This window comes from Streptomyces sp. NPDC048600 (assembly GCF_055587025.1).
The window spans coordinates 56,284-110,584 of sequence record NZ_JBVJGZ010000026.1 but is presented as its reverse complement, the minus strand read 5'-3'; the positions used below and the strand labels follow the sequence as shown (position 1 = coordinate 110,584).

The following is a 54,301-nucleotide window of genomic DNA, read 5'->3' as shown; positions in this document are numbered from 1 at the left end:
ACGACCCGCGCCGCCGACAGTGCACCCTCGCCTCGCTGACGTCCTTCACCTACGAGGGCGACCGGATCGTGTCCGTCGGCTACACCGAGCCGGCCCTCGATCTCGTCCCCGCGCATCTGCGGGCCGGCGCCAAGCCGGTGCACGGCAAGGACAAGGCCTTCGGGGCGTAGGAACGGTACGGCAATCCCCGTCGCCCGCGGCCCCCGTCCGTCGCGGCCCGCGTACGCCGCGGTCCCCGTCCGCGGGGGCACCGTGCGACACCCGCGGCCCGAGTCGCGTGATGAGGCGGTCTGTTACGCAACCGGCGAATTCCGGCGGGAACCTCCCCGTTCGTGGCGCCCTCTCTGTGATTGACCACGAGAGAAGGCCACGAACGGGGGGCGCGCGATGCGCACTGTCACTCGCAGGGGAGCACTCGGACTCGGCGCGGGCGTCGCCGCCACCGTCGGACTGGCCGGGTGCGGCAGCCTCACCTCCTCCGACGGACCGAGCCCGGGATCCGGTTCCGGGAAGAACCGTTCCGGCGGACCGTCGGGCAAGCCGTCCGGCGGCCCGTCACCCACCGCCCGCCCCATCGGCGACGGCTCCACCGCCTTCACCGGCAGGCAGCCCCACCAGCCGCCCCGGCCCGTCCCGCTGGAGCCCGGCGAGACCCCGCCGCAGTTCGTCGTCTTCTCCTGGGACGGCGCGGGCGAGGTCGGCAACGGCCTCTTCCCGCGCTTCCTGGACCTCGCCCGGGAGCACGGCGCGTCCATGACCTTCTTCCTCTCCGGGCTCTATCTGCTGCCCGAGTCGAAGCAGCGCCTGTACGACCCGCCGAACAACCCGCGCGGCGCCTCCGACATCGGCTACCTCACCGACGACCACATCAAGGCGACGCTCGCCGGTCTGCGCCGGGCCTGGCTGGAGGGCCACGAGATCGGCACGCACTTCAACGGTCACTTCTGCGGCGAGGGCGGCGGCTCCGTCGCGCACTGGACCGGCGCGCAGTGGCGCAGCGAGATCGACCAGGCGAAGTCCTTCGTCAAGCAGTGGCGCACCAACAGCGGCTGGACCGACCTGCCCTCCCTGCCCTTCGACTACGACAAGGAACTCGTCGGCGGCCGCACCCCCTGTCTGCTCGGCCAGGACAACCTGCTGCCCGTCGCCCGCGAGCTGGGCTGGCGCTACGACGCCTCCTCGCCCGGCGGCCTCCAGGTCTGGCCGGCGAAGAAGCAGGGCATCTGGGACCTGCCGCTCCAGCAGGTGCCCTTCCCGGGCCGCGGGTTCGAGGTCCTGTCGATGGACTACAACATGCTCGCCAACCAGTCGCTGGCCTCCACCAACGCCCCGGCGCACAACTACCCGGCCTGGCGCGAGCAGGCGGCGGGGGCGTACATATCCGGCTTCCAGCGGGCGTACGAGACGAACCGGGCACCCTTCTTCGTCGGCAACCACTTCGAGCAGTGGAACGGCGGCATCTACATGGACGCCGTCGAGCAGGCGATCGAGCACATCGCGCGCGCCGCGGACCAGGGCGGTGACGTGCGGATGGTGTCCTTCAGGCAGTTCACCGACTGGCTGGACGTGCAGCGGCCCGAGGTCCTCGACAAGCTGCGCACGCTCGGTGTCGGACAGGCGCCCGCGGGGGGCTTCAAGGCCCTGTGAGACGGGCCGCGGAACGGGCTGCGAAACGGGCCGCGAAAGGGGCCGTGAAATGCGGTTTCGTCCCCGCGAGGGGGGTGCGCAAGATCCCCGGAACGGACATGCGAAACTTTTCACATGAGTGCCGCCAGCCGTACCACCCTGCTCGCCGCCGGTGCCGTCGTCACCGCGCTGGCACTGTCCGCGTGCACGTCCGGGGGAACGTCCGGCGGCGGCGGTGACACCAACTTCGTCACCGGCAACGACGGCATCGCGACCGCCAAGCAGGGTGAGCGCGGCGAGGCGCCGGTGCTCGACGGCGAGACCCTCGACGGCAAGCCGCTCAGCACGGCCGACTACAAGGGCAAGGTCCTCGTCGTGAACGTGTGGGGCTCCTGGTGCGGCCCCTGCCGGATCGAGGCGAAGCACTTCGCGAAGGTCTACAACGACGTCAAGTCGCAGGGCGTCGAGTTCGTCGGCATCAACACCCGCGACACCAGCACCATCCCCGCGCTCGCCTTCGAGAAGGAATGGGGCATCACCTACCCCAGCCTGTACGACCCGGACGGCAAGCTGATGCTCCGCTTCAAGAAGGGCACGCTCAACCCGCAGCTCGTCCCCTCGACGATCGTCATCGACCGCGAAGGCAGGATCGCGGCCCGCGCGCTCCAGGAACTCAGCGCGGAGAAGCTGCTCGGCATGATCAAGCCGGTCATCGCGGAGAAGAAGTAACGTGACCGCGCTGTCCACCCTGGCCGAGGCGGGCGGCCAGAACGCCACCGTGCTGCACGGCGCGCTGCTGCTGGCGCTGCCGCTCGCGGTCCTCGGCGGCCTCGTCTCCTTCTTCTCCCCCTGCGTCCTGCCGCTCGTCCCCGGCTACCTCTCCTACGTCACCGGGGTCAGCGGCACCGACCTGGCCGAGGCCCGGCGCGGCCGGATGGTCGCGGGCGCGTCCCTGTTCGTGCTCGGCTTCACGGTCGTGTTCGTCTCCGGCGGCGCGCTGTTCGGCTACTTCGGCTACACCCTGCGCGAGCACCAGCAGACGCTGTCCAAGGTGCTGGGCGTGCTCATGATCCTCATGGGCGTGTTCTTCATGGGCCTGATGCCCTGGCTCACCCAGCGGGAGTTCCGCTTCCACCGGCGCCCCGCGACCGGCCTGGTCGGCGCCCCGGTGCTCGGCGCGCTGTTCGGCATCGGCTGGACGCCCTGCATCGGCCCGACCCTCGCCTCCGTGCAGACCCTCGCCATGGAGCAGGCCAGCGCCGGGCGCGGTGCCATACTGACCGTCGCCTACTGCCTGGGCCTCGGCCTGCCGTTCGTGCTCGCCGCCGTCGCCTTCCGCAAGGCCCTAGGTGCCTTCGGCTGGGTCAAGCGCCACTACGTCTGGGTCATGCGGGCCGGCGGCACGATGATGATCGTCACGGGTGTGCTGCTGCTGACCGGGGCGTGGGACAGTCTCGTGCGCGAGATGCAGAACTGGTCCAACGGATTCGTTGTGGGGATCTGATCCATGAGCAAGACGACATCCAGCGCCCCCGAGGACCAGGACCTCGGCGCCGCCGGCTCCCAGCTGTCCACCGCGCCCGAGGAGGAGGCACCGAACCTGCCCGCCCTCGGCGTGATCGGCTGGGCCCGCTGGTTCTGGCGCCAGCTGACCTCCATGCGGGTCGCGCTCCTGCTCCTGCTGCTGCTCTCGCTCGCCGCGATCCCCGGCTCGCTCATCCCGCAGACCGGTGTCGACATCACCCAGGTCGAGGACTTCCGCCGGCGGCACACCGGCCTCGCGCCGGTCTACGACAAGCTCGGCCTCTTCAACGTCTACAGCTCGGTGTGGTTCTCCGCGATCTACATCCTGCTGTTCGTCTCCCTCATCGGCTGCATCGTCCCGCGCACCTGGCAGTTCGTCGGCCAGCTCCGCGGCCGACCGCCGGGCGCGCCCCGCCGTCTGACCCGGCTGCCCGCGCACACCACCTGGCGCACCACGGCCGCGCCCGAGGAGGTCCGCGAGGCCGCGCTCGCCCTGCTGAGGCGCCGCCGCTTCCGCGCGCACACCGTGGGCGACGCCGTAGCCGCCGAGAAGGGCTATCTGCGGGAGGCCGGCAACCTCGCCTTCCACGTCGCCCTGATCGTGATGCTGGTCGCCTTCGCGTGGGGCCAGCTGTTCAAGTCCGAGGGCAACAAGCTGATCGTCGAGGGCGCCGGCTTCGCCAACACGCTCTCGCAGTACGACGACTTCAAGTCCGGCAACCTCTTCGAGAACGACGACCTGGAGCCCTTCAGCTTCAGCCTGAACCGCTTCACCGGCACCTACGAGCCCTCCGGCCCCAACCGCGGCACCCCCCGCACCTACGAGGCCGACCTCACCTACAGCGAGGGCGCCGACGGCAAGGAGCGCAGGACCACCGTCGAGGTCAACGAGCCGCTGCAGATCGGCGACGCCAAGGCCTACCTGGTCAGCCACGGCTACGCCCCCGTCATGACGGTGCGCGACGGCAAGGGCGAGATCGTCTTCCAGGACGCCGTGCCCCTGCTCCCGCAGGACGGCAACGTCACCTCCTCCGGCGTCGTCCGGGTCATGGACGGCTACAAGGACGCCCGGGGCAGGAGCGAACAGCTCGGCTTCCAGCTCTGGTTCCTGCCGACGTACGCCAAGGGCTCGATGGTCTCCCAGTTCCCCGCGCTGATCAGCCCGATGATGGCCGTGAACGCCTACCACGGCGACCTCGGCGTGAACTCCGGCATCCCGAAGAACGTGTACCAGCTGGACAAGACGCACATGAAGGAGTTCAAGGACGCCAAGGGCAAGCTGCTGAAGAAGCAGCTGCGCCCCGGCGACACCCTCGAGCTCCCGAACGGCGCCGGCACGATCACGTACGAGAAGGAGACCCGGGAATGGGCCGGGTTCCAGATCGTGCAGGAGCCGGGCGGCGGCTGGGCGCTGGCCGGTTCCGTCGCCGCGATCGCGGGCCTCGCCGGGTCCCTGTTCATCCAGCGCCGCCGCGTCTGGGTGCGGGCCACCACCGGCGACGACGGCGTCACGGTCGTCGAGATGGCCGGCCTCGGCCGCAGCGAGTCGGCGAAGCTGCCCGAGGAGCTCGGCGACCTCGCGGCGGCCCTGTACGAGCGGGCGCCGGGCGCGCCCGAGTCCGCAACCGACCCCGAGGACGACCCCTCGTCCACCCCCGACCCGCACGTCGTATCTGCCGAAGGGGCTGACAAGCCGTGAACTTCGCCGCCGCGAGCGATCTGGCCGCCGCGACCAACGAGAACCTCGCGAACATCAGCAACACGCTGATCTACTCCTCGATGGCCGTCTACACCCTGGCCTTCTTCGCGTACATCGCCGAATGGCTCTTCGGCAGCCGCAGCAAGGTCGGCCGTACGGCCGCCGCGCTCACCGCGCAGACCGCGTCGAAGGCGAACGCCCCGGCGGTCACCGTGAACAAGGCGGGCGGCGGCACCACGGTGCTGGAGCGCCCCAAGGTGACGGTCCGCGCCGCGGCCGGCACCCGTGACGTGCCCGACGGTCCGGGCGCGCACGGCGGTGACGAGCAGGGCGACCTCTACGGGCGGATCGCCGTCTCCCTCACCGTGCTCGCGTTCCTCGTGGAGTTCGGCGGTGTGCTCACCCGGGCCTTCTCGGTGGAGCGGGCGCCGTGGGGCAACATGTACGAGTTCAACATCACCTTCTCCACGGTGGCGGTGGGCGTCTACGTCCTGCTGCTGGCGCTGAAGAAGAACGTGCGCTGGATCGGTCTCTTCCTGATCACCTCGGTCCTGCTCGACCTCGGGCTCGCCGTCACGGTCCTGTACACCGAGAGCGACCAGCTGGTTCCCGCCCTGCACTCGTACTGGCTGTACATCCACGTCTCGACGGCGATCTTCTGCGGTGCGGTGTTCTACCTCGGCGCGGTCTCCACGGTCCTGTACCTGTTCAAGGACTCCTTCGAGAACAAGCTGGCGACCGGCGGAAAGCCCGGCCGCTTCGCGAGCTCCGTCCTGGACCGGCTGCCCGCCGCCGCCTCCCTGGACAAGTTCTCCTACCGCGTCAACGCGGCCGTCTTCCCGCTGTGGACCTTCACGATCATCGCGGGTGCCATCTGGGCCGGTGACGCCTGGGGCCGCTACTGGGGCTGGGACCCCAAGGAGACCTGGTCCTTCATCACCTGGGTCGCCTACGCCGGCTATCTGCACGCCCGCGCCACGGCCGGCTGGAAGGGCCGCAAGGCGGCCTATCTGGCCCTGATCGCCTTCGCCTGCTGGCTGTTCAACTACTACGGCGTCAACATCTTCGTCTCCGGCAAGCACTCCTACGCCGACGTGGGCCTGAGCGCCCTGGGGGCCGTGGGCTTCTGAGCCCGGCCCCTCCCGGTCCCGGCCCCGCAGGGCGTGCGCATCACGTCGTGCGGGGTCAGTCTGGTCTCATGACCGGTTCCATCGAGGCGGGCACCAGCCAGACCCACGGGAACACCCACATCCTGCACTTCCTGGTACGCCTTCCCGGGCCCATGGAGACCGTCTGGCCCGCGGTCGCCACGGCGGAGGGGCTGTCCGGCTGGCTGGCCCCGGCCGAGGTCCTGGAGCCGCGGCTCGGCGGCGAGGTCGTACTGGGCGGGCTGGGCCCCGGCCGGGTCACCGCCTGGGACGTGGACCGGATCGCCGAGTACACCGTCGAGGACGGCGGCCGCATCCGCTTCCACCTGGAGCGCGAGGGCGAGGACGCCAGCGTGCTGCGCTTCACCCACGAGTTCCAGGGCGAGGGCGAGACGGAACAGCGCTGGCGCACCCGCTTCGAACGCCTGCTCGATATCCTGGTGTGACGCGGCCCTGGCCCCGGTTCAGGCGGGCGGCTCCCCGATGTCCTCCTGCCACAGCTCCGGGTGCCTGTCGACGAAGTCCCGCATCAGCGCGGCGCACTCGGGGTCGTCCAGCAGCACGATCTCCACGCCGAGCCCGGCCAGCCAGTCGTGACCGCCGTGGAACGTCTCGGCCTCGCCGATCACGACCCGCGAGATCCCGAACTGCCGCACCAGCCCCGAGCAGTACCAGCAGGGCGACAGGGTCGTCACCATCGTCGTCCCGCGGTACGACCGCTGCCGCCCGGCCGCGCGGAACGCCGCCGTCTCCGCGTGCAGCGACGGGTCGCCGTCCTGCACCCGCCGGTTGTGCCCCCGGCCGAGCAGTTCCCCGGCGGGCCCGTAGAGCGCGGCCCCGATGGGCAGACCGCCCTCGGCCAGCCCGGCGCGCGCCTCGTCGAGCGCCGTCCCGAGCCACGTCCGGGCCGTCTCCGTGTCCAGAACCCTCATGCCATGTCCTCCCGCGGTGACGGCACCAGTATGGGCCCGGGGCCGGACGGGTCCCCCGCGCCCGTCCGGCCCCTGCCCGTCGGGTCGGCCGTGGTCTATCGGGCGTAGGCCCCCAGGCCGACCAGGCAATACACGTACTCGTTGATGGCGGTGCCGTTGAGGGTGTAGCGGTAGCTGTAGGCGTACTGGGTGCGCGGGTTGCCCTCGCAGCGGCTCATGTCCGAGGTGAAGGGGATGGTCTCGATCACCTGGTAGTGCGCGTCGGACGCCGAGCAGTCGACCTCGTCCACGTCGACGCTCTGCGCGGTCGTGGAGTCGGGCAGCTGTCCGTTGAGGCAGGTGCCGGTGGTGAACGGGTCGGGCTCCTCGCTCTCGGTGGGCTCGGAACCGTAGGGGTCGTCGTAGGAGTCGCCGTAGGGGTCGTCAGTGGCGTACGGGTCGTCGGTCTCGTACGGATCCGACGTGTACGGGTCGGAGGTGTACGGGTCCTCGGTCGACGGGTCGTACGGCTCGTAGGTGTCGTACGGCGACGAACTGGCCGTGGAGTTCGCCGAGTCGGCGCTGTCGCCGTCGTCCGACCTGTCGATCAGCAGCCCTACGGCGAGCACGAGCGCGCCGACGACCGCCAGGGCGACGAGACAGCCCGCGGGGTTCGGCTTCTGCTGGGGCGCTCCGCCACCGGGCGGCGGCTGGTGCGGTATCTGGGACATGCGGCTCAGTGTGGATCAGGGCGGCCGCGAATTGGAGGCCTTTTCTAGAAATTCACTTCAGAAACGGAATCTGACCTACGCTTCCTCGCATGAGTCCCAAGCAACAACGCGGCGAGGCCACCGTCGAACTGCTGCTGGAGGCGGCGCTGCGGGTGTACGCCGAGTCCGGCGAGCAGGGACTCACCGTGAGCGCGATCACCAAGGCCAGCGGGGTCAGCCTCGGCAGCCTGTACCACCACTTCGGCAGCATCGACGGGCTCGTGGGCGCGCTCACGCAGCGCTGGCTGGGTCGGCTGCTGGGCGAACTGGCCGGGGCCCTTCAGCAGACACGCACCGCCCGCTCGGGCATCGAGGCGGTGACACGTGCCTATCTGGCCTTCATACAGGAGCACCCCGCCGCGTCGCTGCTGCTGCACTCCTCGCGCGCGGACCAGCAGAACATGGGCGCGGCAAAGGAGTTGCGCGACTCCCAGGAGGCCCGCGTCTCGGCCTTCGGCCTGTGGATCCAGCAGCACGTCGACTCGGGGGAGGTGGAGCCGCTGCCCCAGTCCCTCATGGAGTCCCTGGTCCTCGGCCCGATCGTCGCCACGGCCCGCCGCTGGCTGTCCGGCCTGGACGACGTGGACCTGGACGAGGCGGCGCGGATCTTGCCGGAACGTATCTGGAGATCGGTCAGCGCAGAGCGGAAGTGAACGCGGCCCAGGCGGAGGAGCCGATCATCAGGACCGGTCCGTCAGGGTTCTTGCTGTCCCGGACGGGGACGACGGAGCCGAACTCGGGGGCGAATTCTAGGCAGTTGCCGCCGTTCGCGTCGCTGTAGCTGCTCTTCTTCCAGCTGGCCGCGCCGAGTTCGTAGCTGTTCATGCTGCTCGTACCCTTCCATCGCGTCGCTGATCAGAGCAACGGACTCAGGAGCTGACGGGGCGTCCGCCCTGAGCACATCATAGGTCTGCATGTGCTGCGTGTAGACGGTCGGATCGCCGTCGAAATGGCCACGGTCCAGTGACTCCGAGTAGACCCACTCGCTCCCGTCGGGCAGCCTGATGAGCGACATGGAGCCGCTCGGCCGGGCCAGGCCGTACGAGTCCGAAGGCGCCACCTGGATGCGGATGTTGGGCCGCCGTCCAGCCTCCAGAAGGTGCGCGCACTGGTCCCGCATGACGGCGGGACTCTCCAGCGCGTTGCGCAGACAGCTCTCGTCCAGGACCACGAGGTAGAGCGGGCCGCCGTGAGCCAGGAAGCGCTGCTGGCGGCTTAACCTTGCCCGGACCCTCTGCTCCAGGTCGGTGCCGGCGAAGCGGCGGGAGAACAGTGACCGCGCGTACTCCTCTGTCTGCAACAGGCCTGGTACGACCCGCTCCTGGTACTCCCGCACGGCGATGGCCTTCGCGTCCATCTCTGCCCTGCGCTTGAACCAGTCGGGATGCTCCACCTGCGTGTACCAGTCGACCTTGCCCCACAGCCGCGCCAGCGCACCGCCCGAACCGAGGGCCTCGTCGCAGCTCTTGGCGAACGTCTCGCGCGGCACCCGCGTCCCCGCCTCGACTCTGGCCACGAGGGACCGATCGCAGTGGATCTCCCGGGCGAGGGCCTCCTGGGTGAGCAACGCCGACTCGCGGAAATGCCGAAGTAGTTCGCCGAAGAACTCAGCGGTGCTGATCACAGGCCGATCCCCTCCGTAAAGCCCCAGCCCATTCCCCTGAGTCACGACTACCACACCCACAGTCATCGACGTGCCGAGTCCCGAACTCCCACCCCGAAACCCGCACAACGTTTCGCCCCCGTCCCGCGTCACAGTCCCGAGAGGCCGGTGACGGAGGGAGTGGCCCATGAAGTACGGCAGCCTGGCGGCGGGAGCCGTCTCGGCCGCGACGGTGGTCGCGCTCGCGGTGTGGGTGGACGCGGACGGGACCGCCGGCGGCGACGTCGGGGCACCCGTCGAGTCGCGGAAGGCGACGCAGGGGTGCGTCGGCGGCCGGCCCGGTTCCACCGGACCGGCGGGCGCGCCCGAGGACAGCCCGCTGTACCGCACGCTCGACCGGATCGGGGAACTGGCCGCCGGACGGCACTCCGGCGTGTTCACCGGGCTCTCCGTCGACGAGGACGGCAACGCCGCCGACGTCTGGCGCATCCCGTCCACCGCCTTCGAGGAGGCCGTCTGCGAAGCGGCCGAGCAGGGCGTCCACGTCCGCTTCCACGACAGCGACACGAATCGCCGCGACCTCGACGCCCTCGCCGAGCGGATCGGCGAGGACATGGGCCGCTGGGACGGCACCTTCCAGATGCGCGAGGTCGGCGTCGACGAACGCGGATACGTCAGGATCGGCGTCGACGACCCCGGCACGGCCCGGCCGCTGATAGAGCGCGAGTTCGGCGCCGAACACATCCGGGTCGAGCGCGCGGAGCCGGCCGCACTCGACTGACCAGGCCCCATCGGTGGGCCCGATGACCCCATCGGCAGAACGCCCCGGCAGCGCGTGGACCAGGGGCTTCGCCCGCTCGTAGCGTCCCTGTCATGACATCGCAGAACAAGGGCACGGCCCAGCTGACCGCCGCGATGGTGCTCTCCGGCACCCTCGGTGTGTTCGTGGTGGAGTCGGGGGCCTCGCCGCTGAACGTCGTGTTCTTCCGGGTGCTGTTCGGCGCGCTCGCGCTCGGCGGCTACGTCGCCGCCCGCGGCTGGCTGCGCGACCACGGCTTCACCCGCCGCACCCTCGGCCTCGCCGTGCTCGGCGGGGTGTTCATCGTCCTCAACTGGGTGCTCCTCTTCCAGTCGTACGAGAACACCTCGATCTCCGTGGCCACGGTCGTCTACCACACCCAGCCGTTCTACGTGGTCCTGCTGGGCGCGCTGCTGTTCCGCGAGCGCCTCACCGCCGCCAAGGTCGGCTGGATCGCCCTGGCCTTCGCGGGGCTGATCCTCGTCTCCGGGGTCACACCCGGCGACCTCACCAGCGGCGGCGGCTACCTCCTCGGTGTCGGTCAGGCCCTCCTCGCGGCCCTGCTCTACGGCCTGTCCACCCTGGTCACCAAGAGGATCACCGGGGTACGGCCGCACCTCATCGCCCTGGTGCAGGTCGTCGTCGGCATCCCGCTGCTGCTTCCCTTCGCCGACCTCGGCGCGATGTCCGGCACCGGCGTCGGCTGGGGCTGGCTGGTGGGCCTCGGCGTCATCCACACCGGGCTGATGTACGTGCTGATGTACGCCGCGTACGCCCAGCTGCCGACCGCGAAGATCGCCGTACTGGCCTTCGTCTACCCGGCCGTCGCGATGGTCGCCGACTGGGCGGTGTACGGCCACCACATCGGCCTCGTCCAGGCGCTCGGCGTCCCGCTGATCGTGACCGCGAGCCTCAAGGTCACCCTTGCTCGGCCACGAGCCGCCGCGCCTGCTCCACGAACAGCCGCGCATGCGCCGGGAGCCGCTTCCCGGACCGCCACGCCAGCTGCGTACGAAGCGTGAAGGGCGGCTGCCAGTCCAGACGTACGAGGGTGCCCTCCGCGAGTTCGGCGGCGACCGTCACCTCGGGAAGCAGCGAGATCCCGAGGCCGGCCGCCGCCGCGCGTTTGGTGGCCTCGATCGTGCCGAACTCCATGAACGCGACCGGGGCGCCGAGGGAGTTCAGCTCCCGCTCGAACAGGTCCCGGTAGGCGCAGCCCGGTTCCGTCGCCAGCAGCGGACCGGCCGCGAGATCCGCCAGGGCCACCGGACCGCTCGCGAGCGGATGCCCCGGAGCCGCCACCAGCGCCAGCGGCTCCACCGCGAGGACGACGCTCTCCAGGCCCGGGTGCCCGGTCTCCTCCTCCATGAGGAACCCGAGGTCGTACGTGCCCTGCCGCAGCGCCTGCCGGGTCTCGTCCCCGATCGTGGTGCGCAGGGACAGCCGCACCTTGGGATGGCGGTGGTGGAAGTACTCCAGGAGGGGCGGCAGCCGGTGGTTGGTCAGCGACTCCATCGTGCCGACGACGAGCGTGCCCGAGGGCTCCTGCGTGCCGGTCACGGCCGCCCGGGCCTCCTCGGCCAGCTCGATGATCTGCCGGGCGTAGGGCAGCAGCCGCTCGCCCGCCTCGGTGAGCCTGATGTGCCCGCCGAGCCGGTCGAACAGTTCCGTGCCGAGCGACGACTCCAGCGACCGGACCTGGGAGGTCACGCTGGACTGCGCGTACCCGAGCTCGGCCGCCGCGCGCGTGAAACTCAGCACGGTGGCGACCTTCTCGAAGGTGACCAGCAGCCGGAGTTCCATCACTCGCCCTTCGGCTCGTCGTCCTTCCGCGGCTTCTCGTCCTCGCGCGGCCCCTCGTCCTTCCCCGGCTCCGTCGTCTCGCCCAGGGACTTCAGGAACTCCGGGTTGTCGTCCGGCGCGACCCAGCGCGCGCGGCCTGCCGACACGCCCGACCAGCCCTCGGCGGCCGGGCTGCGCCGCTTGCCCGCGAGCATCCACGACAGCGAGCCGACGACCGGGAACAGCAGTACGAGGATCGCCCACAGCGGCTTGGGCATGTGACGGACGTCCTTCTCGTCCGTGCTGATGCAGTCGATGAACGCGTAGATGCTCAGTGCCAGCGGCACGAGCAACATCAGCACCCTGAGCATGTCGTACAGCCCCTTGTTCAGTCGGCGGGCCCCGTGTCCGGCCCCGGTGACGGGCTCAGGTTAGCCGCTCGGGGATACTTGGCCGCATGGCTTACGACGATCTTCGCTCCCTGCTCAGGGCACTGGAGCGCGACGGGGACCTGAAGCGCATCAAGGTGGAGGTCGACCCGTACCTGGAGGTCGGGGAGATCGTCGACCGGGTCAACAAGGCGGGCGGCCCGGCGCTGCTCTTCGAGAACGTGAAGGGCTCCTCGATGCCCCTCGCGATGAACGTCTTCGGCACCGACCGCCGGCTGCTGAAGGCCCTGGGCCTGAAGTCGTACGACGAGATCAGCGGGAAGATCGGCGGGCTGCTGAAGCCGGAGCTGCCGCACGGGTTCGTCGGGGTGCGCGAGGCGTTCGGCAAGCTCGGCTCGATGACCCACGTGCCCCCGAAGAAGGTCAAGGCCGACAACGCCCCGGTGCAGGAGGTCGTGCTGCGCGGCGACGACGTCGACCTGGACCTGCTGCCGGCGCTGTTCACCTGGCCGCAGGACGGCGGCTCCTTCTTCAACCTGGGCCTGACCCACACCAAGGACCCGGAGACGGGCATCCGCAACCTCGGGCTCTACCGGCTCCAGCGCCACGACAAGCGCACGATCGGCATGCACTGGCAGATCCACAAGGACAGCCGCAACCACTACCAGGTCGCCGCCCGCCGCGGTGAGCGCCTGCCGGTCGCCATCGCCTTCGGCTGCCCGCCCGCCGTCACCTACGCCTCCACCGCCCCCCTCCCCGGCGACATCGACGAGTACCTGTTCGCCGGGTTCGTCTCCGGCAAGCGGATCGAGATGGTCGACTGCAAGACCGTCCCGCTCCAGGTGCCCGCCCAGGCGGAGGTGGTCCTGGAGGGCTGGCTGGAGCCGGGGGAGATGCTCCCGGAGGGCCCCTTCGGCGACCACACCGGCTTCTACACGCCGCAGGAGCCGTTCCCCGCGCTCACCATCGACTGCGTGACGATGCGCAAGCGCCCGCTGCTCCAGTCGATCGTGGTCGGCCGCCCGCCGACCGAGGACGGCCCGCTGGGCCGCGCCACCGAGCGCTTCTTCCTCCCCCTCCTCAAGATCATCGTCCCGGACATCGTGGACTACCACCTGCCCGAGGCGGGCGGCTTCCACAACTGCGCGATCGTCTCGATCGACAAGAAGTACCCCAAGCACGCGCAGAAGGTCATGTCCGCGATCTGGGGCGCCCACATGATGTCCCTGACCAAGCTGATCGTGGTCGTCGACTCCGACTGCGACGTCCACGACCTGCACGAGGTCGCCTGGCGGGCGCTGGGCAACACGGACTACGCCCGCGACCTGAACGTCGTCGAGGGCCCCGTCGACCATCTCGACCACGCCTCCTACCAGCAGTTCTGGGGCGGCAAGGCGGGTATCGACGCGACGAAGAAGTGGCCCGAGGAGGGGTACACGCGGGACGGGGGCTGGCCGGACATGGTCGAGTCCGACCCGGACACGGCCGCGAAGGTCGACCGCCGCTGGAAGGAGTACGGGCTGTGACCTCGGCATCCGCCGCGCTGCCCCGGCCGGGGCGCACCAAGGCCTTCCTCCGGCTGGTCATGATCGAGCACTCGGTCTTCGCGCTGCCCTTCGCCTACATCGCCTCGCTCACGGCGATGTACGAGTGGGACAAGAACATCCACTGGGGCACGCTGCTGCTGGTCACGATCTGCATGGTCGGGCTGCGGACCTTCGCCATGGCGGTGAACCGGATCATCGACCGGGAGATCGACGCCCGGAACCCGCGTACGGCGCAGCGCGAGCTGGTGACGGGCGCGATGTCGGTACGGCACGCCTGGACGGGCGCCCTGATCGCGCTGGTGATCTTCCTGGGCGCGGCGGCGCTGCTGAACCCGCTGTGCCTGGCCCTGGCGCCGGTGGCGGTCATCCCGATGGTGATCTACCCCTACGGCAAACGCTTCACGAACTACCCCCAGGCCATCCTCGGGCTCGCCCAGGCGATGGGCCCGGTGGGCGGCTGGCTGGCGGTCTCCGGGTCGTGGTCCTGGGACGCGGTCCTGCTGGGCCTGGCGGTCGGCGTCTGGATCGGCGGCTTCGACCTCATCTACGCCTGCCAGGACGTGGAGACCGACCGCGAGACCGGCGTCATGTCGGTCCCGGCGCGGTTCGGTGTCCCGGCGGCGATCTGGGGGGCGCGGGTGTGTCATGCCGTGACGACGGTTCTGCTCGGCTGGTACGCCCTGGCGACGGGGGCCGGTGCGTTCTTCTGGCTGGGGCTGGTGGTCGTGGCGGGTGCGTTCGTCTACGAGCACACCATCGTGCGTCCCCACGACCTGTCCCGTCTGAACCGGGCGTTCTTCTCCGTGAACGGCTTCATCGGGATCGCCCTGTTCGTGTGCGCCCTGCTGGACCTGCTGGCCCGAGGCCTGACGGTCTGACCCGGTCCGCGTGCCGCCGGTCGCGCAGTTGACCCCGCTTCCGGGTGCGGGCCGCATGTGGCTGGTCGCGCAGTTCCCCGCGCCCCTAAAAGCAGGGCGCCACACCCCTGAGGCGCCTCAAGGGCACGCCCCTAAGGGGCGCGATCAACCACGACGAGCCCGCACGTTCAACAAGGGGCGCGAGGAACTGCGCGAATACCCACGACGGACCCGCACGCTTTGGGGGCGCGGGGAACGGCGCGATCAACCACGACGAACCCGCACGTTCAACAAGGGGCGCGGGGAACTGCGCGAATACCCACGACGGACCCGCACGCTTTGGGGGCGCGGCGAACGGCGCGATCAACCACGACGAGCCCGCACGTTCAACAAGGGGCGCGGGGAACTGCGCGAATGCCCGCGGCGGACCCGCACGTTTTGGGGGCGCGGGGAACGGCGCGATCAACCACGCCGAGCCCGCAGGTTCTAGGGGCGCGGGGAACTGCGCGAATACCCACGACGAACTCGCACGTTTTGGGGGCGCGGGGAACTGCGCGATCAACCACGACGAACGCTCACGTTCAACAAGGGGCGCGGGGAACTGCGCGAACGGCCACGACGGACCCGCAGGTTCTAGGGGCGCGGGGAACTGCGCGAACGGCTACGGCGGGCCCGCGCGTTCGAGGGGCGTGGGGAGTCGGGGGCGCCGGCGTGGGGGGCAAGGGCGCCCCGGCCTGAGCGACGGTCGTCCCACCGGTACGCTCAATATGTGAACGCAGGAGAATCGCAGCGCAAGCCTTGGATCGTGGGGGTGTCCGGGGCGTCAGGGACGCCCTACGCCGCGGCTGTACTGCGCGCCCTGCTGGCCGCAGGCGAGACCGTCGATCTCGTCGTCAGCCGAGCCTCGCGGCTCACGCTGCTGGACGAGACCGGGATCTCCTTCCGGGACGCCCATTGGCGCGACGACCTGCGGGAATGGCTGGCCAGAGGGGCCGACGGAAAGCCGGACAGCTTCGACGTCGACCTGTCCGGGGTGAGGTACTGGAACGCCGGTGACCTCGCGGCCGGACCGTCCTCCGGCTCGTACGCCACGAAGGGCATGCTGATCGTGCCCGCCTCCACGGCCTGTGTCGCGGGTGTCGCGCTCGGCCTGTCCAAGGACCTGCTCCAGCGCGCGGCGAGCGTCACCCTCAAGGAACGCCGCGCCTTGGTCGTCGCCGTACGGGAGACCCCGCTGAACGGCCAGACCCTGCGCCACCTCGTCGCACTCGACGACGCGGGCGCCGCCGTCGTACCCGCCTCACCCGCCTTCTACGCGGGGGCCACGCACATCCAGGACCTGGTGGACTTCGTGGCCGGACGCGTACTGGACGCGGCGGGTGTCACACACCGGCTCTACCGCCGGTGGGAGGGCGACCTCGGCGGGGCCCGCCCCTCCTGACCGGCACTCGTACCAAGACCCCATCACTTTTTATCTCGGAAGGCTCGATCGCATGGACGCGGTGGACAGGCAGCTCATCCAGGCCCTGAGAGAGAACGGCCGTGCCTCCTACGCGGAGCTGGGACGCCTCGTCGGCCTGTCGGGCCCCAGCGTCACCGACCGCATCAACCGGCTGGAGGCGGCCGGGGTGATCACGGGCTACCGGGCCACGGTCGACTCCGCCTCCCTCGGCCTCGGCGTCATCGCCCTCATCGGCATCTCCCTGTCCGACGCCGCCGACCACGAGGACGTGGCCCGCCGGCTGAAGGACCTCACCGAGATCGAGGACTGCTGGTTCATCGCCGGCGACGACTCGTTCATGCTCAAGGTGCGGGCGAGCGACGTGGACGGGCTGGAGAAGATCATCCGCCGGCTCAGCGGGACGAAGGGCGTCTCGCGGACCCGCACCACCATCGTGCTCTCCACGAAGTGGGAGAACCGCGTCGGCGAACTCCCCGACGAGGTCCAGTAGCTGAGCCCCTGGTGGGGTCCCCGCGCCCGAGAGGCAGGGGAGTAACGTGGACCGGGCTGTCGTAGAAAGGGCATACGCATGGACGTCGGGCTCAAGCGCGAGCTGGAGGAGAAGGTCCGCTCCGGTGAGCGGCTGACTCGCGAGGACGGCATCGCGCTGTACGAGTCGGACGACCTGGCCTGGCTCGGCGGCCTGGCGCACGAGGTGCGGACGCGGAAGAACGGCGACGTCGTCCACTTCAACGTCAACCGCCACCTCAACATGACCAACGTGTGCACGGCGTCGTGCGCGTACTGCTCGTTCCAGCGCAAGCCGGGCGAGAAGGACGCGTACACGATGCGCATCGAGGAGGCGGTGAAGCTCGCCAAGGCGATGGAGTCGGATAACCTCACCGAGCTGCACATCGTCAACGGCCTGCACCCGAACCTGCCGTGGCGCTACTACCCGCGCTCGCTGCGGGAGCTGAAGGCGGCGCTGCCGGACGTCTCGCTGAAGGCGTTCACGGCCACGGAGATCCACCACTTCGAGACGATCTCCGGGCTGTCGGCGTCGGAGATCCTCGACGAGCTGATCGACGCGGGTCTGGAGTCGCTGACCGGCGGTGGCGCCGAGATCTTCGACTGGGAGGTCCGGCAGCACATCGTGGACCACCGCACGCACTGGGAGGACTGGTCCCGTATCCACCGCCTGGCGCACGAGAAGGGTCTGAAGACCCCGTGCACCATGCTGTACGGGCACATCGAGGAGCCCCGCCACCGGGTCGACCACGTGCTGCGGCTGCGTGAGCTCCAGGACGAGACCGGCGGCTTCCAGGTCTTCATCCCGCTGCGCTACCAGCACGACTTCGTCGACATGCAGGACGGCAAGGTCCGCAACACCCTCCAGGCCCGTACGACCATGGCGACGCCGGCCGAGGCCCTGAAGACCTTCGCGGTCTCGCGTCTGCTGTTCGACAACGTCCAGCATGTGAAGGTCTTCTGGGTGATGCACGGCGTCCAGACCGCGCAGCTCGCTCTTCAGCACGGGGCGGACGACATGGACGGCTCGGTCGTGGAGTACAAGATCACTCATGACGCGGACAACTACGGCACGCCGAACAAGCTGACGCGTGACGATCTTCTGGACCTGATCCGGGACGCCGGGTTCCGGCCTGTGGAGCGGAACACGCGCTACGAGATCATCCGTGAGCACGAGGCCCCCGACCCCACCCGCCGCGAATCCCCCCAGCCGATGCGTCTCTGACTCCGTGCGTGGTTGCTGCTCGGTTTCGGGCTGCGGGCCGCATGTGGTCGCTCGCGCAGTTCCCCGCGCCCCTTAGGTACGTGCCCTGGAGGCGCCTCAGGGGCCTGACACCCCGCTCTTTTTGGGGGCGCGGGGAACTGCGCGGCCAGTTGGGCACGTTGCTGCTTGATTCCGGCTGCGGGTGCGTCGTGGTTGCTCGCGCAGTTCCCCGCGCCCCTGAGGAACGTGTCCTTGAAGCGTCTCAGGGGCTTGGCGCCCTGCTTTTAGGGGCGCGGGGAACTGCGCGACCAGCTCCGTGCGGGCCGTGCTGGACATGACGGCCCCGGCCACCCCGTCCAGCATCTGAAAGCCTCGGCTCGGAACCCGGCGTAATGGCTAAGCTGCCTCCGTGGCACTTACCTTTACCCTCGACCCCGCCATCACCCCCCGCCTCCGGGACGGCCTCCTCGCCCTCTGGGCGGACGTCTCCAACTCCGGCGGAGCCGTCGGCTTCGTACCCCCGGTGACCCCGGAGGACATCCGCCCGGCCCTGCTCAGGCACCTCACTGCGATGGCCGACGGCGCCAGCCGTCTCCTGGTCGGCCACGACGAGGACGGCAGGGTCGCCGCCACCGCCTTCGTGACGTACAACAGCCACCCCCTGATGAAGCACTGGGTGTGGCTGTACACCGTCATGGTGCACCCCCGCCACCAGGGCCGCGGCTACGGCCGCGACCTGCTCGCCGCCGCCGAGAACGCCGTCCGCGCGATGGACGGCATCGAGGCCGTCCGCCTCACCTGCCGCGGCGGCCTCGGCCTGGAACGCTTCTACGCCTCCTGCGGCTACAAGGAGGTCGGCCGCGTCCCGGACGCCATCCGCGTGGCCCCCGGCGACGACCGGGACGACGTGATCATGCTGCTCCCGCTGGCCTGAGGCCCCCCTGCAAGATCGGCCATCCGGCGTGGTTCACTGGACTGCCGTCCTGTAAGAACCGGAAGAGTGGAATTGAGATGCTCCGCTACACACTGATGCGCCTCGGGATCTTCGTGGGCTGCCTCGTGGTCGTCTGGGGCCTCGTCCACTCCGGCATCGTCCCGCGCGGTCTCGGCGGCTCGAACGGCATGTGGGTCGTGCTGCTCGCCCTGGTGATCTCCGCGCCCATCAGCTTCGTCGTGCTGCGGGGCGAGCGCGACCGGGCGTCGATGAAGCTCGTGCCCAAGGTCGAGCGGATGAAGGCCAGGTTCGAGGCAGAAGCAGGCCAGGAGGACGCCGTCGTCGACGAGGCGGCCCGTACCCAGCAGACTTCGTAACTACCCTTGCTCCCATGGGAGCTGTGAAGACCAAGCGGATGCCGCGTGCAGTCCGTGAGCAGCAGATGCTGGACGCCGCGGTACGGATCTTCGGTCAGCGGGGCTACACGGCCGCGTCGATGGACGACATCGCCGAACTCGCGGGTGTCTCCAAGCCGTTGGTGTACCTCTATCTGAACTCCAAGGACGACCTCTTCACCGCCGTCATCCGCCGTGAGGCCGCCGCCCTCATCCAGGCGGTCCGGGACGCCGTCGACCCGGCCCGGCCCGTCGACCAGCGCCTCTGGGACGGCCTGCTGGCCTTCTTCACGCACACCTCGCGCAACCCGGACGCCTGGTCGGTGCTGCACCTCCAGGCCCGTACGCACGGCGAGCGCTTCGCCGGCGAGGTGGCGGAACTGCGCGCGGAGATGGTCACGTTCGTCACCCGGCTGATCGCGGTCGCGGCGCGCGAGGCCCATCAGGACCCCGACCTCGCCGACCACGAGGTGGCCGGTCTGGGCGAGGCCCTGGTGGGGTCCGCCGAGTCCCTGGCGACCTGGGCGAACGCCACCGAGGGCGTGACCGCCCGGCAGACCGCGGTGACGCTGATGAACTTCGCGTGGTCGGGCCTGGGCAACCTGATGTCGGACCAGGGCTGGTCGGCCCGCACCTGACCGCGGCGGGCCGCGGGCGACCGGGCGGAGGCGCTCACCACCCCCGCAGCCGCCCGGTCAGATGCACCCGCTCCCCGCCCCGCAGCTCGAACCGCCCGTCCCGGGCCCCGTACTCCACGACGCCCGGCAGCAGTACCGGCGCGCGGAACTCCACCTCCACCAGCGCCCGTTGCGGCACGCCGTACGCGGCGAGGCAGCGCGCCGCCGTCCACATGCCGTGCGCCACGGCCCGGCGGAAGCCGAAGAGGCGGGCGGCGAGGGCGTGCAGATGCAGCGGGTTGCGGTCGCCGGAGACCGAGGCGTAGTGCCGCCCCACGTCCGCGCCGAGCTGCCACTCGGCCCGCACCGGCAGCGGCTCGGGGACGGTCCGCTCCAGGGCGGCGCCGTAGCCGGTGCCGTGCCGGGCCAGATACGTGCTGCTCGACTCCCAGACGAGCGTCCCGCCGAGCCGCGCCTCGGTCACCACGGTCGCCTCGGTGCCCCGCCGGTGCGGGTTGAGCCCGTCGACCTGGACGGCGAGCTCGTACTCCGCGGCGGCCGGCAGCGCCCGGTGCCGGGTGACGACGATCGAGGTGTGCACCAGTCCGAGCAGCGGCAGCGGGAAGTCCCGGTCGCTCATCAGCCGCATGGCCAGCGGGAAGGCCAGCACATGCGGATAGGTGACGGGCAGTGAGTCCTCGCCGGTGGGGAAGCCGCACACCCGCTCGTAGCGGGCGAGGCGCGCCGGATCGACCCGCACCCCGCGCAGGACGAGCCGGTCGCGCGGGAACACCGCGTCGGCGCCGGGCCGCTTGAACGCCGAGCGCAGCGCGCCGCGGGCCAGCAGCGGGGCGAGGGCGGGCGGGCCGGTGAGGGTGACCTCGGGCATGGGGCGGCTCCCAGCGCGTTCGGCGGGCCGGTGCGGCGATCCGGTGGTGCGCGGCACGGCTCTATCTTCTTACTCTGAAGTAAGGTTACCGTAGGTAAACCGAGGAACCGCAAGGGGTGAGGGCTGCACAGGCCCGGCTCCGGACCGTCTCCGGACCACCCCGGAACCCGCACGAAGCCCCCATGAGGGGACCGTACGATCACGCACCTGACCGCCGGTGATCCCGTGCGTCGCCGTGCCCGCCGGCACCGGACCGTGAACGCCGCGGCACGGGCCCCGCGTACTTCCTTGCAGCCCGACCCCGGACGCAGCTACAGGTCTCAGGAGCCGACATGCCGATCTCGTACTCGTCCCCGTCCGTGCCCGAACCGTCGGTCGAGTCGACCCTGGAGTACGACCCGGACGGCGGCCCGGTGCTGGTGGAGCCCGAGCTGCGCAGGCTGGACGGCGAGGTGCGCGAGGCGGCGGTACCGCCGCTCGTGCCGCCCGTGTCGCACGGCTCGCTCGCCGACCTGCCCTTCGAGAACGCGTCCGCCGACCCGGACCTGGCCGTCCTCAGCCGCCGTATGCCGGACGGGAGTTGGCGTGACGTCGGCGCGGCCGAGTTCGCCGCGGAGGTGCTGGCCGTGGCCAAGGGGCTGATCGCCGAGGGGCTCGCGCCCGGCGACCGGCTCGCCGTGATGGCCCGCACCCGCTACGAGTGGACGCTGCTGGACTTCGCCGCGTGGGCCGCCGGACTGGTGACCGTGCCCGTCTACCCGACCTCCTCCGCCTTCCAGACCCGCTGGATCCTCCAGGACTCCGGCGCCGTCGCGCTGATCACCGAGGACGCCGGACAGGCCGCCGCGCTCGGCCCCGAACTGGGACAACTGCCCGACCTGCGGCATCTGTGGACCATCGACAAGGGTCATGTGGACCGGCTGGCGGAGCTCGGCGCGCAGGTGCAGGACCAGGAAGTCGCCGTACGGCGCGGGGTGCTGGGCCCGGACACCCTCGCCACGCTCGTCTACACCTCCGGCACCACCGGCCGCCCCAAGGGCTGCGCCCTCACCCACGGCAACTTCCTCGCCGAGGTCGACAACGCCGTCGAACTGCTCTACCCGGTCTTCAGGGAGAAGATCGGCGGCGAGCCCGCCACGCTGCTGTTCCTGCCGCTGTCTCACGTGTTCGGGCGGATGGTGGCCGTGGCGTGCGTGCGCGCCCGGGTCCGGCTCGGCCACGCGCCCAGCCTCAAGGCCGAGGATCTGCTGGCCGACCTGGCAGCGTTCAGGCCGACCTTCCTGCTGGCCATCCCGTACATGCTGGAGAAGGTCTTCAACAATGCCCGCGCCAACGCCGAACGCTCCGGCAGGGGCGCCGCGTTCGCCCGCGCGGCGGGTACCGCGCGCCGCTACGGCGAGGCGCTGGAGGCCGCCCGGCACGGCGGCTCCGGTCCGGGCACGGCCCTGAAGGCGGCCCGCGCGCTGTACGACCCGCTGGTCTACCGCCGGGTGCGCGGCGCGCTCGGCGGCCGGCTCCGGCACATCATCTGCGGGGGCTCACCGCTGGGCCGTGACCTCGCCGCGTTCTACGCGGGCGCGGGCATCACCGTGTACGAGGGCTACGGTCTGACCGAGACGACCGGCGCGGCCACCGTCACGCCGCCGCTGCGGCCCCGCCTCGGTACGGTCGGCTGGCCGCTGCCCGGCACGCGGGTGCGGATCGCGGCCGACGGGGAGATCCTGCTGTCCGGCAACCAGGTCTTCCGCGGCTACTGGGATCCGGCCGCCGGGGGAGTGGTCCCGGCGACGCCGGACGGCTGGTTCCCGACTGGTGACCTCGGCCGCCTCGACGACGAGGGCTACCTCGTCATCACCGGCCGCAAGAAGGAGATCATCATCACCGCGGGCGGCAAGAACGTCGCCCCGGCTCCGCTGGAGAACTGGCTGCGCTCCCATCCGTTGATCTCCCAGTGCCTCCTCGTCGGCGAGGGCCGCCCCTTCGTCGCCGCGCTCATCACCCTCGACATGGAGGGGGTCGGCCACTGGCGCCGCATGCGCGGCAAGCATGCGGTTCCTGCGGAACTCCTGGTGGACGACGCCGAGTTGCTCCAGGTTCTGCAGCGGGCCGTCGACGACGCGAACCGTCTGGTCTCCCGTCCCGAGTCCATCCGCCGCTTCACCGTCCTCCCCACCGACTTCACCGAGTCGACCGGCCATCTGACCCCTTCCATGAAACTCCGCCGCCAGTCGATCCTGACCGACTTCGCCTCCACGGTGGAGTCCTTGTACCGCCCCTGACCGGGAGCGCGGCCGGCCGTGCACGCCCTCCTTGGGGGCGCGGGGAACTGCGCGACCAGCTGGGTAGGTTGCTGTTCGTTTCGGGCTGCGGGTGCGTGGTGGTTGTTCGCGCAGTTCCCCCCCGCCCCGTAGGGGGTTTTCGCTTGAGGTGCGTCAGGGATGCGCCCCTTCTTGGGGGCGCGGGGAACTGCGCGATCAGCCACGGCGGCGCCGCGCGTAAAGGGGTGCGGGGAACTGCGCGGAGTCGTCCGCGGGGCGGCTACGCGGGGCGGGAGGGTGAGAAGACGGGGTCCGCCGCGCGGGCCGTGGCGACCACGTCCGCGAACGCCCGAGCCGCAGGCGTCAACGCCGACCACCGCCGCACCGCCCACCCCACCCGCAGAGGACGTATCTCAGGCAGCGGCAGCAACCGCAGACGCCCACCCCCGGCCGCCCCCGACGCCGGCAGCCCCGGCCGCCCCGGCACCAGCGCCCGCCCGAGCCCCAGCTCCGCCAGCAGCAACGCGGTGTCCCAGTCGGCCACCCCCGTGTCGAAGGCGAACCGCACACCCAACTCCGCGCAGGCCGAGTCAAGATGAGCCGCGGACGCCGAGTTCGGCGGCAGCCGGATCAGCCGCGGCTCGGGCAGCGCGGCGAGGTCCCGGACGCCCAGCCGCTCCCGCCCGGCCAGCGGGTCCTCGGGCCGTACGGCCAGCACCCACGGCAGCTCCGCCACCGCCCGCTGCTCGATCCCCCGCACGGGCTCCCCGAGCGTGATCCAGGCCAGATCCAGCGCACTGTCGGCCAGCGCCGTGTAGCAAGCCCGGCTCGAACTCTCCGTACGGAACTCCAGGTTGACCTTCGGATGCAGCCGCCGGAAGGCGACGATCGCGTCCGCCATGAAGTGCCGCACGGTCGTCGCACCCGTCGCCACCCGCACCGAGCCGCTCTCCCCGTCCGCGAGGTCCCGCAGCCGCCGCACCGCCAGATCCAGCCCGGCGATGCCCTCCGCCGCGGCCGCCTCCAGCACCCGCCCCGCGCCCGTCGGCGCCACGCCGCGCGGCAGCCGCTCCAGCAGACTCACGCCCGTCTCCCGCTCCAGCCGCTTCACATGCTGGCTCACCGCCGACTGCGTACAGCCGAGCTCCCGGGCCACCGCACTGAGGCTGCCGGCCCGGCACACCGCCACGAACACGCGTAGGTCGTCGAGGGTCATGCCGCGACAATACCCAAGCATTTACTTGGAGTTGGAGAGAAATCCTTAGGATTGACTGGGCTCCGCCAGTTGCGCGACGATCTCCATGGGCCCAGGGCGGCAACCCGCTCCCCGTCCCGCCGAGGTCCGGACCAGCGCGAGGATCCGGGGGCGGGTGCCGACCCAGCCGGGGCCCCACAGTGAAGGGACTCCCCTCATGCCGAGCCAGGTCCTGGAATTCCTCCGCCGGTCGGGCGCCGAAGCCATCGCCCACCCCGGCGGCACCCTGCTCGCCCACCTCGACCGGGTCCGGCGCCGCCTCGCCGCCTGGGACGCCCGCCCCGCCCTCCAGCTGGCCGGCCTCTGCCACGCCTGTTACGGCACCGACGGCTTCCCCACCACCCTCCTCCCGCTGGACCGCCGCGCCGAACTCGCCGCCCTGATCGGCCCGGAGGCCGAGGAGATCGTCTACACGTACGGCAGCTGCGACCGGCAAGCCACCTACGCCGTCCTGGCCGACCCCGGCGCGCCCCTGCACGACCGCTTCACCGGCCGGCCCGTCGTCCCCACCCCGCGCCTGCGCCGCGACTTCGCCGAGCTGACCGCCGCCAACGAGCTCGACCTCGCCGGCCGCGACGAGGGCTTCCGCGCCCTGTGGGGCGCCGAACTGCTCGACCTGTTCGGCCGGTTGAGGCCACTGCTCAGCGAGCCGGCCTGGGCGGACTGCGTCGCCGTACTCGACGACCGGAGCACGACCGGACGCCTCTGACCCACGCACCCCGCACGCCCCACGAACCGCCCCGTACGGCACCGCGGCCGGCCCCACTCCGCCCGCGTGTCCGGCGGGGTTTCCGCGCCCGCCCCCGAGTCGCTATTGACTTCACAAGACCCCCGCGCGACAGTCCGACCGCTTCTCCCGTTCCTGACCAGGCGGAGGCGGTATGTCCGTGGAACAGCGGCCCTCACGCAGACGTGTCCTCGCCCTCGGCGCCGGGGCCTCGCTCGCCGTCGCGGCGGGCGTCTCCCAGGGCGCGAGCGCGGCGGACCTCCCGCTGCTCGGGACGTACGACGTCGTCGTCATCGGGTCCGGCGCCGCCGGGATGACGGCCGCGCTCACGGCAGCCGCGCACGGGCTCAGCTGCGTGGTGCTGGAGAAGGCGGCGACCTTCGGCGGCTCGACGGCCCGGTCCGGGGCGGGCATCTGGATCCCGGACAACCCGGTGCTGCGCGCGGCCGGTGTCCCCGACAGCCCCGCGAAGGCGGCCGCGTACCTCGCGGCGGTCGTGGGCCCGGAGGTCGCCGCCGACCGGCAGGCGGCGTTCCTGGCCCACGGCCCGGCCATGCTGTCCCTGGTCATGGCCCGCAGCCCGCTGCGGTTCCGCTGGATGGAGGGCTACAGCGACTACTACCCGGAGCTGCCCGGCGGTCTGCCCGGTGGGCGATCGATCGAGCCCGACCAGCTCGACGGCAACGTCCTCGGCGCCGAACTCGCCCGCCTGAACCCGCCGTACCTGGCCACCCCGGCCGGCATGGTGGTCTTCAGCGCCGACTACAAGTGGCTCGCACTGGCGGCGGTGAGTGTGAAGGGCGCGGCCGTCGCTGCGGAGTGCCTGGCCCGCGGGACGAAGGCCGCGCTGCTCGGCCAGAAGCCGCTCACCATGGGACAGTCGCTGGCGGCCGGCCTGCGCGCGGGGCTCGCCTCGGCCGGGGTGCCACTCCGGTACGGGACCGCGCTGACGGAACTGTTCGTCGAACAGGGCGCCGTCCGGGGAGCCGTGGTCACCCGCGAGGGCGTCATGGGCCTCGTCCGCGCCCGGCGGGGAGTGATCGTCGGCTCGGGCGGCTTCGAGCACAACGCCGCCATGCGGGCCGCGTACCAGCGCCAGCCGATCGGCACCGAGTGGACGGCCGGGGCGAAGGAGAACACCGGCGACGGCATCCGGGCCGGCCAGCACGCGGGCGGCGCACTGGCGTTGATGGACGAGGCCTGGTGGGGCCCGGCCGTCGACGTACCGGGCAACCCGTACTTCTGCCTCGCCGAACGGACCCTGCCGGGCTCCCTCATGGTCGACGCCTCGGGCGCCCGCTTCGTCAACGAGGCCGCGCCCTACGGCGACGTGGTGCACACCATGTACGACCGCGACCCGGCCCACCCGGCCATCCCGGCCTGGCTGATCACCGACCAGCACTACCGCAACCGGTACCTGTTCAAGGACGTCGCCCCGACTCTGCCGCTCCCCGCCGACTGGTACGCCTCCGGCGCCGCGCGCAAGGCCTGGACCCTGGACGCGCTGGCCGCGGCGACCGGGGTGCCGGGCGCCGCGCTGCGAGCCACGGTGAACCGCTTCAACTCCCTCGCGTGGCAGGGCCGGGACACCGACTTCCGCCGCGGCGACAGCGCCTACGACCACTACTACACCGACCCAGCCGTGCTGCCGAATTCCTGTCTCGCGCCGCTGTGGCTGCCGCCCTACTACGCCTTCCGGATCGTGCCCGGGGACCTGGGCACCAAGGGCGGGCTGGTGACGGACGCCCGCGCCCGCGTGCTGCGCCCCGACGGCTCGGCGATCCCGGGGCTGTACGCGGCCGGGAACGCGAGCGCGGCCGTCATGGGACGCTCGTACGCGGGCGCGGGCTCGACGATCGGACCGGCGATGACCTTCGGCTACGTCGCCGCGCGCGACATCGCCGACACCCCCTAGGAGCCAGCACGCCCCAGGAGCCGACACCCCCAAGGGCCAACACGGCCCAGGAATGGGTCAGTCAGACCTGACGGCGACCAGGAAGGCCTGCGGAGTGGACTCGCCCAGCGAATCGTCCCGCTCCCGCAGCGTCCGCGAGAGCGGGGTGAACCCCGCCTCCGCCAGCAGCGCGGCCATGGCCTCGGGCCTCCTGCGCAGGAAGTCGAGGGTCACCGGGTGCCCGAACGGCCGCTCCAGACGGCGCGGGACGTCACCGGCCTGGAAGGCCATCAGCAGCGGGGCGCCGGGGGCCAGAGCGCGGCGGAACCCGGCGAACAGGGCGGGCAGCCGCTCCACAGGGGTGTGGATGGAGGAGTACCAGCTGACGATCCCGGCGAGCCGCCCCTCGGGCACGTCCAGGTCCAGCATCGAGCCCTGCTCGAACCGCAGGGCGGGGTTCTCGCGGCGGGCCACCGCCAGCATGGACGCCGACAGGTCCAGCCCGTAGACGTCCAGGCCCAGTCCGGCGAGGTGCGCGGTCAGCCGGCCAGGGCCGCAGCCGAGATCGGCCACCTGCCCGGGCCCGGTCACCAGCTCGGCGTAGGCCGCGAGCAGGGCGCGGTCCAGTGGGTGGGCGGCGTCCTTGCCGAGGAAGCGGTCGGCGTAGTCCTCGGCGATGGCGTCGTAGAAGACGCGGGTGGCGGTGAGGAAGTCGGAGTCGGTCATGGCGGCGGACCTTAGCGGCCCCCACTGACACCCGGCCGCGCTCCGGGCACCGCCCGCTACGCCACCCCGGCCGCCCGCAGCACGGCGGTCGCCGCCGCCGCGCCCAGCACCACGACCGCGAAGGGCGCCCGGCGCCAGGCCAGCACCCCGGCCACCAGGACCCCGGCCGGCCGGGCCCAGCCCGCGAAACCGGCGGCCTCGGTCAGCGCCCCGGTGGCGAGCAGCGCGGTCAGCAGCACCACGGCACCTGCGGCCAGCAGTTCGCGCACCCGGGGCGGGATCTCCACCCGGCCGTGCAGTGCGGGGCCCACCAGCCGGAAGGCGTAGGTGCCCAGGGCCAGCGCGAGGATCATGCCGACGGTCGCGTTCACGCCGTACGGCCCTTCGCGCGCGGGCCGCCGTACAGTGCCAGGCCCGCGAGGGCGAGCAGTACCGGGACCCCGGCAGGGACGAACGGCGTCGCCGCGAGGGCCAGGGCGGCGCCCGTCGGCGCGGCCCGGCGCAGCCCCGCGTCCCCCCGCAGGGCCGGCAGCACCAGGGCGACGAGGACGGCGGGGAAGGCCGCGTCGAGTCCGTAGCGGGCGGTGTCGCCGAGGGCGGTTCCGGCCAGGGCGCCGACGGCGACGCCGGCGTTCCAGACGGCGAACAGGGCGATGCCGCTGAGCCAGAAGGCGGCGCGGCGGCGGGCCGGGTCCTGCTGGGCGAGGGCGAAGGCGACCGTCTCGTCGGTGACCAGGTGCGCGCCGGCCAGCCGGGCGAGCCGCCCGCGTCCGATCACCGGGGCGACGGCCAGACCGAAGGCGGCCGTACGGGTGTTGAGGAGCAGTCCGGTGGCCGCCGCGGCGACGGGCCCGCCCCCGGCGAGGAGTACGCCGACCGCGCTGAACTGGGCCGAGCCCGCGTAGACCACCAGGGACATCACCACCGGCACCCACACCGGCAGGCCGCCCGCGACGGCGATCGCGCCGAAGGAGACACCGACGATCCCGCCCGCGAGACAGACGAGGGCGACATCCCGCAGGAGACCGGGGTCGAGGGAACCGAAGCGTGGTGTTCGCTGTGCCGAACGCATGTCTTCTACAATGAACAGCATCCCCAGTGTTCGTCAAGGCGAACGCAGCGTACCGATGGAGCGAACGACGATGACGGGTTCCGTGCCGCCCCGCCTCCCTCTCGACTGGATCGCCGCCGCACTGCGGCGCGAGCGTGCCCGCGTCGGGCTCTCCCTGTCGGAACTGGCCAAGCGCGCCGGGATCGCCAAGTCCACGCTGTCCCAACTGGAGGCGGCGAGCGGCAATCCGAGCATGGAGACCATCTGGGCGCTGGCGGTGGCACTAGGTGTGCCGTTCAGCGCGCTGGTGGAGCCGCCGGTGCCGTCCGTCCGGGTGATCCGGTCCGGGCAGGGCCCCGCGGTCCGCTCCGATCAGGCCGACTACATCGCGACCCTGCTGTCCGCGAGCCCGCCCGGGGTGCGCAGGGACATCTACGACATCCTGTTGGAACCGGGCACCGTACGCGATTCGGAACCGCACATTCCGGGAACGGTGGAGCACCTCGTCGTCAGTACGGGGAAAGTCAAAGCCGGTCCGCGCGGAGAGAGCGTGGAACTCGGCCCCGGCGACTACATGTCCTATCGCGGAGATGTGCCGCACGCTTACGAGGCACTGGAACCCGGCAGTCGCTTCGTACTGGTCATGCAGCACGTCTGAGGTATTCGCGGAGAATTCACCGCGGGTTGGTGATCGCAAAGGCAGGAGCCCCGCTGCCGTGAACGGCTGCGGGGCTCCTTGGGTGCTGCACTCGGTTTCGATCAAAAGTCGGATCGAACCGATCCGGCCAGCCGGATCGGAAGGTTCCGGACGATCAGACCGGGGTGACGTTCTCCGCCTGCGGGCCCTTCGGGCCCTGCGTGACGTCGAAGGACACCTGCTGGTTCTCCTCGAGCGAGCGGAAGCCGCTCGCGTTGATCGCGGAGTAGTGGACGAAGACGTCGGGGCCGCCGCCTTCCTGGGCGATGAAGCCAAAGCCCTTTTCGGCGTTGAACCACTTCACGGTTCCGGTAGCCATAAGCCCTCCTTGGGCTCAAAAGGGTTGCCCTGCTCCAGAACCAGCAACCGTGAAGACGAGATTCTGCACAACTGCATATGTCTGAAAACGACGAGAGCCCGCGGTCACATGCTCCGCAGGCTCTGTACTGCAAGGGAAACCAAACTGCAACTTGCGGCGAGCCTAGCACGCGGGCAGCCCAAAGCAATAGAGGGCAAGATCACGTCACCCGGACGTTTGACGAGTTTGTCACGCCGCTGACGCCGGGGTGGCGCGGAAGGTGCCGCCGGGGTGGCGCGGAAGATGTCGCCGAGGTGGCATCGGCGTGGCCCGCGGGGGCCGGACGCGGGCCGCGCACCGACAGGGTCTAGCCTCACGATGTGGACAATTCTCGCACCCGGCCGCGTGTCGGCCACATCCAGTTCCTGAACTGCCTGCCCCTGTACTGGGGGCTCGCGAGAACCGGCACGCTCCTCGACTTCGAGCTGACCAAGGACACCCCTGAGAAGCTCAGCGAGCGGCTGGTCCGCGGCGACCTCGACATCGGTCCGATCACCCTCGTCGAGTTCCTCCGCAACGCCGACGACCTGGTCGCCTTCCCCGACATCGCGGTCGGCTGCGACGGCCCGGTCATGTCCTGCGTGATCGTCTCCCAGGTGCCGCTGGAGCGCCTGGACGGCGCCCGCGTCGCCCTCGGCTCCACCTCGCGCACCTCGGTCCGCCTCGCCCAGCTCCTGCTGGCCGAGCGCTACGGCGTCACGCCGGACTACTACACCTGCCCGCCCGACCTCTCCCTGATGATGCAGGAGGCGGACGCGGCCGTCCTGATCGGCGACGCCGCCCTGCGCGCCAACCTCCTCGACGGCCCCCGCTACGGCCTGACGGTCCACGACCTCGGCGCGCTGTGGAAGGAGTGGACCGGCCTGCCCTTCGTCTTCGCCGTCTGGGCGGCCCGCCGCGACTACCTGGAGCGCGAACCCGTCATCACCCGCCAGGTCCACGAGGCCTTCCTCGCCTCCCGCAACCTCTCCCTCGAAGAGGTCGCCAAGGTCGCCGAACAGGCCGCCCGCTGGGAAGCCTTCGACGAGCAGGTGCTGGAACGGTACTTCACCACCCTCGACTTCCGCTTCGGCGAGCACCAGCTCGCGGCCGTCACCGAGTTCGCCCGCAGGGTCGGCCCGACCACCGGCTTCCCCGCGGACGTGAAGGTGGACCTCCTCCAGCCATGAGCACGGCACTACGCTGCTGACCAGTCAGGCGTACGGGGGAGGACGAGTGGACGCCATTCAGCCGCTCGGCATGGACGAGCCCACGGCCGTGGGGCCCTACCGGCTGCTCGGCCGGCTGGGCTCCGGCGGCATGGGCCGGGTCTATCTGGGGCGCAGCGCGGGCGGCCGTACGGTCGCCGTGAAGGTGGTGCATCCGCACTTCGCGCTGGACGAGGAGTTCCGGGCCCGCTTCCGCCGCGAGGTGACGGCGGCCCGGCGGGTCGGCGGCGCGTGGACCGCGCCGGTGCTGGACGCCGACCCCGAGGCCCCCGTGCCGTGGGTGGCCACCGCGTACGCCGCCGGGCCGTCCCTGACCGCGGCGGTCGCGGGCGGCGGCGCGCTGCCCGAGCCCACCGTACGGGCGCTGGGGGCGGGGCTCGCGGAGGCGCTGACCGTGGTGCACGGCCTGGACCTGGTCCACCGCGACGTGAAGCCCTCCAACGTGCTGCTCACCCTCGACGGGCCGCTCCTCATCGACTTCGGCATCGCCCGCGCCACCGACGGCACGGCGTCCCTGACGTCGACCGGCGTCTCCGTCGGCTCGCCCGGCTACATGTCGCCCGAGCAGATCCTCGGCAAAGGCGTCACCGGCGCCGCCGACGTCTTCTCCCTCGGCGCGGTCCTCGCCTACGCCGCGACCGGCGAACCGCCCTTCCCCGGCGACTCCTCCGCCGCCCTGCTCTACAAGGTCGTCCACGAGGAACCGGAACTGGACGGCCTGGAGGGCGAGTTGCGTGAGCTGGTCGCCGACTGCCTGGCCAAGGAGCCGGGCGCGCGGCCGGCCCCCGGCGACGTGGCCCGCCGGCTGGCCCCCGAGGGCGCGGCCCGACTGGTCTCCGGCGGCTGGCTGCCGGGGGCCCTGGTGGAACGGGTCAGCCGCAGCGCCGTGAGGCTGCTGAACCTGGACGCGGGCGAGCCGGACACCCCGCCGTCCGGACCGGTGGGCTTCGGGGTGCCCTCGCAGGGCGCGTCGGGGGATGTGCGGCTGGGGGTGGCCCCGACGGGCGGCGCGGTCGACGCCGGGCCGGGGACGACCTCGCCGGGCGGCACGGGCGGCGGTGTCTTCGGGGCGCCTTCGGCCGGTTCGGGCACGGGACTCGAGACACCTTCGACCGGTTCCGGCACGGGATTCGGGATGCCCTCGCAGGGCTCCGGCACCGGGTTCGGCGCGCCTGCGTACGGTTCCGGCACCGGGGCCGGGGCGCCTTCGCAGGGGGCGGCCGGGGCGTTCGGGCCGCCGCCGGTGATGCCCTCCGGGCAGCCCACGGGCGGATGGCCCACGGACGAATGGCCCACGGACGGACGGCCCGGGTCCGGGGCACCGGCCGCCGGCCGCCCAGGCCGGTTCTCCGTCAGCGTGGCCGCCGACGCGGCACCGGGCACGGACGGGCGCGGGCGGCGGCTGAGCTGCTCCCTGGTCCTCGCGGTGGCGGGCGCGCTGGCAGCGGTGACGGTCGGGTCGGTGTTCGTGTTCGACCTGCTGCCCGGCGACCGCCGGGACTCCGCGGACGGCAGCGCCAAGGACGCCTACTCCTCGGCCCCCAGCCCGTCGGCGTCCGCGCCCGCGGCGGGCGGTGTGCCCAAGCGCTACCTCGGCACCTGGGAGGGCCAGGGCACCGCCCTGGACGGCGTCCTGCCCATCGGGAAGTTCCGGATCACCGTCCGTCAGGCCGCCGTGGGCGAGGAGCTCGGCCGGCTGGTCCAGACGGACATCGCGGGCCGCACCTGCACCGACGTACTGACCCTGAAGCAGGCGACGGAGAAGCAGCTCGTGGCCGTCTCCGTCGGCGCGAAGGGCAACCACGACGGCTGCAACCCGGCCCGCACCACCGTCCGCCTCGTCCCCACCGGTGACGACCTCACCTGGCAGTCGGACAGCGCCGAGTCGGGCAATCCCGAGGCGCGGATGTCCAGGGTCAGGTAGCGGACTCCGGCTCGGCGGCGGGCCGCTCCTCGGGGTGGGGGCCGAAGCGCACGAGCGCCGTGATCGCGAGCGCGGTCACGGCGAGCGTGACGAGCAGGCCGACCAGCCAGACCCACGGGTAGTGCACATGCACCCAGCAGGGGCCGCCCTCGCTGTAGCACGCCGCGTCCCAGTCCCGCCTGCGTTTGGGGCGTATGACGCCGGAGATCACCGTGCCGAGCGCCTGGCAGGCGAGCAGCCCGGGGAGGGCGGAGGCGGCCCAGGCGAGCGAACGGACCTTGCTCGCGCCCCAGTTCATCCGGGTGAGCGGGGCGATGAACGCCGCCAGGGCGAAGGGGACCACGGCGCCGACCGTGGCGGCCAGTCCGTAGCCGCCGCCGGGCCAGGCGGCCGCCGTCTCGCCCCAGACCGTCTCGCCCCAGACCGTCGTGCCGACGGCCACCGGCCCGACGAGCGCCAGGAAGCCGAGGAGGATGCCCAGGCAGCCGAGCACCTGGTACCGGTCCCCGTCCTTCGCCCGGGGCAGCCGCCCGCGTCGGCTGTCGTAGCGCAGGCTCGCGGGTGCCGCCCTTCTGCGCTTCGGCCGTGCCGAGCCGCCAGCCATCGCCCCTACCCCGGCACCACGACCGTGCGCAGCTCCCCGTCGCCGAGGTGCAGCATGCCCTTGCCCGGGGCGATCTGGCCGCCGACCAGGCTGCGGGACAGGCGCAGGCCGATGAGATCGCCGCTGGAGGACTCCTGGGGGGAGAGGAGGATGCCGCGCCGCGCCTTCTTGGCGTCGACCTGCCAGCCGGAGAAGCCGCTGCAGACGTCCTCCTCGTCACCGGCGATGACGAGGGCGAGGCCCCGCTCGGTGCCCCGGGACACGATCTTCTTGAACTGGCTCGCCGCGTCGGCGTCCTCCAGGATCTCCGCGTCGTCGATCAGGACGGCGACCGGCTCGTCCGTCGACGGCTCGGCCTCGTCGATCAGCTCCTCGAACTCGTCCTCGTCGATGTCGTCGCCGGTGAAGACCTTCAGCACGCCTTCCGTGCCCTCCAGTTGCCGCAGCGGGGACTGGCGGGGAGCCGCGACGACCAGCCGTACGCCCTGCTTCAGATACGACTGGGCGATGTTCATCAGGACCGTGGAGCGGCCCGACTTGGCGGGGCCCGCCACGACGAACGCCGGTACGCCGTCGGACAGATCGGGGCCGAGGCCCTCGATCTCGTCGCCGCCGATGCCGGCCAGCGCCCACAGCCTGGCGCGCGAGGACTCCGGGTCGCGCATCTCCCAGGCGTCGGGGAAGGAGATCCGGCTGGGCAGGCTGTCGACACGGAACGGGCGCCGGGAGCGCGGCACTTCGGCGTCCCGCGCCGCGGCCGCCTCGCCGATCGCGGTGAGCGCCGCCGCCTGGCCCTGGCCGGTGGTGTCCTCGGAGAGCAGCGCGAACTGCGTCTCCGTACCGGACTCGTTGCGGAAGCCGCGGCCCGGCGGGATCTCCTCGGGGACCTTGCGGGCCGGGATGCCGAGCGCGGAGAAGTCGGCGCGGTCGGCGAGCCGCAGACCGTACTTGTCCTCGGTGAGGGTGGCGATCCGGCCGACCAGCAGCGTGCGGTCACCGGTCAGGACCAGGTGGACGCCGACGCTGGCGCCCTCCCGCATGATCGTCTGGAGCTCGTCGGTGAGCGAGCCGTGGTCCACCTCGCCGAGCGTGGGCACCCAGCCCTCCCAGCGGTCCAGCAGCACCACGATGTGCGGCAGCCGCTCCTCCGCGGCCACGGCGGCCCGCTGCTCGCCGATGTCCGCGAAGCCCTTGTCCGCCAACAGGTCCTGACGGCGCGAGAGTTCGCCCTTGAGACGGTTGACCAGCCGGATCACGCGCTCGGTCTGGTTGCGGCTGACCACCGCGCCGCAGTGCGGCAGCCGGGTCAGGGCGTTGAGCGCGCCGTTGCCGCAGTCGATGCCGTACAGATGGACGTCGGCGACGGAGTGCGTACGGGCCAGCGAGCCCGCGATGGTGCGCAGCACCTGGGAGCGGCCGCTGCGCGGGGCGCCGCCGATCATCAGATGGCCGAAGCCGGAGAAGTCGACCACGACCGGGCGGCGGGCCTGCTGCGCGGGCAGGTCCTCGATGCCGTACGGCGCCGGCGGCAGCGTGCCCGTAGCCCCGGTGAAGGCCGGGACCCGGATGTCCTCCAGCAGCAGCGTCTCGTCCAGCGCGGGCAGCCAGGGGCTGTGCTGGGCGGGGATGCCGAGCGTGCGGTTGGCCTCGCGGACGGTGTCGACCAGCACCTTCAGGTCGGTGATCTCGTCGTCCTCGCGGGCCTCGGACTTCGGCTTGGCGAGCGCCGCGCGGCCGAGGTCCTCCCAGGACAGCGCGCCCACCCAGGGCGCGAGCGCGGCCGGGTCGGCGGCACCGGGCCTGCGGCCGCCGACCCGGCCGGACTGGAAGGGCACCAGGGAGGCGTGGCCGAGGCGGGCGTAGGCGCGGCCGGGCGTGTTCTTGGAGATGTGGCCGGCCTCGGGCGAGTCGATGACGTCGGAGGACTCGCCGCCGTCGGTCACGCGCAGCGCGATACGGAGGTTGGTGTTGGCGCGGATCTCGGGGGAGACGACACCGGAAGGACGCTGGGTCGCGAGCAGCAGATGGATACCGAGGGACCGGCCACGCTGGGCGATGTTGACGAGTCCCGTGACGAAGTCGGGCAGATCGCGGACCATCGAGGCGAACTCGTCGATGACGATGAGGAGTCGGGGGACCGGCTTGTGCGAGGGGTCGCGGCGCACCAGGTCCTGGTAGTCCTCGATGTCCTTGGCGTCGGCGGCGGCGAGGATGTGCTCGCGCCGGTGCAGCTCGGCGCCGAGCGACTCCAGGGCCCGTTCCACGAGATGGGCGTCGAGGTCGGTGACCATGCCGACGGTGTGCGGGAGGTGGACACAGTCCTTGAACGCCGCGCCGCCCTTGTAGTCGACGAGCACGAACGTCATGTTCTCGGGCGTGTTCGCCACGGCCAGGGCCGCCACGATGGTCTGGAGCAGCTCGGACTTGCCGGAACCGGTCGTGCCGGCGATGAGTCCGTGCGGACCGTCCTTGCGTATGTCGATGCCGAAGGCGCCGTCGTACGACTCCCCGATCACGGCCATCGTCGACTGCCCGCCCATCCGCCAGCGGGCCACGATCGCGTCGCCGGTCGGCGGTTCGAGCTGGAGGACGTCGAGCAGCCGGGAGGAGCCGGGCAGCGCCGAGTCCTCGGTCTCGCCGCTGATGTCCCGCAGGGGCGCCAGCGAGCGGGCCAGCCGCAGACACCAGGCGGGCGAGACGAAGTCTGGCCGTACGTCCTTGATCCGCTGGGCGCCGGCCTCCTCGACGCGCAGCCGGATCTTGAGCGGGCGGTCGTCGGCGCGGCCGGGCTCCGGGGAGCCGGCGGTGTGCCAGGCCTGGAAGGAGGGGAAGCCTCCGGCGGCGGGCTGCGGGGTGTCCGCGGCGGGCTGTTCCTCCTCGGCCTGCGGCTCGGCGACGACGTACGCCTGGCACTCGCCGGGCAGGAAGCGTTCCTCGGCGTCCAGACAGATCGCGAACATCGACACCGACGGCCCCTCGCGCAGCAGCCGTACGACACCGGGCAGCGAGCGCAGCCGCCGTGATCCGTCCCAGACGACGACGATGTCCGGGTCGGAGAAGGTGGCTTTCTGCCCGCGGTTCTGCTCGGCGGCCTTCTTGCGGGCGTCGAGGACCTGCGTCAGTTCGCCGATGCGGGCGCCGACGGTCTCGGCGTCCGTGCCGATGACAATGTTCACGTCCATGCCCGAGGCGGGCCGGGCGTGCGGCAGCCAGCGCAGCCAGTCCCAGCTGTCCCGCGCGGAGTTGTCGCTCAGCACGCAGAACTGGACGTCCATGGGGCTGTGCAGGGCGGCGATCTGGGCAACGGCCCAGCGCCCCAGGGCACGTGCGCTGTCGCCGGGGCCGGCCATGCCGAGGACGCCGAGGGTGCGCAGGTTCAGGGCGACGGGCGCGTTCTCGATGTCCCAGGTGACCTGGCGGCGGTGGTCGTCCTGCTCGGGATCGTCGAGGACGACCTCGGAGGGCAGCTTCCCGGTGCCGACCCGCAACAGCAGATGGTCGGCGTCGGTACGCCGCCGCTCCCACAGCCGGGTGCGCGGGCCGGTGCCCATGGACAGCACGGTGGCCGGGTCGGGCACGGCCTTGCGGCGGTCGTCGCGCTCGGTGCGCAGGGCCTCCTGGGCGTCGGCCTCGATCCGCTCCTTCTGCTCCTTGTACTCCTTGACCTGCTTGGCGTGCGACTTGCGGCCGTGCTTCTTGTCGTTGAAGTAGTTGGCGAACAGCAGGATCGGGCTGAGGGCCGCCATGATCAGGTAGTAGTAGCGCTGGAAGATCAGCACCGCCACGACCGCGCCGACCAGCGGAGTGAGCGCCATCAGCCAGGGCAGCGGCCGGGCCTCGTAGTCGCGCGGTGAGCTGGGCAGCCGGAAGGTGGTCTGCCGGTCGGCCGGGCGCAGCCGGGGCGGCCGGTTGTAGTCGAGCCCGACGCCGTCCTCGGACCACTTCAGGGCGGCGTTGGGCGGGGAGTAACGGGTCAGCTGCAGAAGGGTGTTGCCGACGGCGACCTGCGCGTCGAGGGGCCAGGAGTCGTCCTCCACCGGCTCGCCGTCGAGGGTGACGGTCTCCTTGTCCTCGGCGTGGACGGCGAGGGTGCAGGTGCCGTCGGTGGCGACGGAGAGGGTGAGCGCGCGGGCCTCCACCTCGGGGTCGTCGAGCCGTATGTACGAGGCGGGTCCGCTGCCGATGTCATAGCGCCCGACGCCGAGCCGGTGCACGAACCCGGCGGCGGGCCCGCCGGCCACCCGGAGTTCGACCAGCCCGGTCGGCTCGCCCGGCAGGCACCCGGCGGGGTCCTGGAGGCTCACCACGGCGCCGTCGCGCAGGGGCGATCCGACGACGGTGGCGGCCGGGTCGACGGCGTACCCGTCGACGTAGACGAGCGGCGCGCTGCCGGCCCTGGTCTGCTGTCCGATGGGAATGACCTGCGCCCCGATGTCGCCGACCTGCTTGGCCAGCTCCTGGGCGATGTCCCCCACGGTGGACTCGGGATCGGCATCGAGCACGACGTCGGCGGAGCCCCCGCCGAACGGGTCGACGACGGTCAGAGTCAGGCGCACGCTTGTCCTCCCCAGTGCGAGTCCTCGTGACGATAGCCGCTCCCCGTGACAGGGGAGCAGTGGGGGACCGGGCATCCTTCCCGATGGCAACGCCCGTCGTCCGCAGGCCCGGTGGGCCACACATCTCGCACACGCGCCTGCGCGTCTTGTTCACATGGTCGGGATGTGACACCACAAGCCCCACCCGTAAGCTGCTGCCTCAAGGCGGACGACATGACCGGTCCCCACCCGGCCCTCGGGCCAGGCGCCGAGACCGACACGTCCGCAAACAGGGAGCCACGGGGGTTGGCCCTGCGGCGTTGCGAAGAGGGAGCGGCTTCATGGCCAAGGACCTTGACATCACATACCAGGACATGCGCGACGCGGCCAAGCATGTCGTGAAGGAGAAGGAGCGGCTCCAGGAGAAGCTGGAGGGCCTGCGCAAGTACATCAACAACCTGGTCCAGTCCGGCTACGTCACCAAGTCCTCCTCCAAGGCCTTCGACGAGAACTTCGACGAGTTCGTCCGCGGCACGAAGGACACGCTCGACGGCCTCGACGGCATGGGCGACTACCTCACCACGGCCGCCGACAAGTTCGAGTCGATCGATGAGGAGCTGGCGAAGGCGGCTCGGAGCAAGTAGGCCGCGGCCGGCCACCGCGTGACGATGGGGCGGGCTGCTCGTTCGCCCCATCGTCCGGCTCAGTCGCACTGGGGGAGAGATGTCCGACCAGACCGCGGATCTCGAACGCATCAAGGACAGCGCCGACTCTGTCTCGAGGATTCACCGGGAGTTCGACAAGAACGCCAATCCTGCCGAGGGGCTCGGGGTTTCCACCCTGGGCGACCAAGGCCTGGTCGATGTCTTCGACGACTTCGGTGACAACTGGAAGGTTCATCGGGAGCGGCTGACGGACGAGTTGAAGAAGCTCTCCGGGATCCTCACGACCGCCGCGAAGACCTACGACGATCTCGACCACGCGCTGGCCGAGGCCTTGCGAGGCACCGACAGGAAGAAGCCCGGGCGCAAGGGCGGAGCGAAGTGACGCGCCCCAGGGCGGACGCGTGGGCGGTGATCGGCGAAGGGGCCGATCCCGTCCCCGGAGACCCGGATGAGGTCGCCCGACTCGGTCGCGAGTTACGGAGGACCGCCGACGCCATCCAGAAGCAGGCCGACGAGATCAGGGCACTCTCCTCGGTCGATCAGTGGAAGAGCAAGACGGCCGAGGAATTCAGAGAGCAGGCCGAGGAGGCGGAGGGAAAGCTCCGCAAGGCCTTCAAGCGGTACGACGCCGCTGCCGACGCCCTCGGCGAGAAGGTTGTCGACGCAGGTCACTCCAAGGAGTACGCGTCAGAGCTGCATCGGGCGCAGACCATGGCCGCCAAGGCTCTGCGTGCGGCTCAGGACGCGCACGACGAGCACAGGTCGAGCAGCGGAGCGATCGACAGACTCCCCAAGAACACACCGGACGACGATCCGGACCGCAGGAAGCTGGAGAGCCGCCAGGAAGCCGCGACGTCGGCGCTGGAGCGGGCCAAGCGAGACCTCGAGGCGGCGAAGGAAGTACGGGACGCCGCCGCCCGCAGCGCGCGTGAGGCCATTCGGTACGCCATCGACCATGACGGCCTGAAGGACGGCACCTGGGACCGGTTCAAGGACTGGGTGCACGACAACGCCGGGTGGATTCAGGGGATCGTCGACGCGGCAGGGTGGGTGGCCACCATCTGCGGGACCCTGTCCCTGATGGTGGGCTGGATTCCGGTCATCGGGCAGGCCCTGGCCGGGCTCCTCGGTTCCATCGCCCTGCTGGCCACGCTGGTGTCGCTGGTCGGCCATGTCCTGCTCGCGCTCGCGGGGGAGGGAAGCTGGTTCGACGTGGCACTCGACGTCGTCGGGTTCGCGACTCTGGGTATCGGCCGTGGCGCGCTGGCCGGTGCCAGGGGTGCCACGGAGGCTGCCGGGTCCCTCGCCCGGTCGGCGGCGTACCGGCAGTTCATGCGGAGTGTCACCGCCAAGGCGGGCAGCGCGGCCTACAAGCGTGCGCAGGCCGAGGCCTGGAAGGTCGCCAACCGGCTGAGCACAGGGGCCCTGCGCGGCAAGGCCGGCGCACAGGCGATGGCCAGTGCCCCCAAGGGATGGTTCCCAGGAGCATCCCGACTGGGTGAGGCATTCAACCCCAAGGCCATTTTCAAAGAAGGCATCGACGGCCTCAAAGGCGCCAAGGAGATCAACTACAGCAATGTGCGGGATCTCTTCCGGAACAACACCTGGCAGGGTGCGAGCTTCAAGATCGGTGACAGCGGCCTGGGTGATCTGGCGCAGAAGATCGACGACATCGCGCCCGCGGTGCGTAATGTCGACGAGGTGAAGTCGGCGCTGGACACTTTCAGGACCCAGACGCAGATCTGGCAGGGCACCACCGCCGCTGCCACCTTTATCGACGCCGCTGACAAGCAGCAGATCACGGCACCCATAGGGGACATGCTCGGCACGGACGCACTGGACGGCGGCCTCTGGGGAGCGACGGGAATCAAGGATGCCTGGACAACGAGCAATGGCTAGCGAAGCGCCGGTCGGCACCGTCGCACCGGAACCCGCCCTGCGTCCGCGAGGCGCTCACGCTGCCGCCGTGGACGTCGTCCGGCACGCCCGCGTCTACGGCCGTACCGCGTTGGGGGACCGGGAACTCGTTGTCCGGGACAGGACGCTGCGGGAGAAGCGGTACCGGGTGGGCCAGGGCGGCATTCACCGGGCCGTGTACGTTAGAGGATCCGAATCAGGGCCGAAGGCGTCCGCGGCACGCTGGGGTGTCGTCAACCTGGAGGACGCCTCGGGGCGAGTGATTCTTCAGGTCGCGGCTGCCGACTGGCTCCCGGAAGCCGGTCTGGTCGGGCTGGCCGATCTCAGCCCGCGGCAGTGCCTCACGAGGACGGGTCTGCCCGCCCTCCTGGCCGACCTGCGCATCCCGCTCACCGAAGGCCCGGTGCCGTCGCAGTCGGAGGACTCCGGGTGATACGACCGTGTCGTGCTTCGTGAGTTGCCCGCATGGCACAGCTGGGTGCGGGGCGTCGGGATGCTCGGCTGGTTTCTGCTGTTCCTCGTCGTCCCGATGACCGGACACGGCAACCGGTGGACCGTCCTGGCGTCCGCCGCCGCCCTGCTTCTCGTGCCGGGAGGCGATCTCGCCGCCCGGTTCGGTCTGTGGAAGCGACGTCGCCGGAGCGCACCGCGTGATGCCGAGACGGTCATCCGGCCCTCGCCCCAGCCAGGGGCCGGGGCAACGCGCCGGTTTCTCGGAACGGCGGCTGTGCGGGTCCTGCCCTCGGACATCTCACTGACGAGCACGGCCGGGGAAGAGCGCTGGCTGCCGCGCTCCCAGGCACACGGGGCGACCCGTCTGACGCGGATCGTGGACCCTTCCACCGGCGCCACCCTGGGCGTGGAGTTCCGGGACGACACCGACGCCGCACGCGCTCACCTACCGTGGCAATGGTGGTTCGCCGGACCGGAGGGCGCGGAGAACTGGTCCCGGCTTGTCACGGCCCTGGGTGTGCCGGTCGTGGAGGAGACGCTCCACGACTCGTCTGCGGACCAGTGGCGCAACACTCACATGATGTCGACCGACGCCAGGCTGATGGCGCCGCTGACCAGCAAGGAGGCACGTCGGCGGACCAGTTGGTCGGCCCGTGTCATCGGCGGTGGGGAGGCGATCGTCGTTCCCGTCCTTGCAATGATGCCGCTCCTGGGAGTCGCCTCGGATCAGAGCCCGGCGCGGTGGGCCGGAGTTCTCGCGGCACTGACCGTCGTGGCCGAGCTGGCGCCCGTGCTGGGCCACCAGTTGGCCAGCCGCTTCACACTTGATCGTCCTGCCGGGCAGGAGCTCCGATGAGCGCGGAACACGTCCCGACCGTGAACATCCCCCCGTACGACTATCAATTACTCCTGCCCGAGGGCTGGTTCCGGATCCGCCTTGAGCCCGAGAACCGTGAGCGATCGGTGAAGGCCCTGATGAACAGGCAGTTCGCCGGGGTGGACGACGCACCGAACCTGAGGCGCCAACTCCAGGAGAGCCTCCGGCTCCAGGCGGCCAAAGCCTATGACGAGGGAGGGATCGAGCTCTACATCAGCCTTCAGCAGGCCGGGGCCCTGACCGTCCCGGCCTCCCTGCTGATCACCCTGGTGCCAGTGCCGCTTCCCTCCTCGGAGACCCTCGCCGACGAACTCGGACCTGCCGCTTCGGTCGTGGAACTGGCGGCCGGTACGGCCGTGAGGGTCCGGGTCGACCCCGACGGACCGGATCCCGTTTCGCAGCCGGAGACCGACGACCATGCCCTGCCCTCGGTCACCTTGAGCTACCAGGTGTCTGTGCCGGGCCGCGAGGCGCATCTGCTGCTGTCCTTCTCCACGCCCCTGGTGCATATCGCCGATGCCATGGTCGGGCTTTTCGATGCCGTCGCCGGTTCACTGGTGTGGAGGCAATGACCGCATGACTTCCGGCCTGACCTACGGAGTCGCCACTTCACCGCACTGGGTGCGCCTGCCGACAGGGGTGCCGGATGACGACCGGGCCTGGGCAAAGGCCACGGCCACCCGGCTGGCCGAGGACAGCAGGGCGGCTGGATTTGGCGTCGACCAGCGATCAGTGCGCAAGGACTTGCGGGCCCGGCTGGACGACAGTCGGCAGCGGGATCCGCTCCAGGCCTTTCTGCTCTACCCGGACGGCTTCGACACCGCCCTGGCGACCATGGAGCTGGACTTGATCCACCCTGATGACGCGGTCTCCGTCATCACGCTCGAGTGGCTCGCCAAGACCTTCAGCGCCGACGACTTCGGCCCACCACAGATCACCCACACCGTGCTTCCGGCCGGCGAGGCCGTCCGTGTCCGGCAGAACGTCGCCGCCGGTCATCCACCGCCCGGCGGTCCCGGAATCCTCGTGGAAACGCTCACCTACGGCGTCCTGCCGCCCGGTACCCGTAGCGCGCTCATGATGCTCGTCTCCTGGACCGCTCCCGGCATCTCGGCGCTCATGGAGGAAGAGGCCCAAGCGCTCGCGGAGACGCTGTCTGTGGAGGCAACCACTCTTGCGTGAAAGGAATGCGCATGCCTTCACCTGACGACCTCGCCCCCTTGGTCGAGACCTTCGAATGTGCCTTCGACTTCCAGCCCGGCTGGATCGACCTGACGCTGAGAGAAGGGACGCAGGCCGAGGCCAGGGCAATGGCTACGGAGGTGGTGAACAGGCTCAACCCGCTTGCTCCGGAGATCGAGAAGAGTGCGGTTCTCGACGACATGGCCGAGCGGGCGGTCGACCTCAACGAGGACGTACCCACCCTGGCGGCGGCGTACTACTCCGAGGCAGGCGAGGCACTGGCCAACCTCGTGGTCGACTCGTACGGGGACGAGGGCGTAGCCCGTGCCGGCCCGGATGAGGTCACCCCGTTGCTCCTGGAATGGGCCAATGCCAAAGTCACCGGCGATCCCGAGATCACCCACCTCGAACTGGACGCCGGTCCGGCCGTGCGGGTGCAGGCGATGCTCGAGGTCAAGCGCATGTTCGGCTTCGGCCGGAAGCTGACCGAGTTCATCAGGTACGCCTTCTTTCCGCCTGACATGCAGAGCCTCATCGTCGTCACGGTGACCTGGGAGAGGGTGGTTCTGAGCGAGCGCATCACGGCATTGGCCGACGAGGCGTTGCAGAGCTTTCGCGTTGTCCCCCTCAGCCCGGGAGGATCTGCGTGAAGGTGGCCGGCACGCTTCGTTGGACGTGACGGGCGAGAGAGTCCGGCCGTACCCGCCCGGGTGCGTCGGGTCGCGCCGGTCGCATCGGGCGGGGGCGGTCAGCTGTCGGGCCGTGGCTGACGGAGCAGGTGCATGTGGAGTTCGCTGCGTGGCTCTGCCGTGTCGAGACGAAGCCATGAACCGTCGCGGAAGCTGATGAGCAGGCACGTCGTCGCGAACTCGCCCGACAGAGGGGCGGTCAGAGCGGCGATGTCGGCGGGAATCCGGCAGACGATCTGCATGCGCCTTCTCCGTCCGACGGCGACACGTCGCGGTGGAGCAGCCAGGATGATTCCGTCCTGTGTCGCGAGGACGAGCCGTTCGGGGTGCGTGGACTGCTCGAACCAAAGCAGCAGCAACCGCCCGGCGTTGCCCTGCCAGTTCCCGTCGAAGACCTGGTCGAGGCCTCGTTGGGCGAGGAGGGCGTCCCGGCGTGATTCCTCGTCCCGCCTGGCTCGCCGCCGTTCCTTCTCTTCCTTGGTGTCGAGGAATCGCTTGAGCGCCTCCTCCGCATCGTGCAGAGGCTTCAGCAGGAACAGAACGGCCAGGAAGGGCGCCGCGAGCACCATGCCCAGGATTTCCAGCAGGCCGGGGCGGGCCGGCCGGAGCCGGGGGTTGCCCGCGGCCTCGAGCACGTCCGCAGGGGGCCGGGGCACTGTGCCGATCGAGCACCATGCCTCCGCTTCGGGGCGCACACCGAGGCTGTCCGGCTTCACTCGCCGCACGGCTCTATGGGATACGTCATGACACTCCTTGCCGGTTCGCCAGGGATGGTCCGTCTCGGAGAGCAGGGCTGTCGCCGGGGCAGCATCAGTCCTCCGGCGCCAGCACGCTCAGGCTGTGCGCGAAGGCGTCGAACTCCTCGACGTTCGCGGTGATCCAGCCGACGTTGTCGCTGATGGAACGCAGGACGACGTCGATGCCCAGGGGCTCCACGCGCCAGGCGTAGTTCACCGAGCAGCAGATCTCGCCGGCCTTGGCGGAGACGAAGTAGCGCACGGAACGCATGCCGCGCCCCAACTCCGTGTCGAAGTCGACGACTTCGGGGTCCTGGAGGGCGCCGGGGGTGTCCTTCTGGACGAGCTGGGCGAGGGTGGACTCGGTCTCGCCCTCGCTGACGTCGATGTGGACGACGAAGGTGAGGAAGTCCCGCCTCGGGTCGGGGAGATAGACGAAGGCCTGGTGCACGGGCAGGGTCTGCGGCAGCAGTTCGGCCGTGGCCTCCAGCTGACGGGCGAGGACCTTCACCTCGTCCTTGCCCGCCGGGCCCTCCTCCGCCAGGCCCCACACCACCTCGGCCGCCCGGCGCGCCCACTTACGACGTTCCCGCCCGGCACCGCGGCCGTCCAGCAGCGGCAGGCCCAGCCAGACGGTGGGGTCGCTGTCCGTGTCGAGGGCGAACTGGATGTTCACTCGGTCCTCCAGCGGAAGGTCGTCATGAGGGCGTCGAACAGCTCGACGAGGATGTCGGCGAAATCCCCCGCGGGCTCCCCGTCGCCGATCGTGCTGAAGCCGACGACGATCCAGGAGGACGTGGGGGCGTCGCCCGACGGCACGGGCAGGACGTAATCGACGTGCCGGGACCCGACCTCGACGCCCTTGTCCGGGTTCGCGGGCAGCACCCGCTCACCGCGCACGCCCGCGGTGTCGTGCACCTCGACCGGCTCGGTGAAGTCGAAGTCGGCCACCAGGCGCGTCATGACGTCCTGGCTGGTCACACCGTCCCTCAGGGGCGTGTTCAGCTTGGCGACGACGAACGAGGCCGAAGTGATGTGGCCGTGCAGGGGCTCCACCGGAAGGTAGAGGTCGAGACCGTCGCGCTTCTGGGCGTCCTTGACCACGCCGCCCAGCTGCCGGTGCAGCTCCATGCGGGCCTCGACGAGCCGGTCCTTCGGTACGTCCGCCGAGAGCCGCCGGGCGGCTTCGTCGACGATCTCCTTGACCGCTTCGGCCGTTCCGTCCCGGAGGGGGATCTTCGCCCAGCCGGGAGGCAGGATGAGCGTGTAACCGGTCGTTCTGGCCGTCTCATTCGGCGGCATCTGCTCGGTCTCTCCGTTCGGCGGCCGCGTAGGCGAGGACGATCAGACCGGGCAGCAGCGGTACGGCCAGGACCGCCGGGCGGTAGTGCAGCAGAAGCAGCAGCGGGGCCAGCTGGACGAGCCCGCCGACGACGAAGTGGAACGTCGTCCCGGGCCCCCAGGCACCGCGTCGGCGGACGATGACGACACCGGCCGAGAGGGCCAGTACGGCGAGCAGCGGCAGGACTTGGCCGGGCACCCGCAGGAACGGCCGGAGGCTCTCGGGCAGAGCGCCGGACGAGATCAGGACCGCGCCGACGATGACGATGGCGAGGACGACGAGCGGGGTGATGATGACCGCCCGCAGGACTCTGATCACGTTCCCCGACCTCGGGGCGACATCCGCACCGATATCCGTTTGTGCCGTCACAGTCCGATCCTTCCGAAATTCCCCGTCATTTCTCCCCGTGCCGGGTGATGAATCCCCGCTCAATCCCAGGCGGATGAAGCCTGGGTCACTCCATGACTGCTTTTGAAATCATTGTACCAATCGGCACTTGGCTTCTGCGGAATACCCAGGCCGTCGCTGACGGCATTCAACGTGTCATTGTCGCCGAGCATTTTGTCGCCCCAGTCCACGGCGGCACCGGCGTACGTCGCAGCGAGTGCCGTACCGTACGCGGCCCCGCCACTGATCTTCGTGCCGACGGGCACGCCGTCGCCGAACCGGCTGACGTTGGAGCGGATGTTCTGTCCCAGCGCGGCGAGTTCGTCGTCGCCGAGGTGCAGGGCCTTGGACAGTTTGCTGGGCGGCGTGAGCTCCTGGGAGACCTTGCCCACGCGGCCGGCTATGCCCTTGCGCAGGGCCGTCATCTCCGCCCGGACGGCAGCGGCCGCGGCGTCGTCCGTCGCGCTCGCCAGCCGGTTGGCGAGCTGGTTGCGCATCGACTTGGTCGCCGCGAGGGCGTTCTTGAGCTTCGCCGTACGGTTCACCGTAGAGGCCGTCCGGGTGGCGGTGGCGGCGCCCCGCAGGCCCTTGAGGGCGAGCCCGCCCGCGCCCATCGTGAGCAGGCCGAAGGCGTCGAACGCGAGATCCATCCAGGTGGATTTACCGGCCTTCACGAGCAGGAACCGGCCCAGCACGACGGCCAGACCGAGGCCCAGGACAAGCAAGTTCAGGCCCGGTATGAAGATGGCCACGATCGCGGCGATCGTGCCGATCCAGCTGAGCACGTCCAGGAAGAGTTTGAAGCCCTCCGCGTGGTCCTTCACCCAGCCGATCGTGTCGTCCCACAGGCTGTCCTCGACGTCGTCGTCGATGGCGTCACGAATACGCCGATTGGCCAACTGGCCGTGGGTGTTGCGGTGGTTGATCGCCTTGATGAGCTGCTTCTTGGCGTCGTCGACGACGTCCTCGTTCTTCTCGTCGGCCTTCGCCTTGTCGAGCGCCCGCTTCGACTCGTCCTGCGCGTACTCCAACTCGTCGGCCCACGTGCTCAGATGGCCCGAGACCTTCTTGTAGCGCCCCTTCGTCTTCTCGAAGCGCCCGGCCAGTTTGTCGGCCTCCTCGCGCAGGGTCTCGGCGTACTTGCCCTTGATGTTGTCGTCCTTGCCGAGCCGGCGCAGCTTCTCGACCTGCCGCTCCAGGGTCTCGGCGATCGTCTTGAGCCTGGTGGCCTCGTCGCGGACGGCCTCCGGGTCGCCGGGTACGGGGTCGGTCTCGGCTATCGGAGACCAGTCGGTAGGGCGCACAGCCACAGCCGGATTCCTCTACTTCTTCTTTTTCTTGGTGGACTCGGCGAGTTCCTTGTCGAGCGTCTCGAAAGCCTGAATGGACTGCTCCACCAGACTTCCCACATTCTCGATGTTCTCCAGGAGTTCCTTGCGATGGTCGTCCCAGTTGTCGGTGAACGCCTCCATCGCACCGCCCACCAGGAACGAGCCGTACTCGTCCTTCATCCCTTCCTGATGGGCCGAGCACCCCTTGAACTCGTTCCGTACGGTCTTCAGATCCCTCTTGATCGTGTAGAGGTAGTCGTAGTCCACCCCGAGATCTGTCATACCGGCGCTCCTTCTCTTGGGTCTCGTGGGTCTCGCGAATCCCGAGGAACTCTCGGGCGGGCGGCGGTCATCGGTTGACCGACTGGATCTCCTGTACGACGACGACCTGGTCGTTCCCGAAGGTTCCGTCGGGCAGCTCCCCGCCGGCCCCGCCCGTCCCCGTCCACGTGATCTCCCAGGTCACGGTCGCCCGCATCCGGAAGCCGCCGTCGCCCGAGGAGCGCAGGTACTTGATGCCACAGGGCGGCGTCCGTTCCGCCTTCCCCTTCGCGTACGACTCCCCGATCGACCCGTCCTGCGCGATCGCGCACTCCCCGGACCCCGGATACGTCTCCGCGTCCGCCGTCCCCGGCTCCAGCCGCAACGCCACGGGCCTCGCGGTCGTGGTCGCCTGGAGGTTCAGCCCGCCGACGTCCAGCGAGGCCGTCACGGAGACGTCCTTGAACCGCGCCTTGTCGAGCCAGGCCCAGGTGGGGAGGTTGACCTTGGTGGATCGGGTGGGGGCGAGGGTGACTTCTGTGGCGGGCAGTCGGATCGCGTTGTACGCCGCCTCGGCGAGGACCTCGGGCGTGACGGCCTGCTCCACTCCCGGGTCGTCGCCGGTGTCGACCCAGAAAGGGAGTTCGCCGCACTCCATGGCGGCCGGGTCGTCGAGGCGGTCGGGGTTCTGCACGGCGACCCACCAGGCCCCTTCGTCCGCCTTCGCCTTGTTGTAGTCCTTGTACTCGCCGTCCTTGTACGTGGCCCGGAACTGACCGACGGCGGTCTTGGCGTAGCTGTGCTGACCGGGAGTGTTGATGGTCTCCTCGTACATCGTCTCGACATACCGGCTGAACTCGGCCACGGAACGCGGTTCGTACCAGCAGGCCGGCGGGGTCCAGTTCGTCACGGGCCGTACGGCGTTCCCGTCGCCGCCGGATCGTACGGAACCCGAGTAGGTCACCTTCGAGACCAGCGTGCTGCCGCTGGAGCCGCCGCTCTGCCGGGTGTCGCCCTGGGTGCCCTTGCCGGGCGGCCAGTCCGCGGAGGCGGTTCCCGGTATACCGAGGGCGAGGGCTCCGGCGAGCAGGCCGGACGCGGCGACGCGGGTGCGTGCGCGTGCGGTCAGCGCGTGCATGACCGGTGCCCCCGCTTCGACGTGAGCTTCGTCGTCTGCCAGACGCCCTGCCCGCTCTTCTCCAGGCGTGTGGTGTAGAGGACGTAGGAGTTGTCCGTGACCTCGGTCTTGATGACCTTCCCGGACTTGCGGTCCTTCGCGTACGCCTTGCTCTGGTCCTCGCAGTAGGTGACACCGGCGGAGCCGTCGTCGAAGACGTCGACCTTGGCGTTGTAGTAGCGGTTCTCGCCCGTGATCGTGTAGCCGTCGCCGACGATGGACTGAACCCAGTCCTGCGCCTCGCCCAGGGCGCTGTCCTTGTAGTAGAAGCTCAGCGCCGCGACCTCGGGATCGCCCTGCGTGATGGCGTAGTTGGTGGCGTCGATGCGCTGGGCGACGTCCTTGAGGACCGAGTCCTGCGTCGCGTCGGTGGCGTTCCAGCTCTCGTAGGTGTCCTTGAGGTCGCTCGGGAGCGCGATGTCGGGTCGGTCGACCGCTGCCTCCTGACTCGCCGACGCCGACGCCCCGGCACCCTTCCCCGCCCCCGCGATCTCCTCGTTCCCCTTGGCCTCGTCGCCCTCACCGCACGCGGTCAGCAGCAGCGCAGCCGACACCGCGAACGCGACAGCAACGGGCAAAGTGCGGCGCTTCACAATGGACTCCCCCGTGAGACATCAGTTCAGTCAGGGGACCGACGGTATCGGTGGGGTCGGCGGCTTGGCCAGATTGAACAGGTCGCAGGGCGACGGTAATTGTGAATGTATTGCCGAAAATCGGTAACAATGCGTCCGCTGCGCGGGGATGGGAGGGGCCTTGCCGGCCCTGACACCCGGATGTCCGACTCGGCCCCGATCGGTCATCGCCTCTACGGCCCGTTACCGCCCGCGTTCGCGGGAGCTATCGCGGTACGAGGTCCTCCGCCGCGGGCCGTCAGCAACAGGGGTGTGGCCGTGGCGAGTGCGGAGCCGGAGGCAGGTTCCCATCCGAACGGGTCAGGAGCACAGGCGTGTTGGACATCCGGAACGACTGCCCTCACTCCTGTTCAACCGTCTCCACGACAGGGTCGACGAACGTGACTGTCTGGAGAATGGCAGACAGAGCGCGGTAGAGCTCGGCCCAGTGGTCCAGCGATGTCGTGTACAGCGTGAAGACCGCGATGAACGGGCCGGTGGGAAAGGGAATGTGCACCTGAGTCTGCCCGGTGAGCAGTTTGGCCGACTCGCCACTCGCGGTGATCTCGGGACCGAGTGTGTATTCACGCATGCTGATGCACGAGACCGCCGGGCCGCACGGCAGGTCGAGCCAGATGGCGTCGTTGAGGGGGTCGCTGGAGAGCGTCGCCAGGATTCCCTGGGCGACGACATCGACGTCTGCGGCCGGCGGGTCCGCGGATATGACGGCGACCGTCAGCGCGCACTGAGCAACGCCCTCGGACGGCTCGTGCCGGACGATCTCCCCCTCGGGGGATTCGGAATTGTCGGCGGTCGAGAACAGGCCCATGGCCGCGTAGGACACGCCGGTGCTCCCCATGAGCTCGGCGAGGGACGCGTAGTAGGGAGCCGCTGGTGTCCAGATCTCGTCGTCACCGCGTGAGTACAGCTCCCGTACGAAGGAGCGTGCACGTTCGGTGCGTTCCTCCGGATCGTCGGCCAGGGGGAGCGCGAAGAAGCCCTCCGGAGTGAGGAACCAGAGAGGGGGCAGGTTCCCGCCGCCGGGGCTGACGTAGAGACCGCCTGTGGCGTGGGTGGAGGGGCTCATAAGACGTGGAACGCCGATCTGGTCGGGTGCGGAGCGGGTGTCATGTCAGGAGGTCCTCGGGGTGGTACTGCATGAGCGTGAGCTCGGTGCCGGAGGCGTCCATGACCGTGTTGAGGCCGGGGTGACCGAAGGATCCGTCGATCCTGCTCGGTGCCAGGACCTCGATGCGGAAGCAGCCGCAGGGATTGCGCTTCACGAGTGGTGGCAGGGCATCGGGCGCCTGGGTCGCCGCGAAGGCCTCTGCGGTGCGCCGCTGGTCCGGCGTGAGTGAGCCGAGCGGAACGAAGTCGAGAGGTTCGATCAGATACCGGGTGAGCCGCTCGCGGGCTCTGCTGCCGACCCTGCACCACGAGCCGTCCGTGAACAGGATCTTGGCGTCGGTTCCGGCCCTGTACTCCCGTAGTTCGACTCGCTCGACGGTCGTCCGAGGCGTCTGCCAGAGCAGCTCGTCGTCGATCAGCTTGTCGTCACCCTTGACGTTGGCGAAGCCCACGATCGCGAGGCGGCAGTCGGTGATCACCGCATGGGTGCGGTACGTCTTCTCTTTGCAGCGTCCTGGGTCCATCTGCCAGGGCATGGTGCGCGCGAGGGTGCCCGGAGCAGCCCACATGACGGGGAAGTCGTCGATCTCGTCGGCGGGGTCCTCCGAGGTGTCCGAGCCTCTGTCGGAGCTGCCCGGTCCCACGCTGCCGGACTGGGAGCTTAGGACGCCCATGATGGCCACGCCGGCGGCGATCGCGAGCCCCTTGACCGTGTTCCGGGCCGCGGTACCGCCGGTGGAGTGGGCGATGTACTCAGGGCCTTCGGGCCAGCCGTCGAGTTCGCTCTGGATGTCCCTGCGGTCGAAGTCACGGAACCAGCGCATGCCTCTGACCCGCGTGGCCGCACCCGTGGCAAAGTTCACCGGAGCTCGCGCGAGGAGGGTTTCGTCCGTTTCGGGAAGCCAGACGCTCATGTCGATAGGATTCCTTCGTCGCCGTCAACTGGTCTGATGCGATCGCTCTCACCCTGCCACGCGGGACAGGACAGGACCGGCCACGGCCGCGCCCCCGCACGGTCAGTCGCCCGTCACATGCTCGATGATCTTGGGTGCGATCTTGATTCCGGCATCGATGGCCCGACCGCCGACTCCGAACGGATCGATGTTCACTCCGGGGATGAGGTTCGCTCCCTTGGTTCCGAGGAGCTGGCCCGGGTGATAGCCGGCGACGGCAAGCCCTCCCATGCGTGACATCAGCCCGCTGCCCGCATGGGCGACCTCGTAGACGTCCTGGGAGAAGCCTCCGATCTTCACCAGTCCGGCCTTGCCGAACCCGCCTGCGAGGTGGGCGGATTCCTGCCCGAAGGACATGATGATCCGCGATCCGCCTGCGATCTTGGTCGCTGTGAAGCCCTTGCCGAGTCTCCCCGCCGTGGCGAGGGCCTTCCCCGAACCGATGATCTTGGCCCCCTTGCCGAACAGCCCGATGCCGGGCAGCAGTCCCACGGCGTCGAGCCCGAGCGTCGCCCACCCCACGTCCGCTCCGGCAGCCTTGGCCACTCCGTGGGTGGCGAGGGTGAGCCCCGCTCCGATGAGGGCGGCGGTGCCGAAGATCGCTGCGAGGGGCGGAAACGGGAGGGTGACGATGGCCAGCAGCGCCAGGACCGCCGTGATGTTGCTCAGTACGTCGCCGATCGCCTTGATCAGGTCCGCGTGGTCCTTGAGCCAGTCGCCCGTGGCGTCCCAGGCGTCCGAGATGCTCTTGCCCAGCTTGTCCCAGAACCCCGGTTCGTCGGGGGCGATGTCGGCGGCCTTGTCCAGCTCCTTGCCGATGTGGCCGGCCGCCTGGCGGTAACGCTCTTCGAGGTTGTGGACCTTCTGGATGAGGCCGTCGACGGCGCTGGAAGCCTCGCCTAGCTCCTTGCTGCCCTTGCCCTCGGCCTTCGCTTCGGCCTTCGCCTTGTCGTCGAGCTTCTCGCCGGCCGCCTTCTCCAGCCGGTCCGCCTCGTCCTGGAAGTCCTTCAGCTCGCCCGCCCAGCGGTGCAGCGCGCGGGAGGCCTTGTCGAAGGACTCGTGGGCCTTGCGGATGAGCGGAGTGACGTCCTGACCGACGTACTCGGTGAACGCGACCGCGGTCTTGCCCTTCCAGGCGCCGCACTCTATTCGTTCGAGTTCCTGGACCGCCGTGCCGAGTTCGCTCGCGAGGCCGCCGAGCCGCCGGGCCAGTTCCCTGGTGTCCTCCACATTGCCCGGTGTGGGGTCCCAGCCGATATGCGGAAAGGACGGCCGCTGCCCCGCCACGTCACTTGCCCTTCTTCTTCGCTTTGAGCGCCTCGGCCAGCTCCCGGTCGAGTTCGTCGAACGTCTGGCCGATCTTGTTGATCATCTTTACGGCGCCGTGGGCGTGCTTGCCGAGCTGCTTGATGCCGTAGCCCCAGTCGTCGGCGAAATCCTGTACGTCCTCGATGAGCTTGCTCTCGCCCACGGCCGAGGCGTCCGTGCCCTTGAGACTGCGGCGCGCGTCCTCCATGCGGCCGCTGATGGTGGAGAAGGTCTTCTTCAGATCCTCGAAGATCGTGTCGTCGAGGCGCAGGTCACTCATGTCGTGTGTCTCCCAGGGGCCGGACGGCAGGTCCGGCCCCTTCGCCGCAGGTCAACGGTTGATCGACTGGATTTCCTGGACGGTGATGTCCTGCTCGGCGCCGAACGTGCCGTTGGGCAGGTCGCCGCCCGCGCCGCCGGTGCCGGTCCAGGCGATCTCCCAGGTGATGGTGGCCCGGAGCTTGTAGGTGCCGTTGCCGGAGGAGCGGAGGTAGCGGAGGCCGCAGGGCGGGGTTTCGTCGGCCTTGCCCTTGGCGTAGGGCTCGCCGATGGAGCCGTCGGCGTTGATGGCGCACTCGCCGGAGGCTGGGTAGGTGTCGGCGTCCTTCGTGCCGGGCTCCAGCTTCAGGGCGACCGGCTTGGCGGTCGTCGTCGCCTGGATGTTGAAGCCGGGGACGTTGAGCGCCGCCGTGGCCTGGACCTCGTCGAAGACGGCCTTGTCGAGCCATGCCCACGTCGGCAGGTTCACCTTGGTCGTGCCCGCAGGGGCGAGGGTGACCTTCGTGTCGGGCAGCTGCATGTGCTGGTACGCGAGGGCAGCGAGGATCTCGGGCGTGATGGCCTCTTCGTACTGCGGCGGCGGGGCGTCGCCGTTCTCGACCCAGAACGGGAGGTCGTTGCACGAGCTGCGCTTGAGGATGTCGGGCTCGTCGGGGTTCTCGACGCCGGCCCAGAACATCCCCTTGCCGTCGTTCTCGACGTTGTAGTCCTTGTAGCCGGGGGTGTCGGTCCAGCCGTAGTCGTCCTCGTAGTGGCGCTTCAGCTCACTGAGCGCCGCGCCGGCGGTTCCGCCGATGCCCGGGGTGTTCATCTGGCTCTCGATGTCCTTGGACATCAGCTTCTTGAAGTCCTTGGCGCCGAGGAAGGGGGCGTACCAGCAGGGCGGAGGCGTCCAGTTGACGTCGGCGGACGTCACGTTGCCCCTGCCGCCGCCCGTGGCGACCGAGCCGGAGTATGTGATGCGGGCTGTGGCGTAGATACCGGAGCCGTCACCGCCTCCGGACTGTTCCGTGTTGGAGCCCTGGGTGTTGCCCGGCTGCTCTCCCGCGTAGGCCGGTTCCGCTATTGCGAGGACGCCCATGACGAGCGTCAGGGCAGCCGCGC

At 70.5% G+C, this 54,301-nt stretch carries 58 protein-coding genes and 1 pseudogene (2 of these 59 running past the window's edge); 32 read left to right on the top strand and 27 right to left on the bottom strand.

The genetic code is table 11. From position 1 onward, the window contains the following. The 7 genes from ACZ6SQ_RS29665 to ACZ6SQ_RS29635 form a co-directional block, all read left to right on the top strand. A protein-coding gene (locus ACZ6SQ_RS29665) for a histidine phosphatase family protein (protein WP_469567411.1) crosses the window boundary here: on the top strand, window positions 1-170 show its 3' portion. Its footprint begins 526 nt before the window's first position; 170 of the gene's 696 nt are visible here — the last part of the coding sequence; its start codon lies off the left edge, out of view; the stop codon is at window positions 168-170. A gap of 217 nt (window positions 171-387) precedes the next feature. After that, a complete protein-coding gene (locus ACZ6SQ_RS29660) occupies window positions 388-1,647 on the top strand; it encodes a polysaccharide deacetylase family protein (RefSeq protein ID WP_469567409.1) in 1,260 nt (419 codons plus the stop codon). Between the two features lie 114 nt (window positions 1,648-1,761). Beyond that, on the top strand, window positions 1,762-2,355 hold the full coding sequence (locus ACZ6SQ_RS29655) for a TlpA family protein disulfide reductase (RefSeq protein ID WP_469567407.1): 594 nt from the start codon (window positions 1,762-1,764) through the stop codon (window positions 2,353-2,355). Window position 2,356: 1 nt separating this feature from the next. Further along, complete coding sequence (locus ACZ6SQ_RS29650) at window positions 2,357-3,130, top strand: cytochrome c biogenesis CcdA family protein (RefSeq protein WP_469567405.1); 774 nt, start codon at window positions 2,357-2,359, stop codon at window positions 3,128-3,130. Between the two features lie 3 nt (window positions 3,131-3,133). Next, the gene (resB, locus tag ACZ6SQ_RS29645; RefSeq protein WP_469567403.1) at window positions 3,134-4,849 is read left to right on the top strand and encodes a cytochrome c biogenesis protein ResB; all 1,716 of its coding nucleotides are present in this window, start codon (window positions 3,134-3,136) and stop codon (window positions 4,847-4,849) included. Next, the gene (gene ccsB / locus ACZ6SQ_RS29640; RefSeq protein WP_469567401.1) at window positions 4,846-5,979 is read left to right on the top strand and encodes a c-type cytochrome biogenesis protein CcsB; all 1,134 of its coding nucleotides are present in this window, start codon (window positions 4,846-4,848) and stop codon (window positions 5,977-5,979) included. Before resB ends, ccsB begins: the two co-directional genes overlap by 4 nt. A 68-nt stretch (window positions 5,980-6,047) precedes the next feature. Continuing rightward, the gene (locus tag ACZ6SQ_RS29635; protein ID WP_469567398.1) at window positions 6,048-6,443 is read left to right on the top strand and encodes an SRPBCC family protein; all 396 of its coding nucleotides are present in this window, start codon (window positions 6,048-6,050) and stop codon (window positions 6,441-6,443) included. A gap of 18 nt (window positions 6,444-6,461) precedes the next feature. On the opposite strand, the gene ACZ6SQ_RS29630 is transcribed toward ACZ6SQ_RS29635, so the two are convergent. Both ACZ6SQ_RS29630 and ACZ6SQ_RS29625 read right to left on the bottom strand, forming a co-directional pair. Then, complete coding sequence (locus tag ACZ6SQ_RS29630) at window positions 6,462-6,929, bottom strand: nucleoside deaminase (RefSeq protein ID WP_469567395.1); 468 nt, start codon at window positions 6,927-6,929, stop codon at window positions 6,462-6,464. Window positions 6,930-7,024: 95 nt separating this feature from the next. Continuing rightward, window positions 7,025-7,639, bottom strand: a complete 615-nt coding sequence (locus ACZ6SQ_RS29625; RefSeq protein ID WP_469567393.1) for an LppU/SCO3897 family protein — start codon at window positions 7,637-7,639, stop codon at window positions 7,025-7,027. An 89-nt stretch (window positions 7,640-7,728) separates the two neighbouring features. Here ACZ6SQ_RS29625 and ACZ6SQ_RS29620 point away from each other — a divergent pair, with 89 nt between their 5' ends. Then, window positions 7,729-8,331, top strand: a complete 603-nt coding sequence (locus ACZ6SQ_RS29620; RefSeq protein WP_469567390.1) for a TetR/AcrR family transcriptional regulator — start codon at window positions 7,729-7,731, stop codon at window positions 8,329-8,331. Here the strand turns inward: ACZ6SQ_RS29620 and ACZ6SQ_RS29615 are convergent. Both ACZ6SQ_RS29615 and ACZ6SQ_RS29610 read right to left on the bottom strand, forming a co-directional pair. Next, window positions 8,312-8,419: pseudogene (locus ACZ6SQ_RS29615) on the bottom strand (DUF397 domain-containing protein); the annotation flags it as partial. The gene ACZ6SQ_RS29620 and the pseudogene ACZ6SQ_RS29615 sit on opposite strands and share 20 nt — an antisense overlap. Beyond that, on the bottom strand, window positions 8,373-9,302 hold the full coding sequence (locus ACZ6SQ_RS29610) for a helix-turn-helix domain-containing protein (RefSeq protein ID WP_469567387.1): 930 nt from the start codon (window positions 9,300-9,302) through the stop codon (window positions 8,373-8,375). The gene ACZ6SQ_RS29610 and the pseudogene ACZ6SQ_RS29615, both read right to left, overlap by 47 nt. A gap of 166 nt (window positions 9,303-9,468) precedes the next feature. On the opposite strand from ACZ6SQ_RS29610, the gene ACZ6SQ_RS29605 reads away from it, so the two are divergent. Both ACZ6SQ_RS29605 and ACZ6SQ_RS29600 read left to right on the top strand, forming a co-directional pair. Next, on the top strand, window positions 9,469-10,062 hold the full coding sequence (locus ACZ6SQ_RS29605; RefSeq protein WP_469567385.1) for a hypothetical protein: 594 nt from the start codon (window positions 9,469-9,471) through the stop codon (window positions 10,060-10,062). Between the two features lie 92 nt (window positions 10,063-10,154). After that, window positions 10,155-11,102, top strand: coding sequence for a DMT family transporter (locus ACZ6SQ_RS29600; RefSeq protein ID WP_469567382.1), 948 nt, complete (start codon window positions 10,155-10,157; stop codon window positions 11,100-11,102). Here ACZ6SQ_RS29600 and ACZ6SQ_RS29595 read toward each other — a convergent pair. Both ACZ6SQ_RS29595 and ACZ6SQ_RS29590 read right to left on the bottom strand, forming a co-directional pair. Then, window positions 10,999-11,883: a LysR family transcriptional regulator gene (locus tag ACZ6SQ_RS29595; RefSeq protein ID WP_469567379.1), complete on the bottom strand. Its 885-nt coding sequence runs from the start codon at window positions 11,881-11,883 to the stop codon at window positions 10,999-11,001. The two genes, ACZ6SQ_RS29600 and ACZ6SQ_RS29595, sit on opposite strands and share 104 nt — an antisense overlap. Beyond that, window positions 11,883-12,233: a PLD nuclease N-terminal domain-containing protein gene (locus tag ACZ6SQ_RS29590; protein ID WP_469567376.1), complete on the bottom strand. Its 351-nt coding sequence runs from the start codon at window positions 12,231-12,233 to the stop codon at window positions 11,883-11,885. The genes ACZ6SQ_RS29595 and ACZ6SQ_RS29590 overlap by 1 nt, the downstream gene beginning before the upstream one ends. An 86-nt stretch (window positions 12,234-12,319) precedes the next feature. Here ACZ6SQ_RS29590 and ACZ6SQ_RS29585 point away from each other — a divergent pair, with 86 nt between their 5' ends. The 8 genes from ACZ6SQ_RS29585 (at window position 12,320) to ACZ6SQ_RS29550 (ending at window position 19,795) form a co-directional block, all read left to right on the top strand. Beyond that, window positions 12,320-13,777, top strand: a complete 1,458-nt coding sequence (locus tag ACZ6SQ_RS29585) for a menaquinone biosynthesis decarboxylase (protein ID WP_469567374.1) — start codon at window positions 12,320-12,322, stop codon at window positions 13,775-13,777. Continuing rightward, window positions 13,774-14,676, top strand: a complete 903-nt coding sequence (mqnP, locus tag ACZ6SQ_RS29580; protein ID WP_469567372.1) for a menaquinone biosynthesis prenyltransferase MqnP — start codon at window positions 13,774-13,776, stop codon at window positions 14,674-14,676. Before ACZ6SQ_RS29585 ends, mqnP begins: the two co-directional genes overlap by 4 nt. Window positions 14,677-15,424: 748 nt before the next feature. Then, on the top strand, window positions 15,425-16,096 hold the full coding sequence (locus ACZ6SQ_RS29575) for a UbiX family flavin prenyltransferase (protein ID WP_386380535.1): 672 nt from the start codon (window positions 15,425-15,427) through the stop codon (window positions 16,094-16,096). Window positions 16,097-16,148: 52 nt separating this feature from the next. Next, entirely contained in the window at window positions 16,149-16,607 is a 459-nt protein-coding gene (locus ACZ6SQ_RS29570) for an Lrp/AsnC family transcriptional regulator (RefSeq protein WP_386380536.1), read from the top strand. A 78-nt stretch (window positions 16,608-16,685) separates the two neighbouring features. After that, window positions 16,686-17,849 (top strand): aminofutalosine synthase MqnE, encoded by a 1,164-nt coding sequence (gene mqnE / locus ACZ6SQ_RS29565; RefSeq protein WP_469567369.1) that lies wholly within the window; start codon window positions 16,686-16,688, stop codon window positions 17,847-17,849. A 388-nt stretch (window positions 17,850-18,237) separates the two neighbouring features. Further along, entirely contained in the window at window positions 18,238-18,762 is a 525-nt protein-coding gene (locus ACZ6SQ_RS29560; RefSeq protein WP_469567367.1) for a GNAT family N-acetyltransferase, read from the top strand. A 77-nt stretch (window positions 18,763-18,839) separates the two neighbouring features. Then, window positions 18,840-19,139 carry a DUF4229 domain-containing protein gene (locus tag ACZ6SQ_RS29555; protein ID WP_469567365.1) on the top strand — a complete coding sequence of 100 codons (300 nt, stop codon included), beginning with the start codon at window positions 18,840-18,842 and terminating at the stop codon, window positions 19,137-19,139. A gap of 14 nt (window positions 19,140-19,153) precedes the next feature. Next, on the top strand, window positions 19,154-19,795 hold the full coding sequence (locus ACZ6SQ_RS29550) for a TetR/AcrR family transcriptional regulator (RefSeq protein ID WP_469567363.1): 642 nt from the start codon (window positions 19,154-19,156) through the stop codon (window positions 19,793-19,795). Between the two features lie 34 nt (window positions 19,796-19,829). Here the strand turns inward: ACZ6SQ_RS29550 and ACZ6SQ_RS29545 are convergent, their stop codons facing one another. Continuing rightward, window positions 19,830-20,663 carry a MaoC family dehydratase gene (locus tag ACZ6SQ_RS29545; protein ID WP_469567361.1) on the bottom strand — a complete coding sequence of 278 codons (834 nt, stop codon included), beginning with the start codon at window positions 20,661-20,663 and terminating at the stop codon, window positions 19,830-19,832. A 332-nt stretch (window positions 20,664-20,995) separates the two neighbouring features. Here ACZ6SQ_RS29545 and ACZ6SQ_RS29540 point away from each other — a divergent pair, with 332 nt between their 5' ends. Next, complete coding sequence (locus tag ACZ6SQ_RS29540) at window positions 20,996-22,942, top strand: AMP-dependent synthetase/ligase (protein WP_469567358.1); 1,947 nt, start codon at window positions 20,996-20,998, stop codon at window positions 22,940-22,942. A 259-nt stretch (window positions 22,943-23,201) separates the two neighbouring features. On the opposite strand, the gene ACZ6SQ_RS29535 is transcribed toward ACZ6SQ_RS29540, so the two are convergent. Continuing rightward, a complete protein-coding gene (locus ACZ6SQ_RS29535; RefSeq protein ID WP_469567355.1) occupies window positions 23,202-24,137 on the bottom strand; it encodes a LysR family transcriptional regulator in 936 nt (311 codons plus the stop codon). Between the two features lie 196 nt (window positions 24,138-24,333). Here ACZ6SQ_RS29535 and ACZ6SQ_RS29530 point away from each other — a divergent pair, with 196 nt between their 5' ends. Then, window positions 24,334-24,885 carry a DUF6817 domain-containing protein gene (locus ACZ6SQ_RS29530; protein ID WP_469567353.1) on the top strand — a complete coding sequence of 184 codons (552 nt, stop codon included), beginning with the start codon at window positions 24,334-24,336 and terminating at the stop codon, window positions 24,883-24,885. Between the two features lie 172 nt (window positions 24,886-25,057). Continuing rightward, a complete protein-coding gene (kstD, locus tag ACZ6SQ_RS29525) occupies window positions 25,058-26,818 on the top strand; it encodes a 3-oxosteroid 1-dehydrogenase (RefSeq protein ID WP_469567350.1) in 1,761 nt (586 codons plus the stop codon). Window positions 26,819-26,875: 57 nt separating this feature from the next. Here kstD and ACZ6SQ_RS29520 read toward each other — a convergent pair whose 3' ends face one another. The 3 genes from ACZ6SQ_RS29520 to ACZ6SQ_RS29510 are packed head-to-tail and all read right to left on the bottom strand — an operon-like array spanning window position 26,876 to window position 28,595. Continuing rightward, the gene (locus ACZ6SQ_RS29520; RefSeq protein WP_469567347.1) at window positions 26,876-27,523 is read right to left on the bottom strand and encodes a class I SAM-dependent methyltransferase; all 648 of its coding nucleotides are present in this window, start codon (window positions 27,521-27,523) and stop codon (window positions 26,876-26,878) included. A gap of 56 nt (window positions 27,524-27,579) precedes the next feature. Then, window positions 27,580-27,876: an AzlD domain-containing protein gene (locus tag ACZ6SQ_RS29515; protein WP_469567452.1), complete on the bottom strand. Its 297-nt coding sequence runs from the start codon at window positions 27,874-27,876 to the stop codon at window positions 27,580-27,582. 14 nt (window positions 27,877-27,890) lie between these two features. Beyond that, window positions 27,891-28,595 carry an AzlC family ABC transporter permease gene (locus ACZ6SQ_RS29510; protein WP_469567345.1) on the bottom strand — a complete coding sequence of 235 codons (705 nt, stop codon included), beginning with the start codon at window positions 28,593-28,595 and terminating at the stop codon, window positions 27,891-27,893. 70 nt (window positions 28,596-28,665) lie between these two features. On the opposite strand from ACZ6SQ_RS29510, the gene ACZ6SQ_RS29505 reads away from it, so the two are divergent. Continuing rightward, window positions 28,666-29,232 (top strand): helix-turn-helix domain-containing protein, encoded by a 567-nt coding sequence (locus ACZ6SQ_RS29505; protein ID WP_469567450.1) that lies wholly within the window; start codon window positions 28,666-28,668, stop codon window positions 29,230-29,232. Between the two features lie 154 nt (window positions 29,233-29,386). On the opposite strand, the gene ACZ6SQ_RS29500 is transcribed toward ACZ6SQ_RS29505, so the two are convergent. Beyond that, entirely contained in the window at window positions 29,387-29,590 is a 204-nt protein-coding gene (locus ACZ6SQ_RS29500; protein ID WP_003992177.1) for a cold-shock protein, read from the bottom strand. Window positions 29,591-29,949: 359 nt separating this feature from the next. Between ACZ6SQ_RS29500 and ACZ6SQ_RS29495 the strand changes: the two genes are divergently transcribed. Together ACZ6SQ_RS29495 and ACZ6SQ_RS29490 are read left to right on the top strand one after the other, a co-directional pair. Then, window positions 29,950-30,798 (top strand): menaquinone biosynthetic enzyme MqnA/MqnD family protein, encoded by an 849-nt coding sequence (locus ACZ6SQ_RS29495; RefSeq protein ID WP_389332845.1) that lies wholly within the window; start codon window positions 29,950-29,952, stop codon window positions 30,796-30,798. A gap of 55 nt (window positions 30,799-30,853) precedes the next feature. Next, window positions 30,854-32,761 carry a serine/threonine-protein kinase gene (locus tag ACZ6SQ_RS29490; RefSeq protein WP_469567448.1) on the top strand — a complete coding sequence of 636 codons (1,908 nt, stop codon included), beginning with the start codon at window positions 30,854-30,856 and terminating at the stop codon, window positions 32,759-32,761. On the opposite strand, the gene ACZ6SQ_RS29485 is transcribed toward ACZ6SQ_RS29490, so the two are convergent. Together ACZ6SQ_RS29485 and ACZ6SQ_RS29480 are read right to left on the bottom strand one after the other, a co-directional pair. Further along, window positions 32,754-33,365: a hypothetical protein gene (locus ACZ6SQ_RS29485; protein ID WP_469567343.1), complete on the bottom strand. Its 612-nt coding sequence runs from the start codon at window positions 33,363-33,365 to the stop codon at window positions 32,754-32,756. The two genes, ACZ6SQ_RS29490 and ACZ6SQ_RS29485, sit on opposite strands and share 8 nt — an antisense overlap. Before the next feature lie 5 nt (window positions 33,366-33,370). Then, window positions 33,371-37,921 (bottom strand): FtsK/SpoIIIE domain-containing protein, encoded by a 4,551-nt coding sequence (locus tag ACZ6SQ_RS29480; RefSeq protein WP_469567341.1) that lies wholly within the window; start codon window positions 37,919-37,921, stop codon window positions 33,371-33,373. A 320-nt stretch (window positions 37,922-38,241) separates the two neighbouring features. Between ACZ6SQ_RS29480 and ACZ6SQ_RS29475 the strand changes: the two genes are divergently transcribed. From ACZ6SQ_RS29475 to ACZ6SQ_RS29440, 8 genes are all read left to right on the top strand, one after another. Further along, a complete protein-coding gene (locus tag ACZ6SQ_RS29475; protein WP_386380551.1) occupies window positions 38,242-38,544 on the top strand; it encodes a WXG100 family type VII secretion target in 303 nt (100 codons plus the stop codon). A 79-nt stretch (window positions 38,545-38,623) separates the two neighbouring features. Then, on the top strand, window positions 38,624-38,947 hold the full coding sequence (locus ACZ6SQ_RS29470) for a hypothetical protein (RefSeq protein WP_469567339.1): 324 nt from the start codon (window positions 38,624-38,626) through the stop codon (window positions 38,945-38,947). Window positions 38,948-38,973: 26 nt separating this feature from the next. Continuing rightward, on the top strand, window positions 38,974-40,464 hold the full coding sequence (locus ACZ6SQ_RS29465) for a putative T7SS-secreted protein (RefSeq protein WP_469567337.1): 1,491 nt from the start codon (window positions 38,974-38,976) through the stop codon (window positions 40,462-40,464). A gap of 67 nt (window positions 40,465-40,531) precedes the next feature. Next, window positions 40,532-40,915 (top strand): hypothetical protein, encoded by a 384-nt coding sequence (locus ACZ6SQ_RS29460; RefSeq protein WP_469567335.1) that lies wholly within the window; start codon window positions 40,532-40,534, stop codon window positions 40,913-40,915. A gap of 12 nt (window positions 40,916-40,927) precedes the next feature. After that, window positions 40,928-41,791 (top strand): hypothetical protein, encoded by an 864-nt coding sequence (locus tag ACZ6SQ_RS29455; RefSeq protein ID WP_469567333.1) that lies wholly within the window; start codon window positions 40,928-40,930, stop codon window positions 41,789-41,791. Further along, the gene (locus tag ACZ6SQ_RS29450; RefSeq protein ID WP_469567331.1) at window positions 41,788-42,384 is read left to right on the top strand and encodes a hypothetical protein; all 597 of its coding nucleotides are present in this window, start codon (window positions 41,788-41,790) and stop codon (window positions 42,382-42,384) included. Before ACZ6SQ_RS29455 ends, ACZ6SQ_RS29450 begins: the two co-directional genes overlap by 4 nt. A gap of 4 nt (window positions 42,385-42,388) precedes the next feature. After that, window positions 42,389-42,994 (top strand): hypothetical protein, encoded by a 606-nt coding sequence (locus tag ACZ6SQ_RS29445; protein ID WP_469567329.1) that lies wholly within the window; start codon window positions 42,389-42,391, stop codon window positions 42,992-42,994. A gap of 11 nt (window positions 42,995-43,005) precedes the next feature. Further along, a complete protein-coding gene (locus ACZ6SQ_RS29440) occupies window positions 43,006-43,644 on the top strand; it encodes a hypothetical protein (RefSeq protein ID WP_469567326.1) in 639 nt (212 codons plus the stop codon). 98 nt (window positions 43,645-43,742) lie between these two features. Here ACZ6SQ_RS29440 and ACZ6SQ_RS29435 read toward each other — a convergent pair whose 3' ends face one another. The 13 genes from ACZ6SQ_RS29435 to ACZ6SQ_RS29375 all read right to left on the bottom strand — a co-directional run. Beyond that, on the bottom strand, window positions 43,743-44,318 hold the full coding sequence (locus ACZ6SQ_RS29435) for a hypothetical protein (RefSeq protein WP_469567323.1): 576 nt from the start codon (window positions 44,316-44,318) through the stop codon (window positions 43,743-43,745). 175 nt (window positions 44,319-44,493) lie between these two features. Then, window positions 44,494-45,096, bottom strand: a complete 603-nt coding sequence (locus ACZ6SQ_RS29430) for a hypothetical protein (RefSeq protein ID WP_469567321.1) — start codon at window positions 45,094-45,096, stop codon at window positions 44,494-44,496. Beyond that, window positions 45,093-45,722 (bottom strand): hypothetical protein, encoded by a 630-nt coding sequence (locus ACZ6SQ_RS29425; RefSeq protein ID WP_469567318.1) that lies wholly within the window; start codon window positions 45,720-45,722, stop codon window positions 45,093-45,095. The genes ACZ6SQ_RS29430 and ACZ6SQ_RS29425 overlap by 4 nt, the downstream gene beginning before the upstream one ends. Then, window positions 45,709-46,080, bottom strand: a complete 372-nt coding sequence (locus ACZ6SQ_RS29420) for a hypothetical protein (RefSeq protein ID WP_469567315.1) — start codon at window positions 46,078-46,080, stop codon at window positions 45,709-45,711. The genes ACZ6SQ_RS29425 and ACZ6SQ_RS29420 overlap by 14 nt, the downstream gene beginning before the upstream one ends. Before the next feature lie 110 nt (window positions 46,081-46,190). Further along, the gene (locus ACZ6SQ_RS29415) at window positions 46,191-47,459 is read right to left on the bottom strand and encodes a putative T7SS-secreted protein (RefSeq protein WP_469567313.1); all 1,269 of its coding nucleotides are present in this window, start codon (window positions 47,457-47,459) and stop codon (window positions 46,191-46,193) included. 12 nt (window positions 47,460-47,471) lie between these two features. After that, window positions 47,472-47,762, bottom strand: a complete 291-nt coding sequence (locus ACZ6SQ_RS29410; protein ID WP_469567311.1) for a hypothetical protein — start codon at window positions 47,760-47,762, stop codon at window positions 47,472-47,474. A gap of 67 nt (window positions 47,763-47,829) precedes the next feature. After that, window positions 47,830-48,879 (bottom strand): hypothetical protein, encoded by a 1,050-nt coding sequence (locus ACZ6SQ_RS29405; protein WP_469567309.1) that lies wholly within the window; start codon window positions 48,877-48,879, stop codon window positions 47,830-47,832. Beyond that, on the bottom strand, window positions 48,867-49,511 hold the full coding sequence (locus ACZ6SQ_RS29400; protein WP_469567307.1) for a hypothetical protein: 645 nt from the start codon (window positions 49,509-49,511) through the stop codon (window positions 48,867-48,869). Before ACZ6SQ_RS29400 ends, ACZ6SQ_RS29405 begins: the two co-directional genes overlap by 13 nt. A 379-nt stretch (window positions 49,512-49,890) precedes the next feature. Continuing rightward, window positions 49,891-50,616 (bottom strand): hypothetical protein, encoded by a 726-nt coding sequence (locus ACZ6SQ_RS29395; RefSeq protein WP_469567304.1) that lies wholly within the window; start codon window positions 50,614-50,616, stop codon window positions 49,891-49,893. Window positions 50,617-50,656: 40 nt separating this feature from the next. Next, a complete protein-coding gene (locus tag ACZ6SQ_RS29390; protein ID WP_469567301.1) occupies window positions 50,657-51,481 on the bottom strand; it encodes a hypothetical protein in 825 nt (274 codons plus the stop codon). A gap of 192 nt (window positions 51,482-51,673) precedes the next feature. Beyond that, window positions 51,674-52,897, bottom strand: coding sequence for an enoyl-CoA hydratase/isomerase family protein (locus ACZ6SQ_RS29385; protein ID WP_469567299.1), 1,224 nt, complete (start codon window positions 52,895-52,897; stop codon window positions 51,674-51,676). 1 nt (window position 52,898) lies between these two features. Further along, on the bottom strand, window positions 52,899-53,198 hold the full coding sequence (locus ACZ6SQ_RS29380; RefSeq protein WP_469567297.1) for a hypothetical protein: 300 nt from the start codon (window positions 53,196-53,198) through the stop codon (window positions 52,899-52,901). 51 nt (window positions 53,199-53,249) lie between these two features. Then, window positions 53,250-54,301, bottom strand: partial view of a hypothetical protein gene (locus ACZ6SQ_RS29375; protein WP_469567294.1) — the 3' portion only. It continues 34 nt past the right edge of the window; the window shows 1,052 of its 1,086 coding nt (coding positions 35-1,086); its start codon lies off the right edge, out of view; the stop codon is at window positions 53,250-53,252.

Bases quoted from the DNA above. Each gene is read 5' to 3' on its own strand.
- ACZ6SQ_RS29660 (WP_469567409.1), top strand. From the start codon at position 388: ATGCGCACTGTCACTCGCAGGGGAGCACTCGGACTCGGCGCGGGCGTC.
- ACZ6SQ_RS29655 (WP_469567407.1), top strand. From the start codon at position 1,762: ATGAGTGCCGCCAGCCGTACCACCCTGCTCGCCGCCGGTGCCGTCGTC.
- resB (WP_469567403.1), top strand. From the start codon at position 3,134: ATGAGCAAGACGACATCCAGCGCCCCCGAGGACCAGGACCTCGGCGCC.
- ACZ6SQ_RS29635 (WP_469567398.1), top strand. From the start codon at position 6,048: ATGACCGGTTCCATCGAGGCGGGCACCAGCCAGACCCACGGGAACACC.
- ACZ6SQ_RS29630 (WP_469567395.1), bottom strand. From the start codon at position 6,929: ATGAGGGTTCTGGACACGGAGACGGCCCGGACGTGGCTCGGGACGGCG.
- ACZ6SQ_RS29625 (WP_469567393.1), bottom strand. From the start codon at position 7,639: ATGTCCCAGATACCGCACCAGCCGCCGCCCGGTGGCGGAGCGCCCCAG.
- ACZ6SQ_RS29620 (WP_469567390.1), top strand. From the start codon at position 7,729: ATGAGTCCCAAGCAACAACGCGGCGAGGCCACCGTCGAACTGCTGCTG.
- ACZ6SQ_RS29605 (WP_469567385.1), top strand. From the start codon at position 9,469: ATGAAGTACGGCAGCCTGGCGGCGGGAGCCGTCTCGGCCGCGACGGTG.
- ACZ6SQ_RS29600 (WP_469567382.1), top strand. From the start codon at position 10,155: ATGACATCGCAGAACAAGGGCACGGCCCAGCTGACCGCCGCGATGGTG.
- ACZ6SQ_RS29595 (WP_469567379.1), bottom strand. From the start codon at position 11,883: ATGGAACTCCGGCTGCTGGTCACCTTCGAGAAGGTCGCCACCGTGCTG.
- ACZ6SQ_RS29590 (WP_469567376.1), bottom strand. From the start codon at position 12,233: ATGCTCAGGGTGCTGATGTTGCTCGTGCCGCTGGCACTGAGCATCTAC.
- ACZ6SQ_RS29585 (WP_469567374.1), top strand. From the start codon at position 12,320: ATGGCTTACGACGATCTTCGCTCCCTGCTCAGGGCACTGGAGCGCGAC.
- ACZ6SQ_RS29570 (WP_386380536.1), top strand. From the start codon at position 16,149: ATGGACGCGGTGGACAGGCAGCTCATCCAGGCCCTGAGAGAGAACGGC.
- mqnE (WP_469567369.1), top strand. From the start codon at position 16,686: ATGGACGTCGGGCTCAAGCGCGAGCTGGAGGAGAAGGTCCGCTCCGGT.
- ACZ6SQ_RS29555 (WP_469567365.1), top strand. From the start codon at position 18,840: ATGCTCCGCTACACACTGATGCGCCTCGGGATCTTCGTGGGCTGCCTC.
- ACZ6SQ_RS29550 (WP_469567363.1), top strand. From the start codon at position 19,154: ATGGGAGCTGTGAAGACCAAGCGGATGCCGCGTGCAGTCCGTGAGCAG.
- ACZ6SQ_RS29545 (WP_469567361.1), bottom strand. From the start codon at position 20,663: ATGCCCGAGGTCACCCTCACCGGCCCGCCCGCCCTCGCCCCGCTGCTG.
- ACZ6SQ_RS29540 (WP_469567358.1), top strand. From the start codon at position 20,996: ATGCCGATCTCGTACTCGTCCCCGTCCGTGCCCGAACCGTCGGTCGAG.
- ACZ6SQ_RS29535 (WP_469567355.1), bottom strand. From the start codon at position 24,137: ATGACCCTCGACGACCTACGCGTGTTCGTGGCGGTGTGCCGGGCCGGC.
- ACZ6SQ_RS29530 (WP_469567353.1), top strand. From the start codon at position 24,334: ATGCCGAGCCAGGTCCTGGAATTCCTCCGCCGGTCGGGCGCCGAAGCC.
- kstD (WP_469567350.1), top strand. From the start codon at position 25,058: ATGTCCGTGGAACAGCGGCCCTCACGCAGACGTGTCCTCGCCCTCGGC.
- ACZ6SQ_RS29520 (WP_469567347.1), bottom strand. From the start codon at position 27,523: ATGACCGACTCCGACTTCCTCACCGCCACCCGCGTCTTCTACGACGCC.
- ACZ6SQ_RS29515 (WP_469567452.1), bottom strand. From the start codon at position 27,876: ATGATCCTCGCGCTGGCCCTGGGCACCTACGCCTTCCGGCTGGTGGGC.
- ACZ6SQ_RS29510 (WP_469567345.1), bottom strand. From the start codon at position 28,595: ATGCGTTCGGCACAGCGAACACCACGCTTCGGTTCCCTCGACCCCGGT.
- ACZ6SQ_RS29505 (WP_469567450.1), top strand. From the start codon at position 28,666: ATGACGGGTTCCGTGCCGCCCCGCCTCCCTCTCGACTGGATCGCCGCC.
- ACZ6SQ_RS29500 (WP_003992177.1), bottom strand. From the start codon at position 29,590: ATGGCTACCGGAACCGTGAAGTGGTTCAACGCCGAAAAGGGCTTTGGC.
- ACZ6SQ_RS29485 (WP_469567343.1), bottom strand. From the start codon at position 33,365: ATGGCTGGCGGCTCGGCACGGCCGAAGCGCAGAAGGGCGGCACCCGCG.
- ACZ6SQ_RS29475 (WP_386380551.1), top strand. From the start codon at position 38,242: ATGGCCAAGGACCTTGACATCACATACCAGGACATGCGCGACGCGGCC.
- ACZ6SQ_RS29470 (WP_469567339.1), top strand. From the start codon at position 38,624: ATGTCCGACCAGACCGCGGATCTCGAACGCATCAAGGACAGCGCCGAC.
- ACZ6SQ_RS29450 (WP_469567331.1), top strand. From the start codon at position 41,788: ATGAGCGCGGAACACGTCCCGACCGTGAACATCCCCCCGTACGACTAT.
- ACZ6SQ_RS29445 (WP_469567329.1), top strand. From the start codon at position 42,389: ATGACTTCCGGCCTGACCTACGGAGTCGCCACTTCACCGCACTGGGTG.
- ACZ6SQ_RS29440 (WP_469567326.1), top strand. From the start codon at position 43,006: ATGCCTTCACCTGACGACCTCGCCCCCTTGGTCGAGACCTTCGAATGT.
- ACZ6SQ_RS29425 (WP_469567318.1), bottom strand. From the start codon at position 45,722: ATGCCGCCGAATGAGACGGCCAGAACGACCGGTTACACGCTCATCCTG.
- ACZ6SQ_RS29410 (WP_469567311.1), bottom strand. From the start codon at position 47,762: ATGACAGATCTCGGGGTGGACTACGACTACCTCTACACGATCAAGAGG.
- ACZ6SQ_RS29405 (WP_469567309.1), bottom strand. From the start codon at position 48,879: ATGCACGCGCTGACCGCACGCGCACGCACCCGCGTCGCCGCGTCCGGC.
- ACZ6SQ_RS29395 (WP_469567304.1), bottom strand. From the start codon at position 50,616: ATGAGCCCCTCCACCCACGCCACAGGCGGTCTCTACGTCAGCCCCGGC.
- ACZ6SQ_RS29390 (WP_469567301.1), bottom strand. From the start codon at position 51,481: ATGCGCTGGTTCCGTGACTTCGACCGCAGGGACATCCAGAGCGAACTC.
- ACZ6SQ_RS29380 (WP_469567297.1), bottom strand. From the start codon at position 53,198: ATGAGTGACCTGCGCCTCGACGACACGATCTTCGAGGATCTGAAGAAG.